The following is a 56,973-nucleotide window of genomic DNA, read 5'->3' on the forward strand; positions in this document are numbered from 1 at the left end:
TCGAACAGTTCAGCTGGGTCTTCTACATCTTCGGCGCATTCCTGCTCTGGACCGCCTGGAAGCAGGCGCAGGACGAGGGCGAGGATGAAGAAGACAAGGAAAACCCGCTGATCGCCCGGATCCGCCGGATCCTGCCGATGTCGGAGAAGTTCGACGGCGGCAAGCTGCGCACCGAGGTCGACGGCAAGAAGGTCTTCACCCCGATGCTGATCGTCTTTGTCACCATCGGCATGACCGACCTGCTCTTCGCGGTTGACTCCATCCCGGCCATCTTCGGCCTGACCCAGAGCGCGTTCATCGTCTTCACCGCCAACATCTTCGCCCTGATGGGTCTGCGCCAGCTGTACTTCCTGCTCGGCGGCCTGATGAACCGACTGATCTACCTCAAGCACGCGCTGTCCGTCATCCTCGCCTTCATCGGCGTCAAGCTGGTGCTGCACGCCATGCACGTCAACGAACTGCCGTTCATCAACGGCGGCAAGCACATCGAATGGGCCCCGGAGATCCCGACCTACGTTTCGCTCGGGGTCATCATCGGCACCATCATCATCGCGGTCGTCGCCAGCCTGGTCAGCTCCAAGGCCACGAAGGCCAAGCTGGACGCCCGGCTCGAAGAGGACTCCCGCAAGAGCCTCACCGACGCCGAGTAGCGCCTCCGGGCGGGCCCGCCACGGGCTAAGCTCGGAGCGTGAAAACCTTTGACGCCGCGACAGCGGCCGGTACGGCGCTGCACCCGCAACGGGTGCAGCGCCGTACCGTTGTGGTGCTTAGTGCCGCCCAGCTTCTCAGCGGCGTAGGCGGCGGCGCCAGCCTGTCCGTCGGATCGCTGCTGGCCGTTCAGCTCTCCGGTTCCAACGCCTGGGCGGGCTCGGTCACCACCACCATGACCCTGGCGGCCGCGCTGGCCGCCCTGCCGCTCGCCGGTCTGGCCGGACGCCGCGGCCGCCGGTCCGCGCTGGTGACCGGGTTGCTCTCCGCGATGACCGGCGCCCTGCTGGTGATCCTGGCGACCGTCACCGGCCTCTTCCCGGTACTGCTGCTGGGCGCCGCCATGCTGGGCCTGGGCACGGCAGCCAACCTGCAGGCACGGTTCGCCGCCGTCGACCTCGCCGAGCCGGAGCACCGGGGACGCTCGCTCGCGGTGGTCGTCTGGGCGGTGACGATCGGGGCCGTGGCCGGGCCGAACCTGATCCAGCCCGGCGCGGTGGTGGGGCAGGCGCTCGGCCTGCCGCCCATCTCAGGGCCGTTCGTATTTTCGACGGCGGGACTTGCCCTCGCGGCGCTGTTGCTGTTCCTCGGGCTGCGCCCGGACCCGCTGCTGCTGGCCGCCCGGATCCGCACAGCAGACGAGGAGCCGGCGAAGGGGACGGTGGGCCGCCGGGGCAGGCATGCCCTGCGGGACGGGCTGCGCGCCGCCCGGTCCTCGCCCCGCGCCCGGCTGGCGCTGCTCGCCGTCGTCGCCGCGCACGGCTGCATGGCCGCCGTGATGTCCATGACCCCGCTGCATCTGCAGCTGCTCACCGAAGGGCCGCTGGCCGGTCACGATCCGGGGCATTCGCATGCCGCGGGCACCGACGTCTTTATCCTGATCGGTTTCACCATCTCGCTGCACATCGCCGGCATGTACGCCCTCTCACCGGTGATGGGCTGGTTCACCGACACCTTCGGCCGGCTGCCGGTGATCCTGCTGGGCCACGGCCTGATCCTGCTCGCCGCCTGCGTCGCGGGGTTCGGCCAGGTGCAGCCGGCCCTGGTCACGACCGGACTCGTGCTGCTGGGCCTGGGCTGGTCCGCGGCAACCATTGCAGGGTCCACCCTGCTCGCGGAGAGCGTCGCGGCCGGCGACCGGGTCCTCGTCCAGGGCGTCTCGGACACCCTGATGGGTGTCGCGGGAGCCGTGGGATCGGGGTTCGCCGGGCTTGTGATGAGCGGGGTCGGTTACCAAGGCCTGAACCTCGTTGCGGCGGTTGTGGCAGCCGCGGTGCTGGCAGTGGTAGTGGCGGCGGGCCCGCGCCGCACCGCTGTTCCGGCCGGGGGATGAGCCCCGGCCGGAACCGCGTCCGGAACAGCGTCGGGACCGCTTAGGCCCTGCCCGCGCGGGCCATGCCGAGCAGCCGGCTGAAGATGGCCTCGCCGTCGTCAGCGATGCCGTCGTGGTGGAACTCGTCGGTCTCCCACACCTGCAGGTGGCGCACGGCCGCGGCGGTTTCCAGCGACAGGTCCCGGTCCACGTAGATGTCATCGCTGTACACGGCGGCCGCCACCGGTACGTTGTTGAGGGCAAGCCGCTCCGGGTCGTAGAGGGGTTTCCAGTCGTCCTTCTCGGCGAGCAGCTGCGCCACGGTGCGGAGCGGACGCAGGGCCGGGTCCTGCTCGAAGTACCACGGGTAGACCATTTCGCCGGTCAGCAGCGGGTCGGCGGCGTCGGGGCGGAATTCCGGGAAGTCCTGGAGCACCCGCAGCGCAGCCCAGTCGGTGGCCTCGCCCTGGCCGTAGATGGACTCGTGCATCAGGGCGTACAGCGGGTTCGACGCGCGGGAGACGAGCCCCCGGACTTGCTCCAGGAAGCCGTCGGAGAGGCGGTCGCCGTCGGGGGTACTGACGAAGGCATCCTCGAGCAGGTGGTGCAGGCCGTCCACCCTGGTGTTGCCGCCCAGATAGGAGCCCACCATCTGGAACCGCTCCACCGTGAGCCGGCTGCCGTCGGACAGGAACTCCTCGGATTCGCGGAGGTGCCGGGCGAGCCGGCTGACCAGCTCCCTGTCCTGCGGGTACCAGCCGAAGTACTCGGTGTTCCGCGCAGCCACCCGGCGGAAGGTTGCCTGGTAGACCCGGTCCGCCGGGCCGGCCAGGGGCGCGAGACCGCCCGTGATCAGCGCCTCGCGGAGCCCCTCCGGGGCGAAGGACAGGTAGCTGAGCGCGCAGAAACCGCCGTAGCTCTGCCCGTAGATGGTCCACGGCGCGGCGCCCAGGGTCCGGCGGATCGCTTCCGCGTCGGCCACGATCGAGTCGGCCCGGAAGTGCTCCAGGTAGTGCGCCTGGTCCCGTTCGTTCCCGCGCAGCGGCAGGGTGTTGCGGTCGACGGGGGAGGACAGGCCGGTGCCGCGCTGGTCCAGCATCAGGATCCGGAAGTCCTTCGCCGCGGCCTTGCTCCAGCCGCCCAGCGCGGGGAACCGGTTGCCGCGGCCGCCGGGCCCGCCCTGCAGGTAGAGCAGCCATGGCAGTTCCGCGGCAGCCTCTTCGCTGTGGTCGGCTGAGACGTATTCGCGGGCGAAGACCGTGATCGTTTCGCCGCCGGCGCCGAAGTGGTCCAGCGGAATTTCGAAGTAGTGCTCGGCGGTGCGCATGCCGCGGTAGGCGTGCCGGGCCTTGACGATGTGCGGGACGGTAGCCGTGGTCGTCGAAACAGTGTCAGCCACGCGCGCCGGCCGTCCGGGCGCCGGCGAACGCGTCGAGGGCTTCGCCGGTGAGCCGGAAGGTGGACCATCCGTCCATCGGGGCGGCGCCGAGGTTCTTGTAGAACGCGATCGAGGGATCGTTCCAGTCCAGCACGCTCCACTCCACCCGCGCGTAGCCGCGGTCGACGGCGGTCGCGGCGAGGTGCTGCAGCAGCGCCTTGCCGTGGCCGGCGCCGCGGGCCTCGGGCATCACGTACAGGTCCTCGAGGTAGATCCCGTGCACACCTTCCCAGGTGGAGTAGTTCAGGAACCACAGCGCGAAGCCCTGGACGTCGCCGGCTTCGTTCTCCGCCATGGTCGCGTACACGCGCGGGTTCTCGCCGAACAGCACCTCCGTGAGCATTTCCGGGGTGTTCCGGACGGCGTCCGGCTCCTTTTCGTAGATGGCCAGGTCGTGGATCATCTGCAGGATGGCGGGGACGTCGTGGGCGGTGGCCGGGCGGATTACACTCATGCCCGCCAGTTTACTAGCGGCTACAGGCGGTTCACGTCGGTTACGCGAACGACGGCGGTGCCGGTCTCGTCCGAGGCGGCCAGGTCCACCTCGGCGGAGATGCCCCAGTCGTGGTTGCCGGCCGGGTCGTCGAAGATCTGCCGCACCTTCCAGACGCCGGGCTCCTCGGTGATGATCAGCAGGCCGGGCCCGCGTGCGTCCGGGCCGGTCCCGATGTCGCCGTGCTCCTCGAAGTAGTCGTCCAGCGCGTCCTCCCAGCGTTCCGCGTCCCAGCCGGAGCCGCCGTCGAGCTCGCCCAACGCAGTGGCGGCCTCGTCGGCGAACAGTTCCACCCGCCGGAACATCTCGTTGCGGACCATCACCCGGAACGCGCGGACGTTGGAGGTCAGCGACGGCGGCGGGGGCGGCGGGGCGTCGTGCGGGGTCGGGGCGGCGCCGGAGGTGAGTTCCTCCCATTCGTCCAGCAGGCTGGAGTCAACCTGCCGGACCAGCTCGCCGAGCCACGCGATGAGGTCCTCGAGGTCCTCGCGCAGCGCATCCTGCGGCACGGTCTGCCGGAGGGCCTTGAAGCCGTCGGCCAGGTACCGCAGCACAATGCCCTCGGACCGGGCCAGCCCGTAGAACTGCACGAATTCGCCGAAGTTCATGGCCCGTTCGTACATGTCCCGGATCACGGACTTGGGCGCGAGCTCAAAGTCGCCGATCCACGGCGCGGCCTTCCGGTACACGTCGAAGGCCTCGCCGAGGATCTCCGCGAGCGGCTGCGGGTAGCTGACCTCCTCCAGCATGGCCATCCGCTGGTCATAGTCGATCCCGTCGGCCTTCATCGCGGCGATCGCCTCGCCGCGCGCCTTCTTCTGCTGGGCGGACAGGATCTGCCGCGGCTTCTCCAGCGTCGACTCGATCACCGAGACGACGTCGAGGGCGTACGACGGCGACTCCGGGTCCAGCAGCTCGAGGGCCGCGAGGGCGAAGGGGGAGAGCGGCTGGTTCAGGGCGAAATTCGCCTGCAGGTGCACGGTGAGCCGCACGCTGCGGCCGTCCGGGCCCTGCTCCGCGGGCGGGATGCGTTCGACGACGCCGGCGGCCAGCAGCTCACGGTAAATGCCGAGGGCTTTCTTCATCAGTTGGAGCTGCGCCCCGCGCGGCTCGTGGTTTTCGGTCAGCAGCCGGCGCGCTGCCTTGAACGGATCGCCCGGGCGTTCCATCAGGTTCATCAGCATCGCGTGCGTGACGGTGAAGCTGGAGCCCAGCGGGTCCGGCACGGACTCCACCAGCCGCTTGTAGGTGGGCTCGCCCCAGGACACAAAGCCCTCCGGCGGCTTCTTCTTCACCACCTGGCGCAGCTTCTTCTGGTCGTCGCCGAACTTCGCCGTGGCCTTGGCCATCGCCTTCACGTTTTCGATCACGTGCTCCGGCGCCTGGACCACCACGGTCCCGGCGGTGTCGTAGCCGGCCCGTCCCGCCCGGCCGGCGATCTGGTGGAACTCGCGGGAATTCAGCAGGCGGGTGCGGGTGCCGTCGTACTTGCTCAGTGCCGTCAGGAGCACGGTGCGGATGGGGACGTTGATGCCGACGCCCAGCGTGTCGGTGCCGCAGATGACCTTGAGAAGGCCGGCCTGGGCCAGCTGCTCGACGAGCCGGCGGTACTTGGGCAGCATGCCGGCGTGGTGCACGCCGATGCCGTGCCGGACCAGCCGGTTCAGCGTCTTGCCGAACCCGGCGGCGAAGCGGAAGCCGGCGATCAGCTCGGCGATCTTGTCCTTTTCCTCGCGGGTGCAGACGTTGATGCTCATCAGGTTCTGGGCCCGGTCGATCGCCTCGAGCTGGCTGAAGTGCACGACGTAGACCGGCACCTGTTTGGTGGAGAGCAGCTCCTCGAGGGTCTCGTGCACGGGGGTCTGCTGGTAGTAGAAGTGCAGGGGGATGGGCCGTTCGGCGGAACTGACCGTGGTCGTCGGCCGGCCCGTCAGCTCGGTGATGCCGTCTTCGAAACGGGTGACGTCGCCGAGCGTGGCGGACATCAGCAGGAACTGGGCCTGCGGGAGTTCCAGCAGCGGCACCTGCCAGGCCCAGCCGCGCTGCGGATCCGCGTAGAAGTGGAACTCGTCCATGATGACCGCGCCGAGCTCCGCGGCGGAACCCTCGCGCAGGGCGATGTTCGCCAGGATCTCCGCGGTGCAGCAGATGATGGGCGCGTCCTGGTTGACGCCGGAGTCGCCGGTGATCATGCCGACGTTCTCGGCGCCGAAAATCTCGCAGAGCGCGAAGAACTTTTCCGAGACGAGCGCCTTGATCGGGGCGGTGTAATAGCTGCGCGCACCGCGGGCCATCGCCTGGAAATGCGCCGCGATGGCCACCAGCGACTTTCCCGAGCCGGTGGGGGTCGCCAGGATGACGTTGGACCCGGCGGCGAGCTCCATAACAGCCTCGTCCTGGGCGGTGTACAGGGCGAGCCCGCGGCTCTCCGTCCATTCCACGAACCGGGTGTAGAGCTCATCCGGATCGAGGCCGGTCCTGCCGGGAACTCGGGCGGCCGGGGCGGGGAGCTGATCAACGAGTTTCATTGCCTTCCAGCTTAGTGGCCAGCGGCGCGGCCGGCGGCGCGCAACCCCCGGTCCATCCAGCCCCCGGCCGCCCCGCCGGGTTAGGCTTCGGCTGACAGAACCAGCGGTGAAGCGGAGGAATGCATGAAATGGGATCCAGCCAAGTACGTCCAGTTCGGGGACTACCGGGACCGGCCCTTTTTCGACCTGACCGCGCGCATCCAGGCGGACGGGCCGCGGCACGTCGTCGACCTTGGCTGCGGGCCGGGAAACCTGACGGCGGCACTGGCGGCCCGCTGGCCCGGCGCCGCGGTGGAGGGGCTGGATTCCTCCGCGGAAATGCTTGCCAAGGCCGGCGCCGTGGCGGCCGCAGCCGGCAACCTGTCCTTTAGCCAGGGGGACATCGCCGCGTGGATGCCGGCGCCGGACACCGACGTCGTTGTCAGCAACGCCGCCCTGCAGTGGGTGCCCGGGCACCGGGAACTGCTGCCCCGCTGGCTTGAGGCGCTGCGCCCCGGATCGTGGTTCGCGCTGCAGGTGCCGGGCAACTTCGACGCGCCCTCGCACACCCTCATGCGCGGGCTTGCCGCGTCGGACGAATGGTCCGGACGCCTTGACGGCGTGCTGCGGCACGACGACGTGGTGGGCGGACCGGACGAATACCTTGAACTGATGCTCGACGCCGGCTGCGACGCGGACGCCTGGGAAACCACATACCTCCAGCTCCTGCCGGGGGCCGACCCGGTGCTGGAGTGGGTCCGGGGAACCGGGCTCCGCCCGGTGCTTGCCGCGCTCACGGCGGAGGAGGGCGCCCGCTTCGAGGCCGACTACGCACGGCTCCTTAACGAGGCCTATCCGCCCGGCACGCACGGAACGGTGTTCCCGTTCCGGCGGATCTTCGCGGTGGCCCGCAAACGGTGAGAACTGCCCGGGCCGCCGTCGAGACACCGCTGCGCCCGGGCAACCGAGGCCAAACCGAGCCGCGTTTACGGATATGACACGCCGTGTGACAACTCTTGCCATGTGATGGGGCTTACAATGACAAAGCGGTCTGGGGGCGGCCGCCCTCTGGTCCGTATCCTCGCCCTGTTCTAGCGATGGAGGTTCGGTGCTACTAAGCCTGATGCGGCGGCTGCTCGCCGCCCACAGGAGGACCGTCCTGGCCATCATCTGCCTGCAGCTCGTGCAGACGACCGCTAACCTCCTGCTTCCCACACTGAACGCCGCCGTCATCGACGACGGCATCGTCGCCGGCGACACGCCGGTGATCCTCCGGCTGGGCGGATGGATGGCGGGGATCGCAGCCGTCCAGGTCGGTGCCGCCGTCGCCGCCGGCTACCTCGGCGCCGTCGTGGCCATGCGGGTGGGACGCGGGCTGCGTGAGGAACTGTTTGCCAAGGTCCAGACCTTTTCATCGCAGGAGGTGGGCGCGTTCGGTGCCCCCAGCCTCGTCACCCGGGCCACCAATGACGTCACGCAGATCCAGAACGTCACCGTCCTCGTATTCACCATGCTCGTCGCGGCCCCCGCCAGCTTCATCGGCGGCGTCGCCCTCGCAGTGCACCAGGACCTGGCGCTCTCCGGCATTGTGGTGGCCGTCATCCCGGTGCTGGCCGGGCTGATGCTGCTGATCGTGCGCAGGCTGATCCCGCTCTACCGGCACGGCCAGGAACTCATCGACCGGATCAGCCGGGTACTGCGGGAACAGATCATCGGCGCCAACGTCATCCGCGGCTTCGTCCGGCAGGACCATGAGATCCGCCGCTTCGACACCGCCAACCGTGACCTCACCCGCAACAATCTGGGCTCAGCGCTGCTGGTGGCCGGCATGAACCCGGTGATCATGGTGGTGGTCAACCTGTCCTCGGTCGCGGTTGTCTGGTTCGGCGGCCACCGGATCGAAGCCGGACAGATGCGCCTCGGCGCCCTGACCGCGTTCATCGCCTACATCCTGCAGATCCTGATCGCCATCATGATGGCGATGTACGTCTTTACGACCGCCCCGCGCGCGGCGGCCTGCGCCGAGCGCATCCAGGCTGTCCTCGACACCGAGCCGTCCATCGGCGCTCCCGCGCCGGAGAAGAGGCCGGACGCCGCAGCCGGCTCCGCGCCGGGCTCCGCGCCGGGCTCCGCGCCGGGCCTCGCGGCAAGCCCGGAACCAGGCCCCGGGCCGGCGGTGGCCGATGGCACCGTCGAGTTCCGCGAGGTCGTGTTCGCCTACCCCGGGGCCGAAGCGCCGGTGCTGGCCGGGGTCAGCTTCACCGCCGTCCCCGGGACGACGACGGCGATCGTCGGCGCCACGGGCAGCGGCAAGAGCACCCTGCTGAACCTGCTGCCGCGGTTCCTTGACCCGACGGCTGGCAGCATCAGCATCGGCGGCCGTGGGATCCGCTCGCTGCCGCTGGCGTCGCTGCGCCAAATGATGTCGCTGGTGCCGCAGCACTCCTACCTCTTCTCCGGGACCTTGGAGCAGAACCTGCGGATGGGCGGGCCGGCGGCGGACGAGGCGCAGCTGTGGCAGGCGCTGGAAACCGCCCAGGCCGCGGACTTCGTCCGGGACCTACCCGGCGGCCTCGACGCCCCGGTCAGCCAGGGCGGCACCAACTTTTCCGGCGGCCAGCGGCAGCGCCTGTGCATTGCCCGGGCATTGCTCCGGCCGGCCCCCGTCTACCTGTTCGACGACAGTTTTTCCGCCCTCGACTACGGCACCGACGTCCGGCTCCGGTCGGCGCTGGAGCCGCTGCTGCGGGCGGCCACCGTGCTGATCGTGGCCGAACGGCTGTCCACCATCGAGGACGCGGACCTGATCCTTGTGCTCGAGGACGGCCGGCTGGTGGCGCAGGGCTCCCATCACGGGCTGCTGGAGTCCTCCCGGACCTACCAGGAGATCGCCGCCTCCCAACTGGTCCTCGAGGAAACCCTGTGAGCGCCGGCTTCCCGGTGCAGGCCGGAACGGCCGGTGCCAAATGGCGGGTCGCCGGCCGGCTGCTGGGGCTGCTGAAGCCGGTGCGCCTTCGCATGGCCGGCGTCATCGCCGCGACGTGTTGCTTCGCGGCACTGAACGTGGCGGCGCCCAAATACCTCGGCGACGCCACCGACGTCGTAGTCCGCAGCGTGGTCGGCGGAGCCTTCGACGAGCAGCGGCTTGGCCGGCTGCTGCTCGCGGTGGCACTGATGTACCTTGGCGCCTCGCTGTTCAGCTGGATCCAGGGTGCCTTGACCGCAACAGCGGTGCAGCGGCTGAGCTACGGGCTCCGTTCATCCGTGGAACAGAAGCTGCACCTGCTGCCCTCCAGCCATTTTGACGACCAGCACCGCGGCGACGTACTCAGCCGGGCCACCAACGACGTTGACAACGTCTCGCAGTCACTCAACCAGCTGCTGAACCAGCTGATCATGTCGGTGCTGATGCTCTCCGGGGCCCTGGCCATGATGTTCTGGCTCTCGCCGCTGCTGGCGTTGATCGCGCTCGCCTCGGTCCCCGTCTCGACCCTCATTACGGTCATTGTGGCGCGCAAATCGCAAGCGCACTTCACCGCACAGTGGGGCAGCACCGGCGAACTGCACGCGCACCTGGAGGAGTTCTTCACCGGGCACGAAGTCGTGAAGGCCTTCGGCCGGCAGGACGCTGCGGCGGTCACCTTCAGGCAGAGCAATGACCGGCTCTTCCGGTCCGCCTCCAGCGCGCAGTACCTGTCCGGCGTCGTGCAGCCCCTGATGATCTTCGTCTCCAACCTCAACTACATCGCGGTGGCCGTAATCGGAGCGCTGCAGGTGGCCGCCGGCACCATGACGGTCGGCGGTATCCAGGCCTTTATCCAGTTCAGCCGGCTCTTCAGCCAGCCGATGGGCCAGATCGGCGGCATGCTCACCCTGATGCAGTCCTGCGTGGCCTCGGCCGAACGCGTCTTCGCGCTGCTGGACGCCCCGGAAATACCCCCGGACCCGGCTGAGCCGGCCGCCGGCGCCGCCCGGGCCGCCGCCCTGCGCGCCGCCGACGGCGGGGACGCCGCGCCCCCCGGGAGGGTCACCTTCGAAAACGTCACATTCGGTTATACGCCGGGTTCCCCGGTGGTCCAGGACCTCTCCTTCGCCGTCGAGCCGGGCCAGACCGTCGCGATCGTGGGGCACACCGGGGCCGGCAAGACCACGGTGGTCAACCTCCTGATGCGGTTCTACGAGCTGGACTCGGGCCGGATCACGGTTGACGGCGCGGACATCGCCGAACTGCCCCGCGACGTGCTGCGGTCCGCCTTCGGCACCGTGCTGCAGGACGCGTGGCTGTTCACCGGCAGCATCCGGGACAACATCGAGTACGGCCGGCCCGGCGCCAGCGACGAGGAGATTCTCGCCGCCGCGCAGGCGAGTCACGTGGACCAGTTCGTCCGGGCCCTGCCGGCCGGCTACGCCACGATGCTCGGCAACGACGGCGATTCCCTCAGCCGCGGCCAGCGGCAGCTGATCTCGATTGCCCGGGCGGAGCTGTCCGGCCGCAGCATCCTGATCCTCGATGAGGCAACCAGCTCGGTGGACAGCCGCACGGAGGTGCAGATCCGGCAGGCCATGGCCCGGCTCCGGCAGGGCCGGACCAGCTTCGTGATTGCCCACCGCTTGTCCACAGTCCGGGACGCTGATCTAATTCTGGTCATGGACCACGGACGGATTGTTGAACAGGGGAACCACCAGCACCTGATGGCGCGGGACGGACTGTACAGCTCGCTGTACCGCGCCCAGTTCGCCGGCAGCGAACGGGCTGAGGATGTCCTGGAGCCGGAACTGTGAGTTCCGGCGAGCGGACAGCCGGCCGTTTCCCCGGCAGCTGGAAGCCCAATGCCGGCAGCTCGGTGCCGCTCTTCGAGCAGCTCAGGCTGAACATCATCGAGCAGGCCAACAACGGCTCCCTGGCCCCCGGCACCCGGCTCCCGGCCGTGCGCAGCCTGGCGGGCGAACTTGGCGTGGCACCGCACACCGTGGCGCGCGCCTATAAGGAACTTGAGGCCGCCGGCGTCGTGGCGACGCAGGGCAGGAACGGCACGGTTGTCTGTGCCCGCGACGAGGCCTGGGGTTCGCTCACGGCCGCCGCGGCGGAGTTCGCGGCGGCGGCCAAAGCCCAGGGTGCCAGCTTCGCCGAGGCCGTCCAGCTGCTGGCGGCCGCGTACGACCGGCACTAGCACATCTTCTACTAGCACAACCTCCGCCCGAATAGATATTCGAAGAAGTTTTCGATTAGCATTGGAGGCGTGCCTAAAGCCTTAGCTGAAGAACCCGCCGTCGATGTCCAGTCCGCTGCCGCACCGGTGAAGCCCGGGAAAGCGGTCAGCCCGCAGCCGTCCAGCCCGGCGTCGGCGGGCGCGGAACTGGCCCGCCCCGACTTGTCCCGCCTCGTCGTTAAGGGCGCACGCGAACACAACCTGCGCAACGTCGACCTCGACCTGCCGCGCGACGCGATGATCGTCTTCACCGGCCTCTCCGGCTCCGGCAAGTCCTCCCTCGCGTTCGACACCATTTTCGCCGAGGGCCAGCGGCGCTACGTGGAATCACTCTCCGCCTACGCGCGCCAGTTCCTGGGCCAGGTGGACAAGCCCGACGTCGACTTCATCGAAGGCCTCTCCCCGGCGGTGTCGATCGACCAGAAGTCCACGAGCAAGAACCCACGCTCCACCGTAGGCACGATCACCGAGATCTACGACTACATGCGCCTGCTCTGGGCCCGGGTGGGGCGCCCGCATTGCCCCGTCTGCGGCGAGCCGGTCACCAAGCAGACCCCGCAGCAGATCGTCGACCAGCTCCTGGAACTGCCCGAGGGCACCCGGTTCCAGGTGCTGGCGCCGGTGGTCCGCGGCCGCAAGGGCGAGTTTGTCGAACTGTTCAAGGAGCTCACCGCGAAGGGCTACTCCCGGGCCCGGGTGGATGACAAGCTGATCCAGCTTAGCGATCCGCCCAAGCTGGGCAAGCAGTTCAAACACACCATTGAAGTGGTGGTGGACCGCCTGGTCGTGAAGGAGGGCATCAGCCAGCGACTCACCGACTCGGTGGAAACCGCGCTGGGCCTGGCCGAGGGCCGGGTGCTGGCCGAATTCGTTGACCTCGACGCCGACGATCCGGAACGGATCCGCGCCTTCTCCGAGCACCTCGCCTGCCCTAACGAGCACCCCCTCGCCATCGATGAGATCGAACCGCGCTCGTTCTCGTTCAACAACCCCTTCGGCGCCTGCTCCGCCTGCAGCGGCATCGGCACCAAGCTGGAGGTCGACGAGGAACTCCTGATCCCCAACCCGGAGCTCTCCCTCTCCGAGGGGGCCATCGCGCCCTGGTCGCTCGGCACCGCCACCACCGAGTACTGGAACCGGCTCCTCGGCGGCCTGGCCAAGGAAATCGGCTTCAAGATGACCACGCCGTGGGAGAAGCTCTCCACCGAGGCCCGGCAGACCGTGCTGCACGGCAAGGACCACAAGGTCGTGGTGCAGTACCGCAACCGCTTCGGCCGGGAACGCAAGTACAGCACCGGCTTCGAAGGCGTGGTCCAGTACGTGCACCGCAAGCACACGGAAACGGATTCCGACTCGGCGCGGGACCGCTACGAGGAGTACATGCGCCAAGTGCCATGCCCGGCCTGCAACGGTGCCCGGCTGAACCCGGCGTCACTCTCGGTGTTGATCAACGGCAAGTCGATCGCCGAGGTCGCCGCGCTGCCGATGCGTGAGTGCGCGCACTTCCTGGACACCCTGGTCCTCAGCGGCCGCGAGGCCCAGATCGCCCACCAGGTCCTCAAGGAGATCCAGGCTCGCCTGACCTTCCTGCTCGACGTCGGCCTTGAGTACCTGAACCTGGAGCGGCCCTCCGGCACGCTGTCCGGCGGCGAGGCGCAGCGCATCCGCCTTGCCACCCAGATCGGGTCCGGCCTGGTCGGGGTGCTGTACGTCCTCGACGAGCCGTCCATCGGGCTGCACCAGCGCGACAACCGCCGCCTGATCGAAACGCTCACCCGGCTCCGGGACCTGGGCAACACCCTGATCGTGGTCGAGCACGACGAGGACACCATCCACGAGGCCGACTGGGTGGTGGACATCGGACCGGGCGCCGGCGAGCACGGCGGCATGGTCGTCCACTCCGGCTCCTACCAGGACCTGTTGAAGAACACCGAGTCCCTGACCGGCGACTACCTGTCCGGGCGGAAGTCCATCGAAGTGCCGAAGAAGCGGCGCAAGTACGACAAGAAGCGTGAGCTCAAGGTTGTCGGGGCCAAGGAAAACAACCTGCTCAACGTGGACGCGGCCTTCCCGCTGGGCCTCTTCACCGCCGTCACCGGCGTCAGCGGCTCCGGCAAGTCCACCCTGGTCAACGAGATCCTCTACAAGGTGCTCGCGAACAAGCTCAACGGCGCCAAGCAGGTCGCCGGGCGGCACAAGACGATCCAGGGCCTCGAGCACCTGGACAAGGTGGTGCACGTCGACCAGAGCCCCATCGGCCGCACCCCGCGGTCCAACCCGGCCACCTACACGGGCGTGTTCGACCACATCCGGAAGCTTTTCGCGGAGACCAACGAGGCCAAGGTCCGGGGCTACCAGCCGGGCCGGTTCTCCTTCAACGTCAAGGGCGGACGCTGCGAGGCCTGCTCCGGCGACGGCACGCTGAAGATCGAGATGAACTTCCTGCCGGACGTCTACGTCCCGTGTGAGGTGTGCCACGGCGCCCGCTACAACCGCGAGACGCTTGAGGTGCACTATAAGGGCAAAACCATCGCGGACGTGCTGAACATGCCGATCGAGGAGGGCGCCGAGTTCTTCGCCGCGTTCTCGCCGATCGCCCGGCACCTGCGGACACTGGTCGACGTCGGCCTCGGCTACGTACGGCTTGGCCAGCCCGCCACGACGCTCTCCGGCGGCGAGGCGCAGCGCGTGAAGCTGGCCGCGGAACTGCAGAAGCGCTCGAACGGCCGCAGCATCTACGTGCTCGACGAGCCCACCACCGGGCTGCACTTCGAGGACATCCGGAAGCTCCTGATGGTGTTGCAGGGCCTGGTCGAAAAGGGCAACACCGTGATCACGATCGAGCACAACCTCGACGTCATCAAGAGCGCGGACTGGATCGTCGATCTGGGGCCCGACGGCGGTTCCGGCGGCGGCCGGGTGGTCGCGTCCGGTACGCCGGAGCAGGTCGCCAAGTCCAAGGACAGCCACACCGCGGCGTTCCTCGCCGATATCCTCGGCTGAGCCCGGCAAGTATTCCGGACAACGCGCCATCAAGGCCATGACGCGCAATTGCCCTGCCGCTGCCGGTATTCCGGCAGCGGCAGGGCATTACCGCGCCGCCGTGCGACCAGCAGGGCGGCACGAAAGTATTCCTGAAGGTGTATGCGAGTTTCTGGCATTCCCCTACTCGTGAGAAACTAAGGCCCGTGACGCCTACAACAGTGCCCGTAATCTCGCCCGACGGCGAACTGCACGCGGCCGGCGCCGTCGGGGTCGTGCACACCGCCACGGCGCTTCACGCTACGATCACCAGACTCTCCGAATGTCCGGGGACCACAGCCCTGAATGAGGTGCACACCATTGGCAATGTTTGACGCGATCCGCTGGACCACGCGCGGGCTCATTTCCTCCACGTGCCGGCCCACCGTCGTCGGACTCGAGAACGTGCCCAAAGAGGGCCCGTTTATCGTGGCGCCCAACCACCTGTCCTTTTTGGACAGCGTGATCGTCCAGGCGCTGATGCCCCGCCCCGTCGCGTTCTTCGCCAAGGCGGAATATTTCACCACGGGCGGCGTCAAGGGCAAGGTGATGAAGTCCTTCTTCGAGGCTGTCGGCTCCATCCCGGTGGAACGCGGCGAGCAGGCCGCCAGTGTCCAGGCATTGAAGACGCTGCTGGACATCCTCGACGCCGGCAAGGGCGTTGGAATCTACCCGGAGGGTACCCGCTCCCGCGACGGCATCCTCTACCGGGGCCGCACCGGCGTCGGCTGGCTTGCCCTCACCACGGGCGCCCCCGTGATCCCGGTCGGGTTGATCGGCACGGAGAACCTGCAGCCGGCGGACAGTAACAAGGTCACCCCGCAGCACTTCACCATGAAGGTGGGCGAGCCGCTCTATTTCGACAAAACCGGCCCGGACCACTCCCTGCCGGCGCGGCGCCAGGTCACGGACCGGATCATGGACGCGATCGCGGAACTCAGCGGACAGCAGCGGGCCACCACGTACAACCAGAGCAAGAGCGTCGATTAGCCGCGCCACAGCGCGGGTGTACCTCGTGCGGAGGGGCGCGGTCGGCTGCGCGCCGGCCGGCTCAGTAGAATGGACTGGTGGCAAATCCAGCTAGTTACCGCCCCCAGACGGGGGAGATCCCGACCAACCCGGGCGTTTACCGCTTTCGCGACCCGCACGGCCGGGTCATCTACGTCGGCAAGGCCAAGAACCTCCGCTCCCGGCTGAACTCCTACTTTGCGAACCCCGCGGGCCTGATGCCCAAGACCCACGCCATGGTGCACACGGCCAGCAGCGTGGAGTGGACCGTCGTCGGCAGCGAGCTGGAGTCCCTGCAGCTGGAGTACACCTGGATCAAGGAATTCAAGCCGCGGTTCAACGTCATGTTCCGCGACGACAAGTCCTATCCGTACCTCGCCGTCACGATGGGGGAGAAGTACCCGCGGGTACAGGTGCTGCGCGGCGAACGGCGCAAGGGAACCCGCTATTTCGGCCCTTACACGGCCGGCGCGATCCGCGACACCATGGACACCCTGCTGCGGGTCTTCCCGGTCCGCAGCTGCAGCGCCGGCGTCCTGAAACGTGCCGAAGCCAGCGGGCGGCCCTGCCTGCTCGGTTACATCGACAAGTGCGCCGCGCCCTGCGTCGGCCGGATCTCGGCCGAGGACCACCGCGCCCTGGCGGAGGATTTCTGCGCCTTCATGGGCGGCGAGGCGAAACGCTTCGTCTCGCGGCTGGAGAAGGACATGGCCGCGGCCGTCGCGGAGCTGGATTACGAACGGGCCGCCCGGGTGCGCGATGACATCATCGCGCTGAAAAAGGTCTTCGAACGCAACGCCGTGGTCCTGGCCGAGGACACCGACGCCGACGTGTTCGCGCTGCACGAGGACGAGCTTGAGGCCGCGGTCCAGGTCTTCCACGTCCGGGGCGGCCGGATCCGCGGCCAGCGCGGCTGGGTGGTGGAAAAGGTCGAGGACTCCACCACCCCTGACCTCGTGGAGCACCTGCTGCAGCAGGTCTACGGCGAGGAAGGCGAAAGCCAGGGCAGGATGCCCCGGGAGGTGCTCGTCCCGGCCGAGCCCAGCAACGCCGCCGAACTGGCCCAATGGCTCAGCGGGCTGCGCGGGGCCCGGGTGGACATCCGCGTCCCGCAGCGCGGCGACAAGGCCACGCTGCTCTCCACCGTCCGGGACAACGCCGAACACGCGCTCAAGCTGCACAAGTCCCGGCGTGCCGGTGACCTGACCATGCGTTCCCAGGCGCTGCAGGAACTGCAGGAAGCCTTGGACCTGCCGGTCGCGCTGATGCGGATCGAATGCTTCGACATCTCGCACATCCAGGGCACCAACGTGGTTGGCTCCATGGTGGTGGTCGAGGACGGGCTGCCCAAGAAATCCGACTACCGGAAATTCTCGGTCACCGGAGCCGCGGCCAACGACGACACCGCGGCAATGCACGACGTCCTGACGCGCCGCTTCCGGAACTACCTGCAGGAACAAGCCGACAAGACGGCCGAAGGTTCCGGACCGCTGGCCGCCGCCCAGGCCGCCGCGGTGGCCAACGCCCCGCTCACCGACACGACGACGCCGGCGCCCCGGACAAAGTTCGCCTACCCGCCCAACCTCGTCGTCGTCGACGGCGGCAAGCCCCAGGTGAACGCCGCGGCGAAGGCCCTGGCCGAACTCGGCATCGACGACGTCTACGTCGTCGGGCTCGCCAAGCGGCTCGAGGAGGTCTGGCTGCCGGACAGCGACTTCCCGGTCATCCTGCCCCGCGCCTCCGCTGGCCTGTACCTGCTGCAGCGGATCCGGGACGAGGCACACCGCTTCGCCATCTCCTTCCACCGGCAGAAGCGCGGCAAGGCCATGACGGTCTCCGCCCTGGACGGCGTGCCCGGCCTTGGCGACTCCAAGCGCAAGGCCCTGCTGAACCAGTTCGGCTCGGTTAAAAGCATCAAGGCCGCCAGCATCGAGGAGCTGACGGCCGCCAAGGGGATCGGGCCCGCCCTCGCCGGCGCGATCGTGCGGCATTTCAACGCGGACGACGGCGCGGACGGGCCTGTTGTCCCGGCCGTGAACATGACGACCGGCGAAATCCTCGAAACTTAGCTAGCACCGGCAATCTTAGCTAGGGTAAGGAGCTGAGGTATGGCCCGCGGGCGGCAGGCAACTGCCCCCGGACCGCGGGCGCACGGCAGAGCAGAGCAGACAGCAGAGATGGGGCACGACTGATGGCAGAGTCAACGGCAGGATCCGGCATGGAGGCGGACGGCTTGACCCCCGTCAAGCCGATTGAGGCCGAGCTGCTCGTGGTGACCGGGATGTCCGGGGCCGGCCGGAGCACCGCGTCGGATGCCCTCGAGGACCACGGCTGGTACGTCGTGGACAACCTTCCGCCGCAGATGCTCGGAACTCTCGCGGAGCTGGTCTCCCACGCGCCCGGCTCCATCTCCAAACTCGCCGTCGTCGTCGACGTGCGCAGCAAGGACCTGTTCGCGGACATCCGCACCGCGCTGCGCAACCTCGAGGCCAGCGGCGTCACCTTCCGGGTGCTCTTCCTGGACGCCAGCGACGACGTCCTGGTGCGCCGCTTCGAACAGGGCCGGCGCCCGCACCCGCTGCAGGGCGGCGGCAGGATCCTGGACGGCATCGCCGCGGAACGCGAACTGCTGCAGGAGCTGCGCGACTCGGCGGACATCGTCCTGGATACCTCGACGCTGAACGTGCACGGCCTCGCGACCGCCATCACCGAACTGTTCAGCGAAACGGGCCCCGTGGCGCTGCGCCTCAACGTCATGAGCTTCGGCTTCAAATACGGGCTGCCGGTCGATGCCAACTTCGTCGCCGACGCCCGCTTCATCCCCAACCCCCATTGGGTACCGCAACTGCGCCCGCACACCGGGCTGGACAAGGACGTCAGCGACTACGTGCTCGACGCCGAGGGTGTGGGCAACTTCGTGGAACGCTACGTGCTGGCGCTGGAACCCGTCCTGGACGGCTACCGGCGGGAGAACAAGCACTACGCGACCATCGCCGTGGGCTGCACCGGCGGCAAGCACCGCTCGGTCGCCGTCGCCGTCGAACTCTCACGGCGGCTGGCGCAGTACCCCCGGGTCACCGTCACCACCACGCACCGGGATCTGGGCCGCGAGTAATGGCGCTGCTTACCGGGCCGCTGCCCCTGGTTCCGGCCGCCAGCGCGGCCTCCGCCGGCCAGCAGGACAAAGGCCCCTCCGTGGTCGCCCTCGGCGGCGGCCACGGCCTCTCCGCCTCCCTCTCGGCCCTGCGCCTGCTCACCTCGGAGCTGACCGCCATCGTCACAGTTGCTGACGACGGCGGGTCCTCCGGGCGGCTGCGCGACGAGTACGGCGTGCTGCCGCCGGGCGACCTCCGGATGGCGCTGTCCGCGCTCTGCGACGACACCGACTGGGGCCGGACCTGGCGCGACGTCATGCAGCACCGGTTCAAGCCCGGCAAGGGCCGTGGCGGCTCGCTCGACGAGCACGCCATGGGCAACCTGCTGATCGTCACGCTCTGGGAACTGCTCGGCGACGCCGTCGTCGGACTGCAATGGGCCGGAGCGCTGCTTGGCGCCCGGGGACAGGTCCTGCCGATGTCCACCACCCCGCTCACCATCGAAGGCGAGGTCCGGGTCGCCCGGCCGGACGGCAGTTCGGTCCTGCAGACCGTCAGCGGGCAGGCCAAGTGCGCCGTCGCCGGCTCCCTCGAGGCCGTCCGGCTGCTGCCGGAATCCGCGCCGGCCTGCGTCGAGGCGCTGACCGCGATCGAACTCGCCGACTGGGTGGTCCTGGGCCCCGGCTCCTGGTACACCTCGGTCCTGCCGCACCTGCTGCTTCCCGAAATGCGCGACGCGCTGTGCAAGACGGAGGCGCGGCGCTGCCTGACGATGAACCTCGCCACCGACACCAAGGAGACCCTCGGGATGACCGCCGCGGACCACCTGCGCGTGCTGCACGACTACGCGCCGGAGTTCAGCGTCGACGTCGTGCTGGCCGACCCCGCCTCGGTGCCGGACCTCCCGGACTTCGAAAGGGCCGCCGGGATGCTCGGAGCAGAGGTGGTCTTGGGTAAAGTAGGGGCGTCGAGCCGCCGGCCGATCCACGACCCGCTGCGTCTGGCAACGGCGTACCACGACATTTTCGGGAACAGGTAGGGAAGGTGCCATGGCACTGACAGCATCAGTCAAGGAAGAACTTTCCCGGCTGGACATCAAGAAGTCCTCGGTCCGCAAGGCTGAAGTGTCCGCCATGCTCCGTTTCGCGGGCGGACTGCACATCATCTCCGGCCGGATCGTCATCGAGGCCGAAGTGGACCTCGCGTCCACCGCACGCCGGCTGCGTGCCGCGATCGCCGAGGTATACGGGCACCAGAGCGAGATCATCGTCGTCTCCGGCGGCGGCCTGCGCCGCGGCAGCCGCTACGTGGTCCGGGTGGTCCGCGACGGCGAGGCCCTGGCCCGCCAGACCGGCCTGCTGGATGCCCGCGGCCGCCCTGTCCGCGGCCTCCCCTCGGTGGTGGTGAACGGCTCCGCCGCCGACGCCGAGGCCGTCTGGCGCGGGGCGTTCCTGGCCCACGGTTCGCTCACCGAGCCCGGCCGTTCCTCGGCGATGGAAGTCACCTGTCCCGGCCCTGAATCCGCCCTGGCCCTCGTGGGCGCCGCCCGCCGCCTCGGCATCCAGGCCAAGGCGCGCGAAGTCAGGGGAGTGGACCGCGTCGTGATCCGCGACGGCGATACCATCGCCGCGCTGCTGACCCGGATGGGCGCACACGACGCGCTGATGGTCTGGGAGGAACGGCGGATGCGCAAGGAAGTCCGCGCCACAGCGAACCGGCTGGCCAATTTCGACGACGCCAACCTGCGCCGTTCGGCGCAGGCCGCCGTCGCGGCCGGAGCCCGGGTCGACCGGGCCCTGGAGATCCTCGGCGACGACGTCCCGGACCACCTCAAATACGCCGGCGAACTCCGCGTGGCGCACAAGCAGGCCAGCCTGGACGAGCTGGGCCGGCTCGCGGACCCGGTGATGACCAAGGACGCCATCGCCGGCCGGATCCGCCGCCTCCTGGCCATGGCCGACAAACGGGCACAGGACCTGGGGATCCCCGGCACCGAGGCGAATGTGACCCCGGAAATGCTGGACGAGTAGCCACCGGCCGGCCCCCGGGCCAGAATCGGATCCAGCAGCCGGGAATACCTCGGCGGGAGCGGAGGCTATGCCCACTGGATCCACATCCATAGACTTCCGGGTGTCCAACCATCCGGATGCACAATCCGAGAGTTAGCAAAACCGGACGAACCCGTCCACGACATTGGAGGATTTTGTGACCGAGTACGTACTGCCCGAACTTGACTACGATTACGCCGCGCTGGAGCCCCACATCTCCGCGAAAATCATGGAGCTGCACCACAGCAAGCACCACGCCACCTACGTCGCCGGCGCCAACAACGCGCTGGCCCAGCTGGCCGAGGCACGCGAGAAGGGCGACTTCGCCAACATCAACCGCCTCTCCAAGGACCTCGCGTTCCACACCGGCGGGCACGTCAACCACTCCGTGTTCTGGAAGAACCTCTCCCCGGACGGCGGCGACAAGCCCGAGGGTGAGCTCGCGGCCGCGATCGATGACGCCTTCGGCTCCTTCGACGCCTTCCGCGCCCAGTTCAGCGCCGCGGCCCTGGGCCTGCAGGGCTCCGGCTGGGGCTTCCTCGCCTACGAACCGATCGGCGGCAACCTCGTCATCGAGCAGCTCTACGACCAGCAGGGCAACGTGGCACTGGGCACCACGCCGCTGCTGATGCTGGACATGTGGGAGCACGCCTTCTACCTGGACTACGTCAACGTCAAGGCCGACTACGTCAAGGCTTTCTGGAACATCGTGAACTGGGCCGACGTCGCCAAGCGCTTCGACGCTGCCCGGAAGAACGCCACCGGCCTGATCACCCTCTAGGGGCGGTCCGACGGAACCGGCGCCCAGCCGAAATACCGGTGTAACAAAGTTCACATTTCGGACCGCTGGGCCCGAATTGTGGACTGCCCGCCCCCGCACTTGCGGGGGCGGGCCCACTTAAACGTAAGATGGATCACGGAAGGCGGTTAGCCTTCAGCAACGTGGCTGGTCGCCCTCCGATCTGGTAATCATCTCTGCCCAATGGCGTGCGGGATCTGTTAGTTGGCTTGAACGCCTACTCAACTAGTCGTGCTTGATAGAGCACCAAGGAGACTGAAAACGTGACGACACGTATTGGTATCAACGGCTTCGGCCGCATCGGCCGCAACTACTTCCGCGCCGCCCTGGCGCAGGGAGCGGACCTCGAGATCGTTGCAGTCAACGACCTCACCAGCCCGGAAGCCCTCGCACACCTCTTCAAGTACGACTCCGTCGGCGGCCGCCTGGCCGAAACCATCGAGGTCAAGGACGGCAACATCGTCGTCGACGGCAAGACCGTCAAGGTCCTCGCCGAGCGCGACCCGGCCAAGCTCCCCTGGGGCGAGCTGGGGGTCGACATCGTGATCGAATCCACCGGCTTCTTCACCAAGGCCGCCGATGCGCAGAAGCACATCGACGCCGGCGCCAAGAAGGTCCTGATCTCCGCCCCCGCCTCGGACGAGGACATCACGATCGTGATGGGCGTCAACGACGGCCTCTACGACAACGCCGCGCACAACATCATCTCCAACGCCTCCTGCACCACCAACTGCCTCGGCCCGCTGGCCAAGGTCATCAACGACTCGTTCGGCATCGAGCGCGGCCTGATGACCACCATCCACGCCTACACCGCCGACCAGAACCTGCAGGACGGCCCGCACAAGGACCTCCGCCGGGCCCGCGCCGCGGCCATCAACATGGTCCCCACCTCCACCGGCGCCGCCAAGGCCATCGGGCTGGTCCTGCCGGAACTCAAGGGCAAGCTGGATGGCTACGCCATCCGCGTCCCGGTCCCCACCGGCTCCGCCACCGACCTCACCGTGACCGTCTCCCGCGAGACCACCGTCGAGGAAGTCAACGCCGCGCTCAAGGCTGCGTCCGAGACCGAAGAACTCAAGGGCCTGCTGACCTACACCGACGAGCCGATCGTGTCCTCGGACATCGTCGGGGACCCGGCGTCGTCCATCTTCGACTCCGGCCTGACCAAGGTCATCGGCAACCAGGTCAAGGTTGTTTCCTGGTATGACAACGAGTGGGGCTACTCCAACCGCCTCGTCGACCTCACGGAGCTCGTCGCGTCGAAGCTGGGCTAGGGTAAGACCCATGACATTCCACACCCTCGACGAACTGATCGCTGATGGTGTCCGCGGGCGGTACGTTCTGGTCAGAAGTGACCTGAACGTGCCGCTCGACGGCTCTACAGTCACTGACGACGGCCGGATCAAGGCCTCCCTGCCAGTGCTGTCGAAGCTCACGGACGCCGGTGCCCGCGTGCTGGTCACGGCACACCTCGGCCGCCCCAAGGGCGCCCCGGAGGAGAAGTACTCGCTCAAGCCTGCCGTGGCGCGCCTGGCCGGGCTCGCGTCCTTCAAGGTGACCCTTGCCGGTGACACCGTGGGCGAAGCCGCCACGGCGGCCGCCGCCGCGCTGCAGGACGGCGAGGCCCTGGTCCTAGAAAATGTGCGCTTTGACGCCCGTGAGACGTCCAAGGACGACGCCGAACGCGGCGCCTTCGCCGACGAGCTGGTCGCCCTCACCGGCGACAACGGCGCCTTCGTTGACGACGCCTTCGGTGCCGTGCACCGCAAGCACGCTTCCGTCTACGACGTCGCCACCCGGCTGCCGTCCTACCAGGGCGACCTGGTCCGCACCGAGGTCGAGGTGCTGCGCAAGCTGACCACCGACACCGAGCGGCCCTACGTTGTCGTGCTGGGCGGTTCCAAGGTGTCGGACAAGCTCGCCGTGATCGCCAACCTGATCGGCAAGGCGGACACGATCCTGGTGGGCGGCGGCATGCTGTTCACCTTCCTCGCCGCCGCCGGCCACAAGGTCGCGGCCAGCCTGCTCGAAGCGGACCAAATCCCGGTCGTGCAGGACTACCTCAAACGCGCCGCGGACGCCGGCACCGAATTTGTGGTCCCCACCGACGTGGTGGTGGCCGCCAAGTTCGCCGCTGACGCCGACCACGAAACGGTGTCCGCCGACGCCATCGAGTCCAGCCGCTTCGGCACCTCCGGCATCGGCCTGGACATCGGACCGGACTCGGCCGCCGCGTTCGCGGAACGGATCAAGGGCGCCAGGACGGTGTTCTGGAACGGCCCGATGGGCGTCTTCGAGTTCCCCGCCTTCGCCGCCGGCACCCGGGCCGTCGCCCTGGCGCTGACGGAGACGGCCGCGTTCACGGTGGTGGGCGGTGGCGACTCCGCCGCCGCTGTCCGGACCCTCGGCTTCGCCGATGACCAGTTCGGCCACATTTCCACCGGCGGCGGCGCCAGCCTGGAATACCTTGAAGGCAAGGAACTTCCCGGCCTGAGCGTGCTGGACCGCTAGAACTCCCGGCCGGCCGGGTCCCCGTTCCGCACAGCGGGGACCCGGCCGGCTCTTTCACTGCAACGAATCTTTTGGAGATCAAGTGACAACGTCAACCAACGGCAAGTTCGACCGCAAGCCCTTCATCGCGGGCAACTGGAAGATGAACATGGACCACGTCCAGGGCATCACCCTCCTGCAGAAGCTGGCCTGGACCCTGTCCGACGCCAAGCACGACTACAGCCGGGTGGAGGTCGCCGTGTTCCCGCCGTTCACTGACCTCCGCGGCGTGCAGACCCTCGTCCAGGGCGACGAACTGGACGTCGCCTACGGCGGCCAGGACCTGTCGCAGTTCGACTCCGGCGCCTACACCGGGGACATCTCCGGGCAGTTCCTCGCCAAGCTCGGCTGCCGCTACGTCCTGGTGGGCCACAGCGAACGCCGCACCATCCACCACGAGTCCGACGAGGTCCTCAACGCCAAGACCCAGGCGGCCTTCCGGCACGGCATCACCCCGGTGCTCTGCGTCGGCGAGGGCCTCGAGGTCCGCCAGGCCGGCACGCACGTCGAGCACACGCTGGCCCAGCTCCGGGCCGGCGTCGAAGGCCTGAGCGCCGAGCAGGCCGCCGAACTCGTGGTCGCCTACGAGCCCGTCTGGGCCATCGGCACCGGCGAGGTCGCCGGACCGGAGGACGCCCAGGAAATGTGCGCCGCGATCCGCGCCGAGCTGTCCACCCTCTTCGACGCCCCGGTCGCAGCCAAGACGCGCTTGCTCTACGGCGGCTCGGTGAAGGCCAACAACGCCGCTTCGATCCTGAAGGAACGCGACGTGGACGGACTCCTGGTCGGCGGTGCCAGCCTGGACGCCGCCGAGTTTGCTAATATTGTCAGGTTCGAGAGTCACCTGCTGACGGATTAGTCCGGACACAGCTGTTGGCCCCCGCAATCCCCATCTTCTGAAAGGCCGTCGTGGACGTTCTTCATGTCATTCTGCAGGTGCTGCTGGGCATCACCAGCCTCCTGCTGACCTTGCTCATCCTGCTGCACAAGGGACGTGGCGGCGGTCTGTCCGACATGTTCGGCGGCGGCATGAGCTCCGGCCTCAGCTCTTCCGGCGTGGCTGAGCGGAACCTGAACCGCTTCACGGTCATCCTCGGAATCACCTGGGGCGTTGTGATCATCGCCCTCGGCCTGCTGATGCGCTTCAGCACCGGCGCGGACTCCTAGTACCCGCTTTCGCAAAACTGCATAAGGGGCCTTGCGGCCCTCCCGGCATCGGGAATTCCCGGACTACACTGTCGCTGGCAAGCACCAATCCACCAGCTGAGTAGCCAGGAGTTCCCGATGCTGCATTCTGCCTCCGGATTCAGGGGCATCCGCGTGGGCGCCATCGCCGGAGCCCCGGCCCGCCACGAACCGCTCGACGGCGGAGCGGGGCAACCCCGGATCTGCGTCACCTACCGGTGCGCCAAGGGCCACGAGACATCGCTGGTGTTCGCCAAGCTGCCGGAGGAGCAGATCCCCGGCGTCTGGGACTGCCGCCGCTGCGGCGCCGCGGCCACCCGCGACGAGGCCCGCTTCGCCCTGGAGGACGAAGCCGCCGAGGGCTACAAAAGCCACCTCGAATACGTTAAAGAGCGGCGCTCCAGCCAGGACGCCGAAGACGTGCTGGCCGGAGCGCTGGAAAGATTACGCGCCCGACGCGCCCTTCCGGACGAGCTGCTCGGGGACGCGTGAGGCCGCGTCCTCGTCAATCAGCCACAGCGTCTGGTAGCGCCCACGCGGCCCAGCTGCCGGCACCTGCACCGGGTTGGCTCCGGCGAGGGCCAGTCCCACCGCGCCGGCCTTGTCATCGCCGGCCACCACCATCCACACCTCGTCGGCCGTGTTGATGGTCGGCAGCGTAAGTGAGAGCCGGGCGGGCGGCGGCTTGGGGGAGCTGCGGACACCGACGACGGTCAGTTCCTTCTCCCGGATGCCTGCCTGCTCCGGGAATAGCGAGGCCACGTGGGCGTCCGGGCCGACGCCCAGCAGCACGATGTCCAGCCGCGGCAGGCTGCCCGGCTGCTCCGGGCGGTCATCGGACATGTCGGCCGCGTGCTCGGCCGCCGCAGCCTCGGCGAGCCGCCGGGCGTAGTCGGCGGCGGCCTCCTCGGGGGTGCCGAAGTCGTCCGTGGAGCCGGGGACGTGGACGCGCGCCGGGTCCACCTCGATGTGCGCGAGCAGGGCTTCGTGGGCCTGGCGGGCGTTCCGGTCGGCGTCGTCGCCGCCGACGAAGCGTTCGTCGCCCCACCAGAAGTTGACCTTCGACCAGTCCACAGCCGGGGCGGCCGGTGACTCCGCGACCGCCTTCAGCGAGCCGATGCCCATCGTGCCGCCGGTCAGCACCACCGTCGCCTCGCCGTGCTTGTCCTGGATGTCCACGAGTTTGGTGATCAGGCGTGCCGCGATCGCGGCCATCAGGACGGTCGAGTCAGGATGGATGCTTACTCTGGGGTCAGCGCTCACTGGGACGGACACTCCTTAGGTTGGTACGGGGCAGTCCCATAGTAATCACTTCGCCAAAGACTTCGTCCGGGTCCAGGCGGCGGAGTTCCTCGGCCAGGCAGTCCTTGAGGCTGCGGCGCGGCAGCGAGATCCGCTGCGCCGGCTGGCCGGGCTGGGTCAGCTCCGCCACGGTGAGCCCGGGCCGGAACAGCTGCACGTCACCGCCCGTGCGGGTCAACCGCACCCGCCGGATTCCGGTGCCGGCCGGATCGGCGACGATGGTCACCGGCGCGTCCAGCGCCAGCGTCAGCCACGCCGCCAGCAGCATGGTGCTGGGGGAGTCCGAGGCGCCTTCGACAGCGACGGCGGTGACCGGCGAGGAGTCCACCTGGTCCAGGACCGCCGCCAGCTGGATCCGCCAGTTGGTCAGGCGGGTCCAGGCCAGGTCGGTGTCGCCGGCCTTGTAGGTGGTGCGGAGATTGTCCAGCGCCGCCAGCGGGTCGGACTCGTTCGCGGAATCCGTAATGCGCCGGTGCGCAATCCGGCCGATCGACGTCTCGCAGGCGTTCCGCGGCGCGCCGTGCGGCCACCAGGCCACGATCGGGGCATCCGGGAGCAACAGCGCGGCCACGAGGGATTCGCTTTCCTCCGCCAGTTCGCCGTAGCCGCGGAGCAGGATGACCTCGGAAGCGCCGGCGTCGCCGCCCACCCGGATCTGGGCGTCCAGCCGGGTCGGCGCCGACGCGCCGGCATCGGCCAGCACGATGATCCGGCACGGGTGCTCCCGGCTGGCCTCGTTGGCGGCCTCGATGGCTTCCTCTTCGAGGCCGGACTTGGTCACCACCACCAGGGTCAGCACCCGGCCCAGGGCGATTACGCCGCCTTGTTCGCGCAGCGCCATGATCTTCTTGGAGATCTTGGAGGTCGTTGTGTCGGGAAGATCTACGATCATGGCCTTCTCCAGGTCCGTCCGTCGCGGGCGAGTAGTTCGTCGGCGGAGGCGGGGCCCCAGCTTCCGGGGGCATACGGTTCCGGCTGTTCGTTCAGGCTGGCCCAGTAGTCCTCGAAGGGGTCCAGGATCTTCCAGGACAATTCGACTTCGGCGTGCCGGGGGAACAGCGGCGGTTCCCCGAGCAGCACGTCCAGGATGAGCCGTTCGTAGGCCTCGGGGCTGGATTCGGTGAACGAGTGGCCGTAGCCGAAGTCCATGGTCACATCGCGGACTTCCATCTGCGTGCCGGGGACCTTGGAACCGAAGCGGATCGTGGCGCCCTCATCTGGCTGCACCCGGATCACCACGGCGTTCTGGCCGAAGTCGTCCTCGCCGTGGTCACGGAACAACAGGTTGGGCGCACGTTTGAAGACGACGGCGATCTCGGTCACGCGCCGGCCCAGCCGCTTGCCGGCCCGCAGGTAGAACGGCACCCCGCTCCAGCGCCGGGTGTTGATGTCCACGCGGATCGCGGCGAAGGTCTCGGTGGTGGAATCGGCCGGGATGCCCTCCTCCTCCAGGTAGCCCTGGACCTGCTCGCCGCCCTGCCAGCCGCCGGTGAACTGCCCGCGCGCCGAGTGGGTGGAGAGGTCGTCCGGCAGCCGCACGGCGGCCAGGACCTTCTCTTTCTCCGCGCGGAGATCGTCCGCGTTGAAGGAGATCGGCTCTTCCATGGCGGTCAGGGCAAGCAGTTGCAGCAGATGGTTTTGGATCACGTCGCGGGCCGCGCCGACGCCGTCGTAGTAGCCGGCGCGGCCGCCCGTGCCGATGTCCTCGGCCATGGTGATCTGGACGTGGTCCACGTAGTTGGCGTTCCACAGGGGCTCGAACAGCTGGTTCGCGAAGCGCAGCGCCAGGATGTTCTGCACCGTCTCCTTGCCGAGGTAGTGGTCGATCCGGAAGACCGCGTCCGGCGGGAAGACGGATTCCACAATGTCGTTGAGCTGCCGGGCCGATTCGAGGTCGTGCCCGAAGGGCTTCTCGATCACGACGCGCCGCCACTTGTCCCCCTCGGCCTGGGCGAGCCCGTGCTTGGAGAGCTGCCGGCAGACCAGTTCGAAGGCTTTCGGCGGGATGGACAGGTAGAAGGCGTGGTTGCCGCGGGTGCCGCGCTGCTCGTCCAGCTCGTCGATCGTTTCGCTGAGCCGTTCAAAAGCGTCATCGTCGTCGAACTCGCCCTGCACGAAGCGGATCCCCTCGGAGAGCTGCTTCCAGACCGTCTCGTCGAACGGCGTGCGGGCGTAGCTCTTGACTGCTTCCTTCACCTCGGCGGCGAAGTCCTCGTTCTCCCACTGCCGCCGGGCGAACCCGACGAGGGCGAAGCTCGGCGGCAGCAGCCCGCGGTTGGCGAGGTCGTAGACGGCCGGCATGAGTTTCTTGCGGGCGAGGTCACCGGTGACGCCGAAGAGCACCAAGGATGAGGGGCCGGCGATGCGGTTCAGGCGGCGGTCCCGCGGGTCCCGGAGCGGATTGCGCCCCCGGCCCGCGGGCTTCAGGCCGCCGTTTTGCGAGAGTGGCATGGTTGCTGTGGTGCCTTAGCTTTCGGTGGAGGACGCTGGGCGGCCGGCAACTGACGTGCCGGCCAGCGAGGAGACGAGCTGCTGCAGCTGGCGGACCCCGGCGGCTCGGTCCGTGAGGTGTAGCCGGAGCACGGGCCGGCCGTGTTGTTCAAGGACCTGCGCATCGCCCGCGGCCTGGGCCGAAATCAGCTCGCCGAAGCTGAACGGACGCTCCGGGATGGCGAGGTCCGTCGCGGCGGCCGCCGTGACCTGCAGGAACACACCGATCGCCGGGCCGCCCTTGTGGAACTGCCCGGTGGAGTGCAGGAACCGCGGTCCCCAGCCAAAGGTGACGGGCCGGCCGCTCAGGGCTGCCAGTTCGTCGCGGATACCCTCGAGCGGTGCGTAGCTGAGCCGGTCGAAGTAGGCCTGGACGCTGAGGTAGCCGTCCGTGCCGAGCTGGCCGAGCAGCGCGCTGACCGCCTCGGCGGCGGTGCCGGCCTGGCCCAGCCAGTCGCCGCCGCGGACCTCGATGGCGCCGTCGGTGAAGCTGGCCGGCGTCGGTTCCGGCTGCGCATCCAGCAGCCCGCGGGCGGCCACCTTGGCGGCCTCGACGTCGGGCTGGTCGAAGGGGTTGATGCCCAGGAGCCGTCCCGCGACGGCGGTGGCAAACTCCCAGGTCATCATCTGCGCGGCGAGGCCGCCGGCGATGGCTGCCTCGTTCGCGCCCAGGTCGACGTCGGCGTCGGCGGCGACCAGCCGGACCACCAGCACGTCCGCGGCGCCTGCCTTCACTTCGGGCGCGTCCGGCCCGGCGACGACCGGCAGCACGCCGGTGCCGAGCTTGCCGGTGGACTCGGCGATGAGCTGTTCGGCCCAGTCGGCGAATCCGACGATCCCGGAACCGTCCTCGGCGATGACAATCTTGTCCCGCAGCGGGTTGGTGCCGCCCAGCGCTGCGCCGAGGGCAAGGCCGATGTTCTCTTCGCTGTCGTCGTTGAGGATTTCGGCGGTTTCCTCGGCCTCGTCCAGGAAGGCCTGGATGTCCACGCCGGCCAGCCCGCAAGGCACCAGCCCGAAGGCGGTGAGCGCGGAGTAGCGGCCGCCCACGTGCGGGTCGGCGTTGAAGACGGCACGGTAGCCGGCTTCGCGTGCGGACTTGTCCAGCGGGGAGCCCGGGTCCGTGACGATGATGATCCGGCTCTTCGCGTCCAGCCCGGCTTCGGTGAAGGCGTGCTCGAAGACGCGGCGCTGCGAGTCCGTCTCCAGGGTCGAACCCGACTTGGAGGAGACCACAATGGCGGTCTCCGCCAGCCGGTCTGCGAGGGCGGCTGCGACCTGCTCGGGGTCGGTGCTGTCCAGCACCGTCAGCTCGACGCCGGCAGTTCCGGCGATCACCTCGGGGGCGAGGGAGGAACCGCCCATGCCGCACAGGACGATCCGGGTTACACCCTCGGCGCGGAGCGCGTCGCGGAGTGCCAGGATGTCCGCCACCAGCGGCTGGGAGACGGTGGCGGCCTCCACCCAGCCGAGCCGGACCGCGGCCTCGGCCTCGGCGTCGGGACCCCAGAGGGTGGCGTCCTTGGCGAAGATCCGGGTGGCGACCCGTTCCTCCAGCAGAGCGGGCAGGTGCTGTTCATGGGCCTGGCGGGCAGCGCCCGCGGCGTCGTAGCTGAGAGTGGTCATGGTGGACTACGCGTCCTTCCGTGCGGCGAGGGCGCCCTCGACGTCGGCCAGCAGTTCCTTCCAGCTTGCCACAAACTTGTCGAGGCCTTCCGACTCCAGCACGGCGACGACTTCGTTGTAGGAGATGCCGAGGGCATCGAGCGCGTTGAGGGTCGCGTTCGCGTCGTCGTAGCCGCGGGTGACCGTGTCACCGGTGATGGCGCCGTGGTCGTAGGTGGCGTCGAGCGTCTTTTCCGGCATGGTGTTAACCACGCCGGGGGCGACGAGTTCGGTCACGTACAGGGTGTCCGGGTAGGCCGGATCCTTGACCCCGGTGGAGGCCCAGAGCGGGCGCTGCGGACGCGCGCCGGCCTCGGCGAGCAGGGCCCAGCGCTCGGTGGAGAAGAGCTCTTCGTAAACCTGGTAGGCCAGGCGGGCGTTGGCGAGGCCGGCCTTGCCCTTGAGGGCCTTGGCTTCCGGCGTGCCGATCGCATCGAGGCGCTTGTCGATTTCGGTGTCCACGCGGGAGACGAAGAACGACGCCACGGAGTGGATCCTGGACAGGTCGTGGCCGTTTTCCTTGGCCTGCTCGAGCCCGCTCTGGAAGGCGTTGATCACGGCGCGGTAGCGCTCGAGCGAGAAGATCAGGGTCACGTTGACGCTGATGCCGCTGGCCAGCGTGGCGGTGATGGCCTCGAGGCCTTCCAGCGTGGCGGGGATCTTGATCAGGACGTTGTCCTTGTTGACCTGGCCGTGGAGTTCCTTGGCCTCGGTGATGGTGCCGGCGGTGTCCCAGGCGAGGCGGGGATCCACCTCGATCGAGACGCGGCCGTCGACGCCGTTCGTCGCGGCGGCGACGGGGGCGAACAGGTCGCAGGCGTCGGCAACGTCGGTGGTGGTGATGGCGAAGATGGTCTCCTCGACGCTGGCGCCGGCGGCTGCCATTTCCTTGATCTTGTCGTCGTAGTCGGTGCCGGCGGTGATCGCGGCGTGGAAGATGCTCGGGTTGGTGGTGACACCAACGACGTTCTTCTCTTCGATCAGCTTGCGCAGCGTGCCGGTGGCGAGGCGGCCGCGGGAGAGGTCATCGAGCCAGATGGAAACGCCGGCGTCGGACAGCTGTTGCGTGGGGGTAGAGCTGGGGGTGTTGTTCATGTGTAACTCCTGAAGTCTGGGGCCGCCGCCGTCGGGTGGGCGGCGGCGGCCCGGAAAGCGTGAAGTTGGGCTCAGGCGGTGAGGCCCGCGAGGGATTCCTTCGCGGCGGCGGTCACAGCCTCGGCGGTGATGCCGAATTCCTGGAACAGGCGCTTGTAGTCGGCGGAGGCGCCGAAGTGCTCCAGACTGATGGAACGGCCGGCGTCGCCGACAAATTCCTTCCAGCCCAGCGCGAGGCCTGCTTCAACGGAGACGCGTGCCTTGACGGAGGCGGGAAGCACAGCCTCGCGGTAGGCGGGGTCCTGCTTGTTGAACCATTCCACGCAGGGCATGGACACGACCCGGGTGGGGATGCCGTCGGCCTGCAGGGCCTCGCGGGCCTCCACGGCCAGCTGGACCTCGGAGCCGGTGGCGATCAGGATGACCTGCGCCCCGGTGGTCCGGCCGTTGGCGGAGGCTTCGGCCAGCACGTAGCCGCCCTTCGCGACCCCCGCGGTCGAGGCGAACGTGTCGGCGTCGGCGTCGCCGGTGCCGCGGGCGTAGGTGGGGATGTTTTGCCGGGTCAGCACAATGCCGGCCGGGTTGCCGTGGTTCTCCAGCATGACCTTCCAGGCCGCCGCGACCTCGTTCGCATCTCCCGGGCGGACAACGTCCAGGCCCGGGATCGCACGGAGCGAGGCGAGCTGCTCAACCGGCTGGTGCGTCGGGCCGTCCTCGCCGAGGCCGATCGAGTCGTGCGTCCAGACGTACAGCGACGGGACGCCCATAAGGGCGCCGAGCCGGATCGCCGGGCGCTGGTAGTCGGAGAAGATCAGGAAGGTGCCGGAGAACGCGCGGGTGGGGCCGGCGAGGCTGATCCCGTTCACGATCGACGCGGCGGCGTGTTCGCGGATGCCGAAGTGCAGCACCCGGCCGTAGGGGTTGCCCTTCCACGCCTCGGTCTGCCGGGAGGCCGGGATGAACGAGGGCGAGCCTTCGATGGTGGTGTTGTTCGACTCGGCGAGGTCCGCGGAGCCGCCCCACAGTTCGGGCAGGACCGGGCCGATCGCGTTAAGGACCTTGCCGGAGGCGGCGCGGGTGGAAACGTCCTTGCCGGCTTCGAAGACCGGCAGGGCGGCGTCGAGGTCGGCCGGGAGCTTGCGGGCCTCGACCCGCTCGAGCAGGGCCGCCGCTTCGGGGTTGGCGGATTGCCACGCCTCGAAGGATTCCTGCCATGCGCTCCGGGCAGCGGCGCCGCGGGCCTGCGCCTGGCGGGTGTGGGCCAGGATCTCGTCGTCAACCTGGAAAGTGCGCTCCGGGTCGAAGCCCAGGACCTTCTTCAGGCCGGCGACTTCCTCCGCGCCCAGGGCCGAGCCGTGGATCTTGCCGGTGTTCTGCTTCTTCGGCGCGGGCCAACCGATGATGGTCCGCAGCGAGATGATCGAGGGTTTGCCCGTCTCGGCCTTCGCAGCGAGCAGGGCGGCGTGGAGTTCCGCCACGTCCTCCTTGTACTCGCCGGTCCGGGTCCAGTCGACCCGCTGGGTGTGCCAGCCGTAGGCCTTGTAGCGGGCCAGCACGTCTTCGGTGAACGCGACGTCGGTGTCGTCCTCGATGCTGATGTGGTTCTCGTCGTAGATCACCACGAGGTTGCCCAGCTCCTGGTGGCCGGCGAGCGAGGAGGCCTCGGACGTGACGCCTTCCTGCAGGTCGCCGTCGGAGGCGATCACCCAGACGGTGTGGTCGAACGGGCTGGTGCCGGCGGGGGCGTCGGCGTCGAACAGTCCGCGCATCCGGCGCTGGGAGTAGGCGAAGCCGACGGCGGATGCCAGGCCCTGGCCGAGCGGGCCGGTGGTGATCTCCACACCGGCGGTGTGCTTGTACTCCGGGTGGCCCGGGGTCAGCGAACCCCAGGTCCGCAGCGCCTCAAGGTCCTTCAGCTCCAGGCCGTAGCCGGAGAGGAACAGCTGGATGTACAGCGTCAGGGACGTGTGGCCGGGGGACAGGACGAACTTGTCACGGCCCAGCCAGTCCGGGTTCGCCGGATCGTGCCGCATCAATTTCTGGAAGAGCAGGTACGCGGCCGGCGCGAGGCTCATCGCGGTGCCGGGGTGGCCGTTGCCGACCTTCTCCACCGCATCCGCTGCGAGTACCCGGATGGTGTCCACGGCACGATCGTCCAGATGAGTCCATGACAGTTCTTGCTCTTCCAAATGTGGCACGTAAACCGGGCCCCTCTCTGTGCTGACGGCCGGCGGTACGTTCTTCCCTCCGGGCGGATTCCCTCGAGGAGCTTTCCCGCCGGGGCACAGGTCGGTGCCCGCTGCGGTTCGTACCAGCCGTTCACCATCGAAACGTTGATCTATCATTCAGTCGCATGCGCAGGGGCAGGGAGCGCCGTTGGGGGCGTCCGCCGGTGCGTGCTGATCTGTCAGACAGCTTAGCCCCATTCCACCTGCCGGGCAGCGTACATCTCACGAATTGGACCGGATTTCGGCTTATATGAATCACCGCGTGCCGCCGCGGCGGTGAGGCGGCGTTAACCTGCCGGAATTCGCGGCGCCCGCCGCGGAACCGGGACGCCGGTGCTGCCACGGTATGATGGTGCGTGGCTACCAATGGGGGAGAGGACATGCCTGTGCGCCGCGCGTGGACCCCCTCCGAATGCAGTGCGGCCGCTTTAGCACGCACTGCGATGACCAGCCGGACTGAACAGCCAGACAGAACAGAGTGACTGCCACCGTGAGCACAACAGATACGCCGCTTAATGCCGCACAGGCCCCAGGCCGGATCGGCTTCGCCCGCAAAGCCAAGGCCTACCTGGCGCTCACGAAACCCCGGGTGATCGAGCTCCTGCTGGTCAGTACCCTGCCCACCATGATCTACGCCGAGCGCGGCTTCCCGTCCCTGGGCCTGATCCTGGCAACACTCGTGGGCGGCGCCTTCGCCGCCGGCAGCGCCGGCTCCTTCAACTGCTATATCGACCGGGACATCGACAAGCTCATGCACCGGACCGAGAACCGGCCGCTGGTCACGGGCGAGGTGACGCCGCGGGAAGCGCTGGTGTTTTCCTGGCTCCTCGGCGCCGCTGCCATCGCGATTCTCTGGTTTGGCGCCAACCCGCTTTCGGCCTGGCTGGGGCTCGGCGCCATCGTGTTCTACGTCGTGATCTACACCATGATCCTCAAGCGCCGCACCGCGCAGAACATCGTCTGGGGCGGGGCCGCCGGCTGCTTCCCGGTGCTGATTGCCTGGGCCGCGGTGACCAACACGGTGGAGTGGCCCGCCGTCGTGCTCTTTATGGTGATCTTCCTCTGGACCCCGCCGCACTACTGGCCGCTGTCCATGCGCTACGGCGAGGACTACCGCAACGCCAACGTGCCGATGCTCGGTGCGATCGCCGGCGCCAAGGTCGTGTCCGTGCAGGTCGTCCTGTACGCCTGGGCCATGGTTGCCTGCTCGCTGCTGCTGATCCCGGTCGGCGGGGCCGGCTGGGTCTACACCGTCACCGCAGTCGCCGCGGGCGCCTGGTTCCTGTACGAATCGCACGCCCTTTACAACCGGGCCCAGGGCGGCGACGTGTCCAACAAGGGCGCCATGAAGGTCTTCCACGGCTCCATCAGCTACCTCACCCTGCTCTTCCTCGCGCTGGCCGTCGACCCGTTCATCGGGTCCGCCATCGTCGGCGGCTAAGCAGCGCCCCCGGGGCAGCGCCCGCACGGACGCTTACTGCCCGGGCCGGAGCGGTTGCGGCGGCAGACCGTGTGGCCAGTGAACTACTGCTGCAGGTCCCTCGCAACGAACTTCCCGCTCTCAACGGGTGTCTCCGCGTAAAACCTTGCGCAGCCGAGTGGCTCGGGGGAAAGAACGACGTCGGCTCGGTCTGGAACGCCCTCGCCGTGGACCCGTTGGTCAGCTCCGACATCGCAGCCGGCCGACCGGGCAGCCTCCTGGGCTAACGGGCGCCGTCCCTGACCTGCCCCATCGAGGGCGCGTGCATTCCCGGGGCACATCTGGTGCGGACACGCCGTAAACCAGCCGTCGTCGTCGGAAATGGCAGCCAAAGTGCCCCCGGACGAAGCCATCAGTCACTGGGACGCGGCAGCCGGGGACCTTGGCCCACTCCGCTGAGGAGCCAGTCCACAATGGCTTCCGGCTCGGCGCCGACCAGCGGTCCGGGGCCACATTGGCGCGGACACGCCGTAAAACCAGCCCATCGTCGTCGGCAATGGCAGCCAAAGTGCCCCCGGACGGCGGCGCCTCCGAGCCAGCGACTGAGGAACGTCAGCAGCCTGCGATTGGGGAGCTAGTTCTTGACCGGGCTGCTGCGCGCGATGTCCGCGGCGTTGGTGGACGCGATCATCAGCAGCGCCGCGCCGAGCATGTGCGCGCCGACGAGCAGCGCCGGGATGCCGTTGTAGTACTGCGTGAAGCCGATCGCAGCCTGCAGCACGGTAACGCCCAGCAGCGCGAACACGGCGGTACGGAACGAGCCGGTGATGCGGCCGCGGAGCACCAGGAACACACCGAACAACGCCCCTGCGGTGACGAGGTACGCCGGGACGGCGTGGATGTGCGAGAAGAGGTCCCAGTCCAGGTTGTTGCGCGGCGCGTTCGCGTCGCCGGCGTGCGGGCCCGCGCCGGTCACGACGACGCCGAGGCAGACGGCGACGGCGGAGAACACGGCGACGGCGCCCAGCACCGGCCGGGCGGCGCCCGGCAGTGCGGGAAGGTCACGGGTGCGGAAGGCGCCGGTCCGCCCATAGGCGCGGTTGACGAGCAACGTCGCGACGACCACGAGGGTCATCGAGACCAGGAAGTGCAGCCCCACTACCCACGGGTTCAGCCGGGTCAGGACGGTGATGCCGCCGATGACGGCCTGCGCCGGGATGCTGGCCAGCAGGCCCAGCGCCAGCAGGAACAAGTCCCGGCGTTCGCGGCGCAGGTTCCACAGGTACACCAGCATCATCACCGCGACGGCGGCCAGCGCGAAGGTCAGGAGCCGGTTGCCGAACTCGATGATGCCGTGGATGCCCATCTCCGGCGTGTTCACGAGCGAACTGTCGGTGCAGCGCGGCCAGGTGGGGCAGCCCAGGCCGGAAGCGGTGAGGCGGACCGCGCCGCCGGTGACCACCAGCACGGTCTGGCCGACCAGCGACAACACGGCCAGCCGGCGGACCGTCTTGTCGACGGTGCCGGGCAGCCGGGAGGAAATCCGGGACACGATCCGGGAAGGGCGGGACGCCGTACTCACAGTTTTCTCAATTCCACTTGAACCAACGGGTTGCTGCGGCGCCGGCGATCGCCGTCCAGAGCAGCAGGACAAACACGGCGGCCAGGTTGACGCTGCCGTGCAGGAAAGCATCCCGCAGCGCCTGGCCCAGCGCGCCGGAGGGAAGGAAATGCACTATCGCCTGGGCAAGGGCGGGGAGGCGTTCGGCCGGAATGACGATGCCGCCGAGCGCGCCGAGCAGGATCCACAGCAGATTGGTGATCGCCAGGGTGGCCTCCGGACGCACCGTGCCCGCGACCAGCAGGCCGAGGGCGGTGAATGCCGCGGCGCCGAGCACCAGCAGCGCCAGTCCGGGGAGGATCCCCGGCGCAGAGGGCTGCCAGCCCAGCGGCAGGGCGACGGCGGTCACCACCAGGACCTGCAGCAGCAGCACGGCGAGTACCGCCAGTACCTTGCCCAGGATCAGCCCGGTCCGGCCCAGCGGGGTAGTGGAGAGGAAGCGCAGTACCCCATACCGGCGGTCGAAGCCGGTGGAGATGCCCTGCCCGGTGAAGGCCGTGGACATGGCGCACAGGGCCAGGATGCCCGGCACCGCCACGTTGATCCGGCTGGAACCGAGGCCGTCCAACAGCGGTGTGACCGTCAGCCCGACCAGGGCCAGCAGCGGCAGGATGACCGCGAGGATCAGCTGCTCGCCGTTGCGGAGCATGGTGACAGTCTCGTACCCGCCCTGGAGCAGGATCCGGCGGACCAGCGAAGCGGGGGCACTGCCCAGCGGGGTGCGGGCTGTTGTGCCGGCGGGCGTGGAGCTCATCGGATCTCCCTTCCGGAGATGTCGAGGAAGACGTCCTCGAGGCTGCGGGCGGCCAGGCTCATGGACGCGGGCATTATGCCCCGTTCGGCCCACCAGGCCGCGACGGCGGCGAGGTCGGCGGGGGTCAGCGCGCCGGTGGCGCTGTAGCTGCCGGCCCGCGTCTCGCGGATCTCGACGTCGGCGGGCAGTACGCCGGCCAGGTCCAGCCCGGGCGCCGCCTCGAAGAGCAGCGTCCGGATATGCTGTTCGCCTTCGGTCGCCAGCTCGTGGTTCAGCAGCTGCGCGACGGTGCCTTCGGCGACGTTCCGGCCGGCGTCGATGATGTAGACGTAGTCGGCCAGGCGCTGCGCGTCGTCCATCAGGTGCGTGGTGAGGACAATGCCCATTCCGCGGTCCCGCAGCTCGCCGACCAGCTCGAAGACCAACTGGCGGGACTGCGGGTCCAGGCCGGCGCTCGGCTCGTCGAGGAAGAGCACCTCGGGACGGCCCACCAGGGCCGCGGCGAGGGCCAGCCGCTGCTTCTGGCCGCCGGAGAGGCGCCGCACGGACGTGCGGCTGAACGCGTCGATACCCAACCGCTCCACCAGCTCATCCACCGGCCACGGGTCCTGGTACATGCCGGCGATGTGCCTGAGCAGCGGGATGGGACGGGCCGACGGCGGCAGCCCGCCGTCCTGGAGCATCACGCCGACGCGGGAGCGCAGCTCCGCGCCGGCCGTGTCCGGATCCTGGCCGAGCAGGCTGATACTGCCGCCGGTGCGTTTCTGCAGGCCCTGGGCGCATTCGATGGTGGTGGTCTTGCCGGCGCCGTTGGCGCCCAGCAGGGCGGTGACCTGGCCACGCTCGGCCACGAGGGAGAGCCCGCTGACCACCCGCAGCATTTTGCCGTCAAGGCTGGGCAGGGGACCTACATCCTTGATGAGCCCGCTGATGGTCAGGGCGGGGGATTCGGGAGATCGCACCACAGCATTCTACGCGATGTAGTAGGCCCGGCCCCGATCTTCGGCGGGCTCCAGGAAAGCCATGCCTTACTGGATCGAGGGACTAAATTACGACATGATTGTGTTGTGTATTCCATGAGCCCAACTACTTCCGCCGTGCCTGCCGTGCGCGCGGGGTCACGTGAGGCTGCCGGGCCCGCGGCAGTGCCTGTTGCGGTGCCGCCGGCAGCGCCGTCGGCACACGCCGCGGACGCCGAGGAACGCACCCGGGACCGCGTGCTCGCCGCAGTGCTGGAACACGGCCCGATCAGCGCCGCCGAACTCGGTGAGCTGCTGGGATTCACCCCCGCCGCGGTCCGCCGCCACCTGGACCACCTGTCACGCCACGGCGTGATCGAGGTCAAGCGTGTGGCCCGCGCGGGGGCCGGTGCCGGCCGCCCGGCCCGCCGCTACGTGCTCAGCTCGCAGGGCCAGTCCACGCTCGGGAACGACTACCTCGATATCGCCAGTTCCGCCCTGCGGCGGCTCGGCGAAACGGCCGGCTCCGACGCCGTGCGGGAGTTCGCAGTCGAGCGCTTCGCCGAGATGGAACGCCGCTACGCGCCGGAAATCGAGCAGGCGGGGACCGACATCACCGCACGAGCCCAGGCGCTGTCCGAGGCCCTGAGCCGCGACGGGTTTGTCGCCTCGGCACAGTCGATCGAGGCCAAGGCCCCGCTTCCGGCGGCCCTCTCCAGCGTCCAGCTGTGCCAGGGGCACTGCCCCATCCAGCAGCTCGCCGCCCAGTTCCCCGTCTTCTGCGATGTGGAGACCGAACTGTTCTCCCGGCTGGTCGGCGTCGACGTGCGCCGGCTCTCCACGCTGGCGCGCGGCGGCCACGTCTGCACCACCCACATACCTACGGGCCGTCCGGCCGCCGTCGGGGCTACCAGCCCTGCGTGCCCGGGCAACCCGGACGAAGTATCCAACCATCTGCAAGAAAGGCCGTGATGACGGACCAACTATCAGAGAAGAAGGTTGCTGAATCCACTGTGATCTCGGAGATTCTGGAAAAGAATCCCGAGCTCCACGGAATCGGCACCTACGAATACGGCTGGGCCGACAAGAACGACGTCGGCGCCAACGCCCGCCGTGGTATCAATGAGGACGTCGTACGTGACATCTCGGCCAAGAAGAACGAGCCGGAATGGATGCTCGACCTCCGCCTCAAGGGCCTGAAGTACTTCGACCGGAAGCCCATGCCCACCTGGGGCGCGGACCTGTCCGGCATCGACTTCGACAACATTAAGTACTTCGTGCGGTCCACCGAGAAGCAGGCCGCCACCTGGGAGGACCTGCCCGAGGACATCCGGAACACCTACGAGAAGCTGGGCATCCCGGAAGCCGAGCGCAGCCGCCTCGTCTCCGGGGTCGCCGCCCAGTACGAGTCCGAGGTTGTCTACCACCAGATCCGCGAGGACCTGGAAGCCCAGGGCGTCATCTTCCTGGACACGGACACCGCGCTGCGTGAGCACCCGGAGATCTTCCAGGAGTACTTCGGCACCATCATCCCGGTTGGCGACAACAAGTTCGCCTCGCTGAACACGGCCGTGTGGTCCGGCGGCTCCTTCGTGTACGTGCCCAAGGGCGTCCACGTGGACATCCCGCTGCAGGCCTACTTCCGCATCAACACCGAAAACATGGGCCAGTTCGAGCGGACCCTGATCATTGCGGACGAGGACTCCTACGTCCACTACATCGAGGGCTGCACCGCACCGATCTACACTTCGGATTCGCTGCACTCCGCCGTCGTGGAGATCATCGTGAAGAAGGGCGCCCGCGTCCGCTACACGACCATCCAGAACTGGTCCAACAATGTGTACAACCTGGTCACCAAGCGCGCCATCTGCGAAGAGGGCGCCACGATGGAGTGGATCGACGGCAACATCGGCTCCAAGGTCACCATGAAGTACCCGGCCGTCTACCTTGTCGGTGAGGGCGCGAAGGGCGAGACTCTTTCGATCGCGTTCGCCGGCGAAGGCCAGCACCAGGACACCGGTTCGAAGATGGTGCACATCGCGCCGAACACGAAGAGCTCGATCATCTCCAAGTCCGTGGCCCGCGGCGGCGGCCGCGCCGCCTACCGCGGCCTGGTCCAGGTCCGCGAAGGCGCCAAGCATTCGGCCAACACGGTCCGCTGTGATGCGCTGCTGGTGGACACCATCAGCCGCTCGGACACCTACCCGTACATCGACATCCGCGAGGACGACGTCACCATGGGGCACGAGGCCACGGTCTCGCGCGTCAGCGAAGAGCAGCTGTTCTACCTGATGTCCCGCGGCATGCGCGAAGACGAGGCCATGGCGATGATCGTGCGCGGCTTCATCGAGCCGATCGCCCGTGAACTGCCGATGGAATACGCCCTTGAGCTGAACCGCCTGATTGAACTGCAGATGGAAGGATCGGTCGGTTAATGACTGACATCACTACTGAAAAGGCCCGCATCGGCGCGCCCTCATCGAAGCCGTTCATTGACGGGTTCACCGAGGAAGGCGAAAGCCTCTCGCCGCTGAACTCCGCCGAGTCGAAGGCCCCGCTGGCCGGCGAGGCCGTCAAGGCGCACTCGCACGGCGGCGGCGTCGGCGTCCCGGACAGCTCGCGCGCCGGCCGCCTGACCTCCTACAAGCTGGCGGATTTCAAGCCGCTGACCGGCATGGAGGAAGACTGGCGGTTCACCCCGCTCAAGCGGCTCCGCGGCCTGCACACCGAGGTCCTGAACGGCGCCGCGCCGTCCGTGGCCGTCACCGGCCCGGAGAGCGTCCGGGTTGAAACCGTCGGCCGCGACGATGCCCGCATCGGCTCCGCAGCCATCCCGGAGGACCGGGTTTCGGCCAACGCCTGGGAGAACTTCACCGAGGCCACCGTCATCACGGTGCCCGCCGAAGTCCAGGCCGTCGGCGAGGTCAGCGTGGTGCTGACCGGCCAGGGCGACGCGGCGTCCGCGCAGCACATCGTGATCATCGCGGAGAAGTTCTCCAAAGCCGTTGTTGTGCTGGACCACCAGGGCACCGCCGTCGTCTCGGAAAACATCGAAATCCTGGTCGAGGACGGCGCGCAGCTGACCGTCATCTCGCTGCAGGAATGGAACGACGACGCCGTGCACGCCTCCTCCCAGCAGGCGAAGCTCGGCCGCGACGCCAAGTTCAAGCACATCGTCGTCAGCCTCGGCGGCGACCTGGTCCGGGTGACGCCGTCGGCCCGCTTCACCGCCCCCGGCGCCGAAGCGGAAATGTTCGGCCTGTACTTCGCCGACGCCGGACAGCACCTCGAGCAGCGCCTGTTCGTGGACCACGCGGTTCCCAACTGCAAATCCAACGTGCTCTACAAGGGCGCCCTGCAGGGCCGGAACGCGCACACCGTCTGGGTGGGTGACGTCCTGATCCGCAAGGAAGCCGAAGGCACCGACACGTACGAGGCCAACCGCAACCTGGTCCTCACCGACGGCGCCCGCGCGGATTCCGTGCCCAACCTCGAGATCGAGACCGGCCTGATCGCCGGCGCCGGCCACGCCAGCGCCACCGGCCGTTTCGACGACGAGCACCTGTTCTACCTGATGGCCCGCGGCATTCCGGAAAAGGTGGCCCGCCGCCTGGTGGTCCGCGGATTCCTGAACGAGATCATCCAGCAGATCAAGGTTCCAGTCATCGAGGATCGCCTCACGGCCGCCGTCGAGCGCGAGCTCGCCGCCACGGACCACTAGAGAAGTACGGGGCAAAAACATGACGGAACAGCCAAAAGGCGAGCTGGTCTGCAGCGCGAGCGAGATCCAGGTCAAGCAGGCGCTGCGGATCCTGATCGACGACTACCCGGTAGCGGTCGTCAAGGACTCGATGGGGGAGATCCACGCCATCGGTGACACCTGCTCGCACGCGGACATCTCACTCTCCGAGGGCGAGGTGGAAGGCTGCAAGATCGAGTGCTGGGGCCACGGCTCCCAGTTCGACCTGCGTAGCGGCCAGCCGCTCCAGCTGCCCGCCTACGATCCCGTGCCGGTCTTTGCCGTCACCATCCAGGATGACGACGTCTATGTGGACGTCAGCACCATCCTGAACGGCGCCGAGGCTCCGAACTTCAGCTGACCGCGGGGGCAGGCACCGCTTGCCCCCGCCGGCCGGCAGCCAGCAACACCCAAAACTTATCGACGAGAAAACGCACCGCCGCCGAGGTGGCGGTGCAGAGGAGAACAAGACACATGTCCACTCTTGAGATCAAGGACCTGCACGTCAGCATTGACACCGAGCAGGGCACCAAGGAAATCCTTAAGGGCGTCAGCCTGACTATCAAGACCGGCCAGACCCACGCCATCATGGGCCCCAACGGCTCGGGCAAGTCCACCCTGGCGTCCACGATCGCCGGCCACCCGCGCTACAACGTCACGAGCGGTACCATCACGCTCGACGGCGAAGACGTCCTCGCGATGAGCGTCGATGAGCGCGCCCGCGCCGGCCTGTTCCTGGCCATGCAGTACCCGGTCGAGGTTCCCGGCGTCAGCATGACCAACTTCCTGCGCACCGCCAAGACCGCGATCGACGGCGAAGCCCCGAAGCTGCGCACCTGGACCAAGGACGTCAAGGCCGCCATGGCGCAGCTGCGCATCGACGCCGACTTCACCCAGCGCAACGTCAACGAGGGCTTCTCCGGCGGCGAGAAGAAGCGCGTGGAGATCCTCCAGCTGGAGCTCTTCAAGCCCAAGTTCGCCATCCTCGACGAGACCGACTCCGGCTTGGACGTCGACGCGCTGAAGGTTGTCTCCGAGGGCGTCAACCGCGCGCACGCCGAGGGCAACATGGGCACCCTGCTGATCACCCACTACACCCGGATCCTGCGCTACATCAAGCCGGAATTCGTGCACGTGTTCGTGGACGGCAAGGTTGTCGAAGAGGGCGGCCCGGAGCTGGCCGACCGCCTCGAAGAAGAAGGCTACGACCGTTACCTCCCGGGCGCCGGAGCCGCCACCATCGCTGCCGCCGACGCCGCAGCTCAGGCCTAGTTAGGACTACGCCATGACCGAAATCAATATGGCCCGCACGGGCCTCGAGGATGTCGAAGAGGCACTCAAGGACGTGATCGACCCGGAACTGGGCGTGAACATCGTTGACCTGGGCCTGCTCTACGGCCTGAAGTACTCCGACGACGACGGTGCCCTGCTGATCGACATGACGCTGACCACGGCGGCCTGCCCGCTCACCGACGTGATCGAGGAGCAGGTAGGCAAGGCCCTGGACGGCATTGTGGATGACTGGCGCCTGAACTGGGTATGGATGCCGCCGTGGGGTCCGGAGCGGATCACCGAAGACGGCCGCGACCAGATGCGCGCCCTGGGCTTCAACATCTAGATTCCGCCGGTTCCGCCGAGAGACGGAATTTACGACGACGGCGGGCCCACCTCGTGGAGGTGGGCCCGCCGTCGTCGTTTCTGCCCTGATGGCACCGAGTGCTCCGCAGCCGCCCTTTTGGAGGCCCATAACGGCGGTTGCGGAGCAGCCGGTGCAGCCTCTGGCTACGGGGTGGCGACCTTAAAGGTGTCGCACTGGTTGATGTCGCCGGTCTTGTAGCCCTGGTAGAACCACTTCTGCCGCTGGGCGCTGGAGCCGTGGGTCCAGGACTCCGGCGAGACGCGGCCGGTGGCGGCTTTCTGGATCCGGTCATCGCCCACCGAGGACGCCGCGGACAGGGCGTCCTGCAGGTCCTGCGTCTTGAGCGGTTCCAGGAACGGCTGGCCGCTCTTGGGGTCCTTGGTGGTCGTGGCGTAGCGGACCCAGAGGCCGGCGTAGCAGTCGGCCTGGAGCTCCACCCGCACCGCGCCGGACTGCGGACCCTGCGGATCCTGCTGGGCGCGGTCGATCGTGCCGAGGACATTCTGGATATGGTGGCCGAACTCGTGGGCCACCACGTACTCCTGCGCCAGCGGGCCGCCCGAGGAGCCGAAGCGGTCCACGAGTTCCTGGAAGAAGCCCGGATCGAAGTACGCCGTCTGGTCGGCCGAGCAGTAGAACGGGCCGACCTCTGAGGTGGCGGAGCCGCAGCCGGTGCTGGTTGCCCCGCGGAACAGGACTGTGTCCGGTTGCGGGTACTTCCTGTTGTACTGCGCCAGGTAGTCCGGCCAGAACGCGTTCAGGCTGTTGACCGTGCCCACGATCCGGCACTCGAGGCTGGCGTCGGCGTCGGCGCCGGTCTTGCACGCCGGTGCGGTGCTCTGGCCCTGCGACTGCTGGTCCTGGGTACTGCCGGCGAGGCCTTCCAGCAGCTGCGGGTTGATGCCGAACAGCGCGGCCAGGAGCAGCACAATGCCGCCGCCGATCCCGCCGCCGATTTTGGTGCCGCGGCCCATGCCGCCGCGGCTCTGGACCTGCGACGGGTCCAGCTGCACGTTGTCATTGAAACTCATGCTGAAACAATATCCTCTCCCTACAGTCCGGGCCCCGTTGCCCGGTAAAGTTGGTCCGATGCCTTTTCTCGACAGACTCCAGCGCTGGGCCGACGAGCGGCCCGACGGCACCGCCGTCGTCGTGGCCGGACACCGCCTGAGTTTCTCCGAACTGCGGGATGCCGCCGCCGCGCTCGTCCCGGTGACGCCGGCCGTCACGGTGCTGGCCGAGCGGAACTCCACGGATTTTGCCGCGGCCTTCGCGGCGGCGGTGGCCGGTAGCCGCCGCTGCGCCGTGCTGGACCCCACCTGGCCGCAACAGCTCCGCGACAGCCTGACCGCGCGGATCGCGGACACCGTCCCCGCGGGCGGGGCCGGCGAGGGCGCGTCCGCCGGGGGCGGCACAGGCGAGGGCGGCGCCATGGGCGGCGGCCTCGCCGACGGCCCGCCCGATTCGCCGTTCCTGATCGGGCTCACGTCCGGGACGACGGCGGTGCCGAAGGCGTTCAGCCGGTCGCGGCGGTCCTGGCAGCTGTCCTTCGAGTCGTCGGTCGAGTTCTTCGGCCTTGGCCCGGATGACAGGACGCTCGCGCCCGGGCCCCTGGCCGCCAGCCTCAACCTCTATGCCCTCGCCGAATGCCTGTATGCCGGCTCCGCGTTCCACACCCTCGACCATTCCGACGTTGGAGATGCGCACACCGCGGTCAGCCACGACGGCATCACCCGGCTGGTGCTGGTGCCGACGATGCTCCGGCTGCTGAGCGAGCGCGGCCTGGCCGGCGGTGTGGACGGCTCCGGGCTGCGGAGCATCATCTGCGCCGGTTCCAAGCTCGACGCGCGGACCCTGGAGGCCGCGCGCCGCTGGGCGCCGAACGCGACAATCTTCGAGTACTACGGAGCGGCGGAGCTCAGTTTCGTCGCCGGGGAGGGCCTGCGGCCGGGGGAGGCGCCGGCAGCAGGGGGGCCGGGCCTGGGAACCGGGATCGGCGGGCCGTTTCCCGGCGTCGAGATCAGGATCCTGGACGACGGCGGAGCCCCGGTGCCGGACGGGCACGACGGCAACGTCTGCGTGCGCAGCGGCCTGGTCAGCGACGGCTACCTGTGGGGCGACGACGGCGCGGCACTGCAGTGCTTCGACGGCTGGTACACCGTGGGGGACCGGGGCTACCTGTCCGACGGGAACCTGCACCTGCTGGGCCGCCGCTCGGACATGATTATCACGTCGGGCACCAACGTGTACCCGCACGAGGTAGAGCTGGCCCTCGCGTCGGTCCCGGGAGTCACCGCCGCCGTGGCCGCCGGTCAGCCGGACGACCTGCGCGGCCAGCGCGTCGTGGCCGCGGTACTGCCGTCCCACGGCGGCCTGACCGGCACGCAACTGAGAGCCGGCGTCGAGGACGTCCTAGCCCGGAACAAGCGGCCGCTGGACTACTACCTGCTGGCCGAGCTGCCCCTCACCGACCGCGGCAAGCCCAGCCGTCCGCTGCTGCTCGAGTGGATCGCCCGCAACGACCCGCGAATCCGGCGCCTTGGCTGAGGATCCGTTGTTGGCGGACCGGCAGCCCGTCATCATCGCCGCGCGGCGGACCCCGGTCTGCCGGGCCCACGGAGCCCTGAAGACCCTGCAGTCCGAGCAGTTGCTGGCGCCGGTGCTGCGACGCCTGCTGGCCGAAACGGGTGTTGCACCGGACCAGGTGACGGACGTGGTGGTCGGCAACGCCGTGGGCGGCGGCGGCAATGTCGCGCGGCTGGCGGCCCTCGAGGCAGGACTGCCGGTGAGCGTTCCCGGGCTGACCGTGGACCGGCAGTGCGGTTCCGGGCTGGATTCGATTGTGCTGGCATCCCGGCTGGTCGCCGCCGGTGGTGGTTTCGGCGGCGGGCTCTACCTTGCCGGCGGGGTGGAGAGCATCAGCACGGCGCCGCTCCGGGCCCGTCCCGGTGCCGGTGGCGAACCGCAGTTCTACCGCCGGGCCCGGTTCGCCCCGGCCGGCTACGGCGACCCGGACATGGGGGTGGCCGCGGAAAACGTGGCCGCGCGTTTCGGCATTTCGCGGCAGCGGCAGGACGACTTCGCGCTGCGCAGCCACCGGCGGGCCCTCGACGCGGCCGCGGCCGGCGCCTTCGACGGCGAGGTTGTGGCGTTGCCCGGGCCCGATGGTCCTATCGGCTCCGACGACGGGCCGCGCCGATCCCTGACTCCTGCGGTGCTGGCCCGGTTCCCAGCCGCGTTCGTTGCCGGCGGGAGCGTGACCGCCGGTAATTCCTGCTTCGACGCGGACGGGGCCGCCGCCGTGGTGGTCACCTCGCTGGCCCGTGCCCGCGCCCTCGGTGCCCGCGACGGCCTGCTGGTGCTCGGGACGGACACCGCGGGCGTGGAGCCGGCGCTGCTGGGGATGGGCGCGGCGGCGGCCGCGGAACGCCTGCTGGCGGGTGCTTCCGTCGCGGCCAGGGACCTCGGTCTGATCGAGTTCAACGAGGCGTTCGCGTCCCAGACGCTCGCGTGCCTCGATCAGTTGGGCATCGAGCCGCACCGCGTCAACCTCGACGGCGGAGCCCTCGCCCTGGGCCACGCCTACGGGGCGTCCGGCGCGGTGCTTGTCACGCGGCTGTTGGCCCAGGCCCGCCGGAATCCGGTGCACGGCACCCTGGCCCTGGCCATGATCAGCATCGCCGGCGGCATGGGGACGGCTGCGCTGTTCGAGTACAGGTCCTTCCTTTAGCTCCCACGGGACATGCTCATTCTTCGGCTTCAAGGTTGGACATAGTGGCGGTATGTCCACGCCCCGCGGCCAGTGCTGGGCATGCTCCTCAGGTGGCCCAGGGACGGGACATGTCCAATGTGCCAACCCAGGGGACATGCTCATTCTTCGAACCCGGGATTGGACATAGGGGCGGTATGTCCACGCCCCGCGGCCAGTGCTGGGCATGCTCCTCAGGTGGGTCGCGGGGAGGGCATGCTCCTCAGGTGCCCCAGGGGACCGGGCATGTCCAGTGCGCCAACCCAGGGGACATGCTCATTCTTCGAACCTGGGATTGGACATAGGGGCCGTATGTCCACGCCCCGCGGCCAAGGGAGGGCATGTCCCGGGGTGGCGGCCGGGCTCAGTCGTCCCAGTCCTCCGCCTCGCCCAACCCTCGGGCCGCCAGGGCCTCGCCGGTCTGCCGGGCAAAGGCCACCGTGGTGATGAACACCGGCAGCACCAAGGCGCGGGGGTTCCGCTCCAGGCCACGGGCTCGGGCCGAATCACGGACATCGGCATAGGCTCCGGCGATGAAGGGGATGCTGCGCAGCATCACGGCGATCGTCAGCGCGAACCGCTCGGGATCGGCGCCGAACCGGCGGAACGGCCGGGCCAGCGAGGCCACACCGTCCAACAGGGTCTGGACCGGGGTGGTGGCGGTGAGGATCGACGCCGCCACCACACAGACCAGGACATTCAGCACGATCCGCGCCGCAACGGGAACGCCGAGCTGCCACCACTGGAACAGGCCGATCATGGCCAGCACGGGCAGGACCGGCCGGACCGCCCGGAGCAGCCTGCGGGCACCGGCCCCGCTGAGCAGGAACACCCCGCACAAAACGGCAAGCCCCACGGCAGCCGCAGCCCAATCCGCCACCAGGAACGACCCCATCCCGCACGCCAGCACCAGCAGGAACTTCAGCCACAACGGTGCGCGGTGCACCAGGGAACTCCCCGGCACGTAGTTGGCCAGCAGGAAGCCGTGCCCCCTCATGGCCCCGCCGTCTCCCCGCGGGCGGGCGGCACGACGGCGGGATCCGTAACGCACAGCTGCCGGTACTGCGCGACGGCGGCCGCCGCCCCGCCGTCGAACACGACCTTCCCGGCGTCCACCACGAGCACCCGGTCCAGATCGAGGGCAAGGTCCAGGTCGTGCGTGGACAGGATGACCTGCTGTTCCAGCCCGGCCAGGGTGCGGCGCAGGAGTTCGCGGTTCCGCAGGTCCAGCAGGGTGGACGGCTCGTCCAGCACCAGGACGTCCGGCTTGACGGCCAGCACGGCGGCGAGGGCCACCAGCTGCCGTTCGCCGCCGGAGAGCTCGTAGACGCTCTGGTCCGCCAGCGCCAGCAGCCCGAAGCGGTCCAGCGCCGCTTCGGCCAGGGCACGTCGTTGGCGGGTGTTCCGCTCCGAGCGGCGCAGGGACAATTCCACGTCCTCCCGGCCCGTGGGCATTACCAGCTGCGAGAGCGGATCGGTGAAGACAAAGCCCACCCGGCGGCGCACGGCCCGCACCTCCCGGACCGTGTCCGCGCCGGCGACCGTGACACTGCCGGAGCTCGGCGCGATCAGGCCGTTCAGCAGCCGCAGCAGCGTCGACTTCCCGGAGCCGTTGGCGCCGATCACGCCGATCCGCCGCTCGGTCAGGGCCAGGGACGTGGCGTGCAGCAGGGTCTTGGGCTCTGCCGAGCCGTCAACGGCGACCCGCACCTCCGCGCGGTCCAGGACAATGCTCATGCGCGTCCGTCTGCGCGCCGGATGCGGCGCACCAGCAGGTCAGGGAAGGCCTTGTGCAGGGCGAGGGCGACCGTGACGGCAAGGACGTTCTTAATGATGTCGCCCGGGTAGAACGCGAGGTCGGCCACGAAAGCCGCGGAGAAACTGAGTTTGGCGTTGACCACCATGCCGAGGATGCCCAGCCCGTGGACAAAGACGATGCTGCTCACCATGGCGGCGCAGAAGAGCAGCACGGCCCGGAGCTTCCCGGAGCGGCCGGCCGTGCGGCGCAGCACGACGGCGGTCAGGGCGCCGACCGCGGTGGCCGCCAGCAGGAAGCCGATGATGTAGCCCGCCGATGGTCCGGCCAGGACACCCAGCCCGCTGCGCCCGCCGCTGAAGATCGGCAGTCCGGCGAAGCCCAGGAGCAGGTAGAGTCCGACGGCGGCGAAGGCGCGGCCGGCCCCCAGTGCGAGTCCAGTGAGCATTACGGCGAGGGTCTGCAACGTGATCGGCACACCCAGGCCGGCCACCGGGATGGCCGCCACGAGCGCCGACGCCGCGACCAGGGCGGCGAAGACCGCGATCAGTCCCAGGTCGGTAGCATCCCAGCGGTTGCGCCGGGGTCCCCGCGGGGTCGCGGCACTGGAACCGGTGGGGTTGGTGGTGCCGGCATCGGTGACGGCTTTCTCAGCGTTGCTCATGATGTTTCCTGTCGCGTGGTGGGTCCGGGGATCTACTTCCGACGATACGGCCGTGGCCACGCCGCCATTTTGTAGGCCTTCCACTAAGCGCGGGCCCGCTCGCTGGACCACTCCGCCAATCCGGTGAAGCGGCGGTCAACGACGGCGGGCGCCGGCCGCCGTCGTCCGCGGCGTTCCCCGATGTCACCCGGCAGGGGAGGTGCCGGTAGACTGGTAGAGGCCGAACTCTTGGCCACACTGCCCCGGCCCCGTCCAGACTTCATCCGTTGTGCCGCGGCGTTCCCTGTTGTGAAAGGCCTTAGCTGCATTGATTACCGTCCAGGATCTCGAACTGCGCGCCGGCGCCCGTCTGCTTATGGACCAGGTGAGCTTCCGGATCGACAAGGGAGACAAGATCGGCCTCGTTGGCCGTAACGGTGCAGGCAAGACCACGCTGACCCGGGTGCTGGCCGGCGAAGGCCTGCCCGCCGCCGGAAAGGTGACCCGCAGCGGCGAGATCGGCTACCTGCCGCAGGACCCCCGCACGCCGGACATGGAGCAGTTGGCCCGGGACCGCATCCTCTCCGCCCGCGGCCTGGACATCGCCGTCGGCAAGCTCCGGGTCGCCCACGAAGAGATGGCCAGCGAGAACGCCGACGTCCAGCGCAAGGCCATGAACCGCTACGACCGGCTGGAATCGGAATTCCTGGCCGCGGGCGGCTACGCCGCCGAGGCCGAAGCCGCCGCAATCTGCTCCAACCTGGCCCTCCCGGACCGGCTGCTGAACCAGCCGCTGAAGACTCTCTCCGGCGGCCAGCGCCGCCGCGTGGAGCTGGCACGCATCCTGTACTCCGACGCCGAGACCATGCTCCTCGATGAGCCCACCAACCACCTCGATGCCGATTCCATCGCCTGGCTGCGCGAGTTCCTCAAGAACCACCAGGGCGGCCTGATCGTGATCAGCCACGACACCGAGCTGCTCGAGGCCACGGTGAACAAGGTCTTCCTGCTGGACGCCAACCGCGCGCAGATCGACTTCTACAACATGGACTGGAAGCGTTACCTGACCCAGCGCGAAACCGATGAGCGTGCCCGCAAGCGGGAGCGCGCCAACGCGGAAAAGAAGGCGCAGGTCCTCATGGACCAGGCCAACAAGATGCGCGCCAAGGCCACCAAGGCCGTCGCCGCACAGAACATGGCCAAGCGCGCTGAACGGCTGCTGGGCGGCCTCGAGGCGGTCCGCGAGAATGACCGTGTGGCGGCCCTGCGCTTCCCGGACCCGTCGCCGTGCGGCAAGACCCCGCTTACCGCCGACGGCCTCAGCAAGTCCTACGGGTCGCTGGAGATCTTCACCGACGTCGACCTCGCGATCGACCGCGGCTCCAAGGTGGTCATCCTGGGTCTCAACGGCGCCGGCAAAACGACGCTGCTGCGCATGCTCGCCGGCGTCGACAAGCCCGACACCGGCGAAGTCATCCCCGGCCACGGCCTCAAGGTGGGCTACTACGCGCAGGAGCATGAGACGCTCGACGTCGACCGCACCGTGCTGCAGAACATGCGCTCGGCCGCGCCGGACATGAACGACTCCGAGGTCCGCGGCATTCTGGGCTCGTTCCTGTTCTCCGGCGACGACGTCGACAAGCCCGCCGGTGTGCTCTCCGGCGGTGAGAAAACCCGGCTGGCGCTGGCCACCATCGTGGCGTCCAGCGCCAACGTGCTGCTCCTGGACGAGCCCACCAACAACCTCGACCCCGCCAGCCGCTCCGAGATCCTGGGCGCGCTGCGCAACTACACGGGCGCCGTCGTGCTGGTGAGCCACGACGAGGGGGCCGTCGAGGCACTCAACCCGGAGCGCGTCGTGCTGCTGCCTGATGGGGTCGAGGACCTCTGGAACGAGGACTACCTGGATTTGATCACGCTGGCGTAGGCCCTCTGGGCAGTCCCTTCTGGTCACCTCCGCGCCTCGGCACGCGCGATTTGCCGCTTGCTGGCTCGTTCCTCGCCTTTGACGCAAGCTACACAAATCACCCGCGCCGCTGCGCTCGTGCGTTGGCGTCGACACGCTCGGGGGCCTTCACCTTCTCGCGTTAGCGGACGGGCATTTGTTCCGCGCCGGTGATGCGGTGGAGTTCTTGGTAGGTGATGGAGAACATGGCGTTGTGGTCTCCGGCGCCGGCCCAGAGGATCGGGTGGGCTGAGAGGGACTCGTCCAGTAGGGTCCTGATCTTCGTTGGGTGGCCGAGCGGGGCCACTCCGCCTACGCGCTGGCCCGTGTGGTGCAGGACGAAGTCGGGGGAGGCGCGGCGGATCTTCCCGGAGCCGAGGCGGGCTTCAACCTTGCGGACGTCGACCTTGGCTGCGCCGCTGGCAAGGATCAGCAGGGGAGCACCGTCCAGGTCAAAGATGAGGCTGTTGGTGATCGCCGCGACGTCGCAGGCCAAGGCGTCGGCAGCGGCCGTCGCCGTCGGCACCGGGGACTCAAAGATTGATACGGTATCCGCGGCGCCCGCCGCGAGGAGCGCGCGCCGGACGTTGGCGACGGCGTCGGGGTCCATGCGGTGCTCCTTCAGAATCCCTGGGCGTCCAGGATCGCGTCTTCCTCTTCCTCGGCCGTGGCAGTCTTGCGTTTGCGGGGAACTGGCCGGCGGCGGGGGGCCGGATTGCTCGCGTGCAGGTATCCGTCCCCGGCGTCCTGGCCCTCAGCGTCCTCCGCATCGATCGCGGCGTTCCGGGCCTGCTGGCGCGCCGCGTAACCGAAGCCGACGAACATGAGGACGCCGAAGGCAAACCACTGCAGTGAATAGGACAGGTGGGTGCCTTCCTCGGTGGAGGGCTTGGGGAAGCCGACGGGCATGTCCGTTACCGGCGGTGTTTCCGAAGCCAGTTGTCCGTAGGCGCCGGTGAGCAGCGGATATCCGAGCTGGGACGAGTAGGCGGCCAGGTCGATCGACGCGAGCTGTCCATCCGGGGCGCCGCGCTGCAGCTCCGGCTCGGCAGGCTTGAGCCGGGCCACCACAGTGACGTTGCCGGACGGCGGAGCCGGGACCGAGTCCGGGCTTCCGGGAGTCTTGTTGCCAATCGGAAGCCAGCCGCGGTCGATCACGACCGTTTCACCGGACTCCAGCTTGAACGGGACCACCACCTCATAGCCGGGTTGTCCGTTGAGCGGGCGGTTGCGGACAATCCGCTGTCCGGCTTCGTCGTAGCGGCCGCGCAGTGCCACCTGCGTCCACTCCCGGTCGGCGTCGAGCTTGATGAACTGGTCCCGGGCGTCCGCGAAGGGAATCGGGGCGGCTGAGTAATTCGAGACGACGCGGTTGATCTCGGCGAGGGTCTCGGCGCGGCGGTCCATCTGCCAGCGGCCCAGGAACACGCACGCGGTGGCAAAAATGGCGGCCAGCAGCAGGTAACCCAGCCACTTGCTGGAGAAAAGGAAGCGGTACATTCAGCTGGCCCTGCCCGGAACAATGGGGGACTTCGCGCCGTTGCCGGCAGCGGCGTCCAGCGGGACCGTGGCCTTCCAGAGCCCGCGCGTCTGCAGGTAATCCTCCAGCCAGGCGCGGTGTTCCGGGCAGGCGAGCCAGGTTTTGCGGCGCTCCGGGGTGTGGATCTTCGGATTGTTCCAGAGCAGCTGCCACTCGGCGTCGGCGCGGCAGGCCTTGCGCGAGCACATCGCTGTTGCAGGCGCGGCAGCAGTGCCGGCCAGGTCAAAAATGTTCATGAAGCAGCCCGCCTGTGGTCCTCGTCGTCGTCGTCAATCAGCTCACCCTGGAGCAGCGTGATGGGGGCGTTGTCCGCCGCCGGCGGGCCCTGGCCGGGAGTTTCCTCCGGGCGGGGCGCGTCCAGTTCGGCCATCGGGACGTAGTCGATCAGAGACTCGCTGTGGACTTCGGCGCGGTCGCTGCCGTTGGCGATGACCACTGCAAACCAGGGCAGGAAGACGGCTCCGATGATAGGAAGCACCTTGAACCAGCCATCCACCACGAACACAAGAATCAGGCAGACCATGCGGATGCCCATGGCCACGGCATACTTGATCATCCGCTGGCGCATCTCTTCCGAGTGGGCGGCGGCGGCGTCGGTAATGCTATGGACCTCGGTGTCACCGGAATACTCCCCGGACGACCGCTCACCGGGTCGGTTCTTGTTTGTCACGGCTGTCAGATCACGCTCCATAGGCTTCCCTTAATTCTCTCACCATCGGCGGGGGCACCCAAACAGCCGGCCGGCGCCGGGCCGGGGACGTTCGCGCCGGAGGCTAAGATCGGAGGCAGGAAAATCCAGCCCACCCAACGCGGTGCCAGTGAGCCGCAGAATCCCGGAGCCCAATATGTCTGAAGCAACCTCCACCGGCCGCAGCGTCCTCATCACCGGCGGCAACCGGGGCATCGGCCTCGCCATCGCCGAATCCTTCCTGGCCAACGGCGACAAGGTCGCTGTGACCTACCGCAGCGAGACGACGCTCCCGGCCGGCATCCTCGGGGTCAAGGCCGACGTCACGGACGAGGCCTCCGTGGACGCCGCGTTTGCCGAAGTCGAGGCGGCGCACGGGCCCGTGGAGGTCCTCGTCGCCAACGCCGGCATCACCAAGGACACCCTCCTGATGCGGATGAGCGAGGACGACTTCACCTCGGTGATCGACACGAACCTCACCGGCGCCTTCCGCGTCATCAAGCGCGCCTCCAAGGGCATGATCCGGGCCCGCAAGGGCCGCGTGGTGCTGATTTCCTCCGTGTCCGGCCTCTACGGCGCCCCCGGCCAGATCAACTACTCCGCGTCCAAGGCCGGCCTCGTCGGCATCGCCCGCTCCCTCACCCGCGAACTTGGCGCACGCGGCATCACCGCCAACGTGGTGGCGCCCGGCTTCATCAACACGGACATGACCGCCGAACTGCCCGAAGCCACGCAGAAGGACTACCTGTCCAAGGTTCCCGCGGGCCGGTTTGCGGAGGCATCGGAAGTCGCCGACGTCGTCCGCTGGATCGCCAGCGATGAGGCGGCCTACGTCTCCGGCGCGGTTATCCCGGTCGACGGCGGCCTCGGCATGGGCCACTAGGCCTGGGCCGGGCCGGGCTACGTTTGTCGGTTCCGCGGACGACGGCGGCTGCAGCGTCCGACTGCCCCGGCGGGTTCCGCCCGGGGCCGGGCCTTTGGCCCTAGGCGGCGCCGCGGCCTGGGGCGTGTAATGGTCTTACAGCCCCTGACCGCGCCAAGGCAGGGGCGTGGACCCAGGAGGATTATCATGGCTGATCTCAGCAAGTGGGCGCCTTCGGACATGTTGGAGCCCGTCCGCCGTTTCCTCGACGGCGACCTGACGATGGCCTCGACCATCAAGGTGGAGCAGTTCCAGGACGGAAACACCCTGGTGGTGCGGGCGGAGGTTCCCGGCATCGATCCCGACAAGGACGTCGACGTGTCGGTCAGCGAAGGCATGCTGCATATCAGGGCCGAACGCGAGGAAAAGACCGAGCACAAGAGCAAGACGGGCTACCGTTCGGAGTTCCGCTACGGCTCTTTCCTGCGCAGCATCGCCCTGCCGGCCGGGGCCAAGGAAGAAGACATCACCGCCAGCTACAAGGACGGCGTCCTGGAAGTGCGCGCGCCGGCCCCCGTTACGGCGCCGGGCGAGACGACCAAAAAGATCAAGGTCGACCGGGGCTGACGCAGGTCCGCCTCACCGCCGGCCGGCACCTCACCGCGGGCCTTCGCAGGTTCCCGCAGGTCCTTGGGGGAGCCGGCCGGTTGGCTCTCGGTTGGCTTGCGGACAGGCGCCGTACGGGCGACTTTAGTCAGCCTCGTCCCGTGCCTGCTTCAGCCAGCCCGCCACTTCGGCGTCGAGGTCCTCCGCGGAACGAAGCTCCAGATGGTGCATCCACAGTCCGGGTGACGGGTGCACCACCGATTTGAACCGGGGCGAGTCGATCCGGCTGCCCGCGGCAATCGAGAGCACGGCCGGCACGTCGGAGCGGACGTAGCGCCCGGGCCACCAGACATAGGCGAAGCCGCGGCGCCGCCCGCGGAAGGCGACCTGGCTTTTGGTTGCCCTGATTTCAGGCGGATCGACGGCGTCCGGGCCGACTGCAGGCGGACCAGCTGAGAGCCGACCTGCTGCGAGCGGCGCGGGTCCGGTAAGCATCCGCTCCACGACGCGGTACAGGGCTAGGCCCCGGGGCGACCCGTAAAAGACGTCCTCCGGCGTGGATGCGGTGCCTTGGCTCCCCATGGCCGCGAGCCTACGCCGCCGCACGCCGCCGCAACAGGCGCGGGTGTTACGTCCAGTGCCTGACGCACCCGGAGGGCATGCCCCGACCCGAGGAATCTGCGGCTCGGGGGACAAGCCCAGTCTTCGTCGCGGCGGGTGGGCATATGGGCACTATGTCCAATGCCGGACGCACCCGGAGGGCATGCCCCGCGGAGCGACCGCCGGGACCCGGATCCCGCAACCACCCGAACTAGGCCTGCGCGGCTTCTTTGTGGACCCTGGACAACCGAATTGCTGCGGACCGCTGGCATGATGGACAGCAGACCCCACAGTATTTG

The 56,973-nt window shown here is 68.7% G+C and carries 51 protein-coding genes (1 of these 51 running past the window's edge); 30 read left to right on the forward strand and 21 right to left on the reverse strand.

Features of this window, described 5'->3' with window-relative positions; translation table 11 throughout:
* On the forward strand, positions 1–650 hold the 3' portion of the coding sequence (locus AC1MBE_RS00535; RefSeq protein WP_479780071.1) for a TerC family protein. The gene continues 379 nt to the left of window position 1, outside the view; 650 of the gene's 1,029 nt are visible here — the last part of the coding sequence; its start codon lies off the left edge, out of view; the stop codon is at positions 648–650.
* 38 nt (positions 651–688) lie between these two features.
* Positions 689–2,041, forward strand: coding sequence for an MFS transporter (locus AC1MBE_RS00540; RefSeq protein ID WP_479780073.1), 1,353 nt, complete (start codon positions 689–691; stop codon positions 2,039–2,041).
* 40 nt (positions 2,042–2,081) lie between these two features.
* Here the strand turns inward: AC1MBE_RS00540 and AC1MBE_RS00545 are convergent, their stop codons facing one another.
* From AC1MBE_RS00545 to AC1MBE_RS00555, 3 genes are all read right to left on the reverse strand, one after another.
* Positions 2,082–3,347 carry an alpha/beta fold hydrolase gene (locus AC1MBE_RS00545; protein WP_479782701.1) on the reverse strand — a complete coding sequence of 422 codons (1,266 nt, stop codon included), beginning with the start codon at positions 3,345–3,347 and terminating at the stop codon, positions 2,082–2,084.
* Positions 3,348–3,411: 64 nt separating this feature from the next.
* On the reverse strand, positions 3,412–3,912 hold the full coding sequence (locus AC1MBE_RS00550) for an N-acetyltransferase family protein (protein ID WP_479780074.1): 501 nt from the start codon (positions 3,910–3,912) through the stop codon (positions 3,412–3,414).
* Positions 3,913–3,932: 20 nt separating this feature from the next.
* Positions 3,933–6,479, reverse strand: coding sequence for a DEAD/DEAH box helicase (locus AC1MBE_RS00555; protein WP_479780075.1), 2,547 nt, complete (start codon positions 6,477–6,479; stop codon positions 3,933–3,935).
* Positions 6,480–6,602: 123 nt separating this feature from the next.
* Here AC1MBE_RS00555 and AC1MBE_RS00560 point away from each other — a divergent pair, with 123 nt between their 5' ends.
* From AC1MBE_RS00560 to AC1MBE_RS00635, 16 genes are all read left to right on the forward strand, one after another.
* Positions 6,603–7,379, forward strand: a complete 777-nt coding sequence (locus AC1MBE_RS00560; protein ID WP_479780076.1) for a trans-aconitate 2-methyltransferase — start codon at positions 6,603–6,605, stop codon at positions 7,377–7,379.
* A 202-nt stretch (positions 7,380–7,581) separates the two neighbouring features.
* Complete coding sequence (locus tag AC1MBE_RS00565; RefSeq protein WP_479782703.1) at positions 7,582–9,384, forward strand: ABC transporter ATP-binding protein; 1,803 nt, start codon at positions 7,582–7,584, stop codon at positions 9,382–9,384.
* 92 nt (positions 9,385–9,476) lie between these two features.
* Positions 9,477–11,240 (forward strand): ABC transporter ATP-binding protein, encoded by a 1,764-nt coding sequence (locus AC1MBE_RS00570; protein WP_479782705.1) that lies wholly within the window; start codon positions 9,477–9,479, stop codon positions 11,238–11,240.
* On the forward strand, positions 11,237–11,629 hold the full coding sequence (locus AC1MBE_RS00575; RefSeq protein ID WP_346958161.1) for a GntR family transcriptional regulator: 393 nt from the start codon (positions 11,237–11,239) through the stop codon (positions 11,627–11,629). Before AC1MBE_RS00570 ends, AC1MBE_RS00575 begins: the two co-directional genes overlap by 4 nt.
* Positions 11,630–11,815: 186 nt before the next feature.
* The gene (gene uvrA, locus AC1MBE_RS00580; RefSeq protein ID WP_479782706.1) at positions 11,816–14,671 is read left to right on the forward strand and encodes an excinuclease ABC subunit UvrA; all 2,856 of its coding nucleotides are present in this window, start codon (positions 11,816–11,818) and stop codon (positions 14,669–14,671) included.
* Between the two features lie 339 nt (positions 14,672–15,010).
* A complete protein-coding gene (locus AC1MBE_RS00585; RefSeq protein ID WP_346958160.1) occupies positions 15,011–15,679 on the forward strand; it encodes a lysophospholipid acyltransferase family protein in 669 nt (222 codons plus the stop codon).
* Positions 15,680–15,756: 77 nt separating this feature from the next.
* Positions 15,757–17,766 carry an excinuclease ABC subunit UvrC gene (uvrC, locus tag AC1MBE_RS00590; RefSeq protein ID WP_479780078.1) on the forward strand — a complete coding sequence of 670 codons (2,010 nt, stop codon included), beginning with the start codon at positions 15,757–15,759 and terminating at the stop codon, positions 17,764–17,766.
* Positions 17,767–17,888: 122 nt separating this feature from the next.
* Entirely contained in the window at positions 17,889–18,812 is a 924-nt protein-coding gene (rapZ, locus tag AC1MBE_RS00595; protein ID WP_479780079.1) for an RNase adapter RapZ, read from the forward strand.
* Positions 18,812–19,831, forward strand: coding sequence for a gluconeogenesis factor YvcK family protein (locus tag AC1MBE_RS00600; protein WP_479780081.1), 1,020 nt, complete (start codon positions 18,812–18,814; stop codon positions 19,829–19,831). Before rapZ ends, AC1MBE_RS00600 begins: the two co-directional genes overlap by 1 nt.
* A 10-nt stretch (positions 19,832–19,841) precedes the next feature.
* Complete coding sequence (gene whiA, locus AC1MBE_RS00605; protein WP_066438143.1) at positions 19,842–20,822, forward strand: DNA-binding protein WhiA; 981 nt, start codon at positions 19,842–19,844, stop codon at positions 20,820–20,822.
* Positions 20,823–20,997: 175 nt separating this feature from the next.
* Positions 20,998–21,621, forward strand: a complete 624-nt coding sequence (locus AC1MBE_RS00610; protein WP_479780082.1) for a superoxide dismutase — start codon at positions 20,998–21,000, stop codon at positions 21,619–21,621.
* Between the two features lie 281 nt (positions 21,622–21,902).
* Entirely contained in the window at positions 21,903–22,913 is a 1,011-nt protein-coding gene (gene gap, locus AC1MBE_RS00615) for a type I glyceraldehyde-3-phosphate dehydrogenase (protein WP_175323313.1), read from the forward strand.
* 10 nt (positions 22,914–22,923) lie between these two features.
* Entirely contained in the window at positions 22,924–24,150 is a 1,227-nt protein-coding gene (locus tag AC1MBE_RS00620; RefSeq protein WP_479780084.1) for a phosphoglycerate kinase, read from the forward strand.
* A gap of 82 nt (positions 24,151–24,232) precedes the next feature.
* On the forward strand, positions 24,233–25,048 hold the full coding sequence (gene tpiA, locus AC1MBE_RS00625) for a triose-phosphate isomerase (protein ID WP_479780085.1): 816 nt from the start codon (positions 24,233–24,235) through the stop codon (positions 25,046–25,048).
* Between the two features lie 50 nt (positions 25,049–25,098).
* Positions 25,099–25,356: a preprotein translocase subunit SecG gene (secG, locus tag AC1MBE_RS00630; protein ID WP_018772994.1), complete on the forward strand. Its 258-nt coding sequence runs from the start codon at positions 25,099–25,101 to the stop codon at positions 25,354–25,356.
* A 117-nt stretch (positions 25,357–25,473) separates the two neighbouring features.
* Positions 25,474–25,866, forward strand: a complete 393-nt coding sequence (locus AC1MBE_RS00635) for an RNA polymerase-binding protein RbpA (RefSeq protein ID WP_479780088.1) — start codon at positions 25,474–25,476, stop codon at positions 25,864–25,866.
* Here the strand turns inward: AC1MBE_RS00635 and pgl are convergent.
* The 6 genes from pgl to tkt all read right to left on the reverse strand — a co-directional run bounded on the left by pgl (position 25,819) and on the right by tkt (position 34,115).
* Positions 25,819–26,637 (reverse strand): 6-phosphogluconolactonase, encoded by an 819-nt coding sequence (gene pgl / locus AC1MBE_RS00640; protein ID WP_479780090.1) that lies wholly within the window; start codon positions 26,635–26,637, stop codon positions 25,819–25,821. The genes AC1MBE_RS00635 and pgl overlap by 48 nt on opposite strands.
* Complete coding sequence (locus tag AC1MBE_RS00645; RefSeq protein WP_479780092.1) at positions 26,627–27,568, reverse strand: glucose-6-phosphate dehydrogenase assembly protein OpcA; 942 nt, start codon at positions 27,566–27,568, stop codon at positions 26,627–26,629. Before AC1MBE_RS00645 ends, pgl begins: the two co-directional genes overlap by 11 nt.
* Positions 27,565–29,127 carry a glucose-6-phosphate dehydrogenase gene (zwf, locus tag AC1MBE_RS00650; protein ID WP_479780094.1) on the reverse strand — a complete coding sequence of 521 codons (1,563 nt, stop codon included), beginning with the start codon at positions 29,125–29,127 and terminating at the stop codon, positions 27,565–27,567. The genes AC1MBE_RS00645 and zwf overlap by 4 nt, the downstream gene beginning before the upstream one ends.
* 15 nt (positions 29,128–29,142) lie before the next feature.
* Complete coding sequence (locus AC1MBE_RS00655) at positions 29,143–30,792, reverse strand: glucose-6-phosphate isomerase (RefSeq protein WP_479780096.1); 1,650 nt, start codon at positions 30,790–30,792, stop codon at positions 29,143–29,145.
* A gap of 6 nt (positions 30,793–30,798) precedes the next feature.
* Positions 30,799–31,926 (reverse strand): transaldolase, encoded by a 1,128-nt coding sequence (gene tal / locus AC1MBE_RS00660; protein ID WP_479780098.1) that lies wholly within the window; start codon positions 31,924–31,926, stop codon positions 30,799–30,801.
* A gap of 71 nt (positions 31,927–31,997) precedes the next feature.
* Positions 31,998–34,115 carry a transketolase gene (tkt, locus tag AC1MBE_RS00665; RefSeq protein ID WP_479780100.1) on the reverse strand — a complete coding sequence of 706 codons (2,118 nt, stop codon included), beginning with the start codon at positions 34,113–34,115 and terminating at the stop codon, positions 31,998–32,000.
* A gap of 517 nt (positions 34,116–34,632) precedes the next feature.
* Here tkt and AC1MBE_RS00670 point away from each other — a divergent pair.
* A complete protein-coding gene (locus AC1MBE_RS00670; protein ID WP_479780102.1) occupies positions 34,633–35,595 on the forward strand; it encodes a heme o synthase in 963 nt (320 codons plus the stop codon).
* 613 nt (positions 35,596–36,208) lie between these two features.
* On the opposite strand, the gene AC1MBE_RS00675 is transcribed toward AC1MBE_RS00670, so the two are convergent.
* The 3 genes from AC1MBE_RS00675 to AC1MBE_RS00685 are packed head-to-tail and all read right to left on the reverse strand — an operon-like array spanning position 36,209 to position 38,911.
* On the reverse strand, positions 36,209–37,156 hold the full coding sequence (locus tag AC1MBE_RS00675; RefSeq protein ID WP_479780104.1) for a COX15/CtaA family protein: 948 nt from the start codon (positions 37,154–37,156) through the stop codon (positions 36,209–36,211).
* Positions 37,157–37,163: 7 nt separating this feature from the next.
* Positions 37,164–37,949 (reverse strand): ABC transporter permease, encoded by a 786-nt coding sequence (locus tag AC1MBE_RS00680; RefSeq protein WP_479780106.1) that lies wholly within the window; start codon positions 37,947–37,949, stop codon positions 37,164–37,166.
* Positions 37,946–38,911, reverse strand: coding sequence for an ABC transporter ATP-binding protein (locus AC1MBE_RS00685; RefSeq protein ID WP_479780108.1), 966 nt, complete (start codon positions 38,909–38,911; stop codon positions 37,946–37,948). Before AC1MBE_RS00685 ends, AC1MBE_RS00680 begins: the two co-directional genes overlap by 4 nt.
* A 114-nt stretch (positions 38,912–39,025) precedes the next feature.
* On the opposite strand from AC1MBE_RS00685, the gene AC1MBE_RS00690 reads away from it, so the two are divergent.
* The 6 genes from AC1MBE_RS00690 (at position 39,026) to AC1MBE_RS00715 (ending at position 44,265) form a co-directional block, all read left to right on the forward strand.
* A complete protein-coding gene (locus AC1MBE_RS00690) occupies positions 39,026–39,880 on the forward strand; it encodes a helix-turn-helix transcriptional regulator (RefSeq protein WP_479780110.1) in 855 nt (284 codons plus the stop codon).
* Positions 39,880–41,343, forward strand: coding sequence for a Fe-S cluster assembly protein SufB (gene sufB, locus AC1MBE_RS00695; RefSeq protein WP_479780112.1), 1,464 nt, complete (start codon positions 39,880–39,882; stop codon positions 41,341–41,343). Before AC1MBE_RS00690 ends, sufB begins: the two co-directional genes overlap by 1 nt.
* Positions 41,343–42,629: a Fe-S cluster assembly protein SufD gene (gene sufD, locus AC1MBE_RS00700; RefSeq protein ID WP_479780114.1), complete on the forward strand. Its 1,287-nt coding sequence runs from the start codon at positions 41,343–41,345 to the stop codon at positions 42,627–42,629. The genes sufB and sufD overlap by 1 nt, the downstream gene beginning before the upstream one ends.
* Positions 42,630–42,648: 19 nt before the next feature.
* Positions 42,649–43,008, forward strand: a complete 360-nt coding sequence (locus tag AC1MBE_RS00705; protein ID WP_175323329.1) for a non-heme iron oxygenase ferredoxin subunit — start codon at positions 42,649–42,651, stop codon at positions 43,006–43,008.
* 113 nt (positions 43,009–43,121) lie between these two features.
* The gene (gene sufC / locus AC1MBE_RS00710) at positions 43,122–43,919 is read left to right on the forward strand and encodes a Fe-S cluster assembly ATPase SufC (RefSeq protein ID WP_175323330.1); all 798 of its coding nucleotides are present in this window, start codon (positions 43,122–43,124) and stop codon (positions 43,917–43,919) included.
* A 13-nt stretch (positions 43,920–43,932) separates the two neighbouring features.
* Positions 43,933–44,265, forward strand: a complete 333-nt coding sequence (locus AC1MBE_RS00715) for a metal-sulfur cluster assembly factor (protein ID WP_138769377.1) — start codon at positions 43,933–43,935, stop codon at positions 44,263–44,265.
* Between the two features lie 164 nt (positions 44,266–44,429).
* Here the strand turns inward: AC1MBE_RS00715 and ypfJ are convergent, their stop codons facing one another.
* Positions 44,430–45,317: a KPN_02809 family neutral zinc metallopeptidase gene (gene ypfJ / locus AC1MBE_RS00720; RefSeq protein WP_479780117.1), complete on the reverse strand. Its 888-nt coding sequence runs from the start codon at positions 45,315–45,317 to the stop codon at positions 44,430–44,432.
* Positions 45,318–45,375: 58 nt separating this feature from the next.
* Here ypfJ and AC1MBE_RS00725 point away from each other — a divergent pair, with 58 nt between their 5' ends.
* Together AC1MBE_RS00725 and AC1MBE_RS00730 are read left to right on the forward strand one after the other, a co-directional pair.
* Positions 45,376–46,833, forward strand: coding sequence for a class I adenylate-forming enzyme family protein (locus AC1MBE_RS00725; RefSeq protein WP_479780119.1), 1,458 nt, complete (start codon positions 45,376–45,378; stop codon positions 46,831–46,833).
* A 10-nt stretch (positions 46,834–46,843) separates the two neighbouring features.
* Complete coding sequence (locus tag AC1MBE_RS00730; protein WP_479780121.1) at positions 46,844–48,016, forward strand: thiolase family protein; 1,173 nt, start codon at positions 46,844–46,846, stop codon at positions 48,014–48,016.
* Between the two features lie 382 nt (positions 48,017–48,398).
* Here AC1MBE_RS00730 and AC1MBE_RS00735 read toward each other — a convergent pair whose 3' ends face one another.
* From AC1MBE_RS00735 to AC1MBE_RS00745, 3 genes are read right to left on the reverse strand one after another with little or no spacing between them, the layout of a single operon-like run.
* Positions 48,399–49,031, reverse strand: a complete 633-nt coding sequence (locus tag AC1MBE_RS00735; protein ID WP_479780123.1) for an energy-coupling factor transporter transmembrane component T family protein — start codon at positions 49,029–49,031, stop codon at positions 48,399–48,401.
* Complete coding sequence (locus AC1MBE_RS00740) at positions 49,028–49,771, reverse strand: energy-coupling factor ABC transporter ATP-binding protein (protein ID WP_479780125.1); 744 nt, start codon at positions 49,769–49,771, stop codon at positions 49,028–49,030. The genes AC1MBE_RS00735 and AC1MBE_RS00740 overlap by 4 nt, the downstream gene beginning before the upstream one ends.
* Positions 49,768–50,454: a biotin transporter BioY gene (locus tag AC1MBE_RS00745; protein WP_479780127.1), complete on the reverse strand. Its 687-nt coding sequence runs from the start codon at positions 50,452–50,454 to the stop codon at positions 49,768–49,770. The genes AC1MBE_RS00740 and AC1MBE_RS00745 overlap by 4 nt, the downstream gene beginning before the upstream one ends.
* Positions 50,455–50,761: 307 nt before the next feature.
* Between AC1MBE_RS00745 and AC1MBE_RS00750 the strand changes: the two genes are divergently transcribed.
* Complete coding sequence (locus AC1MBE_RS00750) at positions 50,762–52,360, forward strand: ABC-F family ATP-binding cassette domain-containing protein (protein WP_479780128.1); 1,599 nt, start codon at positions 50,762–50,764, stop codon at positions 52,358–52,360.
* 160 nt (positions 52,361–52,520) lie between these two features.
* Here AC1MBE_RS00750 and AC1MBE_RS00755 read toward each other — a convergent pair whose 3' ends face one another.
* Genes AC1MBE_RS00755 through AC1MBE_RS00770 form a run of 4 tightly spaced genes read right to left on the reverse strand, consistent with a single transcriptional unit; the run spans position 52,521 to position 54,609 of the window.
* Positions 52,521–52,988 (reverse strand): YbaK/EbsC family protein, encoded by a 468-nt coding sequence (locus AC1MBE_RS00755; protein ID WP_479780130.1) that lies wholly within the window; start codon positions 52,986–52,988, stop codon positions 52,521–52,523.
* A gap of 11 nt (positions 52,989–52,999) precedes the next feature.
* On the reverse strand, positions 53,000–53,878 hold the full coding sequence (locus tag AC1MBE_RS00760) for an SURF1 family cytochrome oxidase biogenesis protein (protein WP_479780132.1): 879 nt from the start codon (positions 53,876–53,878) through the stop codon (positions 53,000–53,002).
* Positions 53,879–54,154: a hypothetical protein gene (locus AC1MBE_RS00765; RefSeq protein ID WP_479780134.1), complete on the reverse strand. Its 276-nt coding sequence runs from the start codon at positions 54,152–54,154 to the stop codon at positions 53,879–53,881.
* The gene (locus AC1MBE_RS00770; RefSeq protein WP_479780135.1) at positions 54,151–54,609 is read right to left on the reverse strand and encodes a DUF3099 domain-containing protein; all 459 of its coding nucleotides are present in this window, start codon (positions 54,607–54,609) and stop codon (positions 54,151–54,153) included. Before AC1MBE_RS00770 ends, AC1MBE_RS00765 begins: the two co-directional genes overlap by 4 nt.
* A 154-nt stretch (positions 54,610–54,763) precedes the next feature.
* On the opposite strand from AC1MBE_RS00770, the gene fabG reads away from it, so the two are divergent.
* Both fabG and AC1MBE_RS00780 read left to right on the forward strand, forming a co-directional pair.
* Positions 54,764–55,489: a 3-oxoacyl-ACP reductase FabG gene (fabG, locus tag AC1MBE_RS00775; protein WP_479780136.1), complete on the forward strand. Its 726-nt coding sequence runs from the start codon at positions 54,764–54,766 to the stop codon at positions 55,487–55,489.
* A gap of 186 nt (positions 55,490–55,675) precedes the next feature.
* Entirely contained in the window at positions 55,676–56,095 is a 420-nt protein-coding gene (locus tag AC1MBE_RS00780; RefSeq protein WP_479780138.1) for an Hsp20/alpha crystallin family protein, read from the forward strand.
* A 123-nt stretch (positions 56,096–56,218) separates the two neighbouring features.
* On the opposite strand, the gene AC1MBE_RS00785 is transcribed toward AC1MBE_RS00780, so the two are convergent.
* On the reverse strand, positions 56,219–56,656 hold the full coding sequence (locus AC1MBE_RS00785; RefSeq protein WP_479780140.1) for a DUF5655 domain-containing protein: 438 nt from the start codon (positions 56,654–56,656) through the stop codon (positions 56,219–56,221).
* Positions 56,657–56,973: the final 317 nt, after the last annotated feature.

The organism is Arthrobacter sp. BG5 (genome assembly GCF_056680155.1).

What these genes read in the sequence shown, in the direction of transcription:
- AC1MBE_RS00545 (WP_479782701.1), bottom strand. Translation starts at nt 3,347, where the DNA reads ATGCGCACCGCCGAGCACTACTTCGAAATTCCGCTGGACCACTTCGGC.
- AC1MBE_RS00550 (WP_479780074.1), bottom strand. Translation starts at nt 3,912, where the DNA reads ATGAGTGTAATCCGCCCGGCCACCGCCCACGACGTCCCCGCCATCCTG.
- AC1MBE_RS00555 (WP_479780075.1), bottom strand. Translation starts at nt 6,479, where the DNA reads ATGAAACTCGTTGATCAGCTCCCCGCCCCGGCCGCCCGAGTTCCCGGC.
- AC1MBE_RS00560 (WP_479780076.1), top strand. Translation starts at nt 6,603, where the DNA reads ATGAAATGGGATCCAGCCAAGTACGTCCAGTTCGGGGACTACCGGGAC.
- AC1MBE_RS00565 (WP_479782703.1), top strand. Translation starts at nt 7,582, where the DNA reads ATGCGGCGGCTGCTCGCCGCCCACAGGAGGACCGTCCTGGCCATCATC.
- AC1MBE_RS00570 (WP_479782705.1), top strand. Translation starts at nt 9,477, where the DNA reads ATGGCCGGCGTCATCGCCGCGACGTGTTGCTTCGCGGCACTGAACGTG.
- rapZ (WP_479780079.1), top strand. Translation starts at nt 17,889, where the DNA reads ATGGCAGAGTCAACGGCAGGATCCGGCATGGAGGCGGACGGCTTGACC.
- AC1MBE_RS00600 (WP_479780081.1), top strand. Translation starts at nt 18,812, where the DNA reads ATGGCGCTGCTTACCGGGCCGCTGCCCCTGGTTCCGGCCGCCAGCGCG.
- whiA (WP_066438143.1), top strand. Translation starts at nt 19,842, where the DNA reads ATGGCACTGACAGCATCAGTCAAGGAAGAACTTTCCCGGCTGGACATC.
- AC1MBE_RS00620 (WP_479780084.1), top strand. Translation starts at nt 22,924, where the DNA reads ATGACATTCCACACCCTCGACGAACTGATCGCTGATGGTGTCCGCGGG.
- AC1MBE_RS00635 (WP_479780088.1), top strand. Translation starts at nt 25,474, where the DNA reads ATGCTGCATTCTGCCTCCGGATTCAGGGGCATCCGCGTGGGCGCCATC.
- AC1MBE_RS00645 (WP_479780092.1), bottom strand. Translation starts at nt 27,568, where the DNA reads ATGATCGTAGATCTTCCCGACACAACGACCTCCAAGATCTCCAAGAAG.
- zwf (WP_479780094.1), bottom strand. Translation starts at nt 29,127, where the DNA reads ATGCCACTCTCGCAAAACGGCGGCCTGAAGCCCGCGGGCCGGGGGCGC.
- AC1MBE_RS00655 (WP_479780096.1), bottom strand. Translation starts at nt 30,792, where the DNA reads ATGACCACTCTCAGCTACGACGCCGCGGGCGCTGCCCGCCAGGCCCAT.
- tal (WP_479780098.1), bottom strand. Translation starts at nt 31,926, where the DNA reads ATGAACAACACCCCCAGCTCTACCCCCACGCAACAGCTGTCCGACGCC.
- AC1MBE_RS00680 (WP_479780106.1), bottom strand. Translation starts at nt 37,949, where the DNA reads ATGAGCTCCACGCCCGCCGGCACAACAGCCCGCACCCCGCTGGGCAGT.
- AC1MBE_RS00690 (WP_479780110.1), top strand. Translation starts at nt 39,026, where the DNA reads ATGAGCCCAACTACTTCCGCCGTGCCTGCCGTGCGCGCGGGGTCACGT.
- sufB (WP_479780112.1), top strand. Translation starts at nt 39,880, where the DNA reads ATGACGGACCAACTATCAGAGAAGAAGGTTGCTGAATCCACTGTGATC.
- sufD (WP_479780114.1), top strand. Translation starts at nt 41,343, where the DNA reads ATGACTGACATCACTACTGAAAAGGCCCGCATCGGCGCGCCCTCATCG.
- AC1MBE_RS00705 (WP_175323329.1), top strand. Translation starts at nt 42,649, where the DNA reads ATGACGGAACAGCCAAAAGGCGAGCTGGTCTGCAGCGCGAGCGAGATC.
- sufC (WP_175323330.1), top strand. Translation starts at nt 43,122, where the DNA reads ATGTCCACTCTTGAGATCAAGGACCTGCACGTCAGCATTGACACCGAG.
- AC1MBE_RS00715 (WP_138769377.1), top strand. Translation starts at nt 43,933, where the DNA reads ATGACCGAAATCAATATGGCCCGCACGGGCCTCGAGGATGTCGAAGAG.
- ypfJ (WP_479780117.1), bottom strand. Translation starts at nt 45,317, where the DNA reads ATGAGTTTCAATGACAACGTGCAGCTGGACCCGTCGCAGGTCCAGAGC.
- AC1MBE_RS00725 (WP_479780119.1), top strand. Translation starts at nt 45,376, where the DNA reads ATGCCTTTTCTCGACAGACTCCAGCGCTGGGCCGACGAGCGGCCCGAC.
- AC1MBE_RS00735 (WP_479780123.1), bottom strand. Translation starts at nt 49,031, where the DNA reads ATGAGGGGGCACGGCTTCCTGCTGGCCAACTACGTGCCGGGGAGTTCC.
- AC1MBE_RS00740 (WP_479780125.1), bottom strand. Translation starts at nt 49,771, where the DNA reads ATGAGCATTGTCCTGGACCGCGCGGAGGTGCGGGTCGCCGTTGACGGC.
- AC1MBE_RS00745 (WP_479780127.1), bottom strand. Translation starts at nt 50,454, where the DNA reads ATGAGCAACGCTGAGAAAGCCGTCACCGATGCCGGCACCACCAACCCC.
- AC1MBE_RS00755 (WP_479780130.1), bottom strand. Translation starts at nt 52,988, where the DNA reads ATGGACCCCGACGCCGTCGCCAACGTCCGGCGCGCGCTCCTCGCGGCG.
- AC1MBE_RS00760 (WP_479780132.1), bottom strand. Translation starts at nt 53,878, where the DNA reads ATGTACCGCTTCCTTTTCTCCAGCAAGTGGCTGGGTTACCTGCTGCTG.
- AC1MBE_RS00765 (WP_479780134.1), bottom strand. Translation starts at nt 54,154, where the DNA reads ATGAACATTTTTGACCTGGCCGGCACTGCTGCCGCGCCTGCAACAGCG.
- AC1MBE_RS00770 (WP_479780135.1), bottom strand. Translation starts at nt 54,609, where the DNA reads ATGGAGCGTGATCTGACAGCCGTGACAAACAAGAACCGACCCGGTGAG.
- fabG (WP_479780136.1), top strand. Translation starts at nt 54,764, where the DNA reads ATGTCTGAAGCAACCTCCACCGGCCGCAGCGTCCTCATCACCGGCGGC.
- AC1MBE_RS00780 (WP_479780138.1), top strand. Translation starts at nt 55,676, where the DNA reads ATGGCTGATCTCAGCAAGTGGGCGCCTTCGGACATGTTGGAGCCCGTC.
- AC1MBE_RS00785 (WP_479780140.1), bottom strand. Translation starts at nt 56,656, where the DNA reads ATGGGGAGCCAAGGCACCGCATCCACGCCGGAGGACGTCTTTTACGGG.